The organism is Pseudomonas sp. AP19 (assembly GCF_001728855.1).
In the GTDB taxonomy this organism is placed as follows: Bacteria; Pseudomonadota; Gammaproteobacteria; order Pseudomonadales; family Pseudomonadaceae; genus Aquipseudomonas; species Aquipseudomonas fluorescens.
In genome coordinates, this window is sequence record NZ_LXJP01000027.1 from 1 (window position 1) to 57,671 (window position 57,671).

The 57,671-nt window shown below is 60.2% G+C and carries 43 protein-coding genes (1 of these 43 running past the window's edge); 21 read left to right on the forward strand and 22 right to left on the reverse strand.

The window, feature by feature from the left end:
* Positions 1–635: 635 nt before the first annotated feature.
* A complete protein-coding gene (locus A7D21_RS18900; protein ID WP_053256237.1) occupies positions 636–1,283 on the reverse strand; it encodes a TetR family transcriptional regulator in 648 nt (215 codons plus the stop codon).
* 159 nt (positions 1,284–1,442) lie between these two features.
* On the opposite strand from A7D21_RS18900, the gene ggt reads away from it, so the two are divergent.
* A complete protein-coding gene (gene ggt / locus A7D21_RS18905; protein WP_053256236.1) occupies positions 1,443–3,167 on the forward strand; it encodes a gamma-glutamyltransferase in 1,725 nt (574 codons plus the stop codon).
* A 10-nt stretch (positions 3,168–3,177) separates the two neighbouring features.
* Here the strand turns inward: ggt and A7D21_RS18910 are convergent, their stop codons facing one another.
* The 3 genes from A7D21_RS18910 to A7D21_RS18920 form a co-directional block, all read right to left on the reverse strand.
* Positions 3,178–3,723: an AAA family ATPase gene (locus A7D21_RS18910; RefSeq protein ID WP_053256235.1), complete on the reverse strand. Its 546-nt coding sequence runs from the start codon at positions 3,721–3,723 to the stop codon at positions 3,178–3,180.
* Entirely contained in the window at positions 3,720–4,283 is a 564-nt protein-coding gene (pnuC, locus tag A7D21_RS18915) for a nicotinamide riboside transporter PnuC (RefSeq protein WP_069552352.1), read from the reverse strand. Before pnuC ends, A7D21_RS18910 begins: the two co-directional genes overlap by 4 nt.
* Positions 4,284–4,385: 102 nt before the next feature.
* Positions 4,386–6,020: a methyl-accepting chemotaxis protein gene (locus A7D21_RS18920; protein WP_053256233.1), complete on the reverse strand. Its 1,635-nt coding sequence runs from the start codon at positions 6,018–6,020 to the stop codon at positions 4,386–4,388.
* A 229-nt stretch (positions 6,021–6,249) separates the two neighbouring features.
* Here A7D21_RS18920 and A7D21_RS18925 point away from each other — a divergent pair, with 229 nt between their 5' ends.
* From A7D21_RS18925 to A7D21_RS18935, 3 genes are all read left to right on the forward strand, one after another.
* Positions 6,250–7,080 (forward strand): undecaprenyl-diphosphate phosphatase, encoded by an 831-nt coding sequence (locus A7D21_RS18925; protein WP_053256232.1) that lies wholly within the window; start codon positions 6,250–6,252, stop codon positions 7,078–7,080.
* A complete protein-coding gene (locus A7D21_RS18930; protein WP_053256231.1) occupies positions 7,077–7,460 on the forward strand; it encodes a DUF1294 domain-containing protein in 384 nt (127 codons plus the stop codon). The genes A7D21_RS18925 and A7D21_RS18930 overlap by 4 nt, the downstream gene beginning before the upstream one ends.
* A gap of 121 nt (positions 7,461–7,581) precedes the next feature.
* The gene (locus A7D21_RS18935) at positions 7,582–8,868 is read left to right on the forward strand and encodes an amidase (protein WP_053256230.1); all 1,287 of its coding nucleotides are present in this window, start codon (positions 7,582–7,584) and stop codon (positions 8,866–8,868) included.
* Between the two features lie 4 nt (positions 8,869–8,872).
* Here the strand turns inward: A7D21_RS18935 and A7D21_RS18940 are convergent, their stop codons facing one another.
* From A7D21_RS18940 to A7D21_RS18950, 3 genes are all read right to left on the reverse strand, one after another.
* A complete protein-coding gene (locus A7D21_RS18940; RefSeq protein WP_069552353.1) occupies positions 8,873–9,226 on the reverse strand; it encodes an MmcQ/YjbR family DNA-binding protein in 354 nt (117 codons plus the stop codon).
* On the reverse strand, positions 9,223–10,131 hold the full coding sequence (locus A7D21_RS18945) for a LysR substrate-binding domain-containing protein (protein WP_069552354.1): 909 nt from the start codon (positions 10,129–10,131) through the stop codon (positions 9,223–9,225). Before A7D21_RS18945 ends, A7D21_RS18940 begins: the two co-directional genes overlap by 4 nt.
* A gap of 139 nt (positions 10,132–10,270) precedes the next feature.
* Positions 10,271–11,443, reverse strand: a complete 1,173-nt coding sequence (locus tag A7D21_RS18950) for an MFS transporter (RefSeq protein ID WP_069552355.1) — start codon at positions 11,441–11,443, stop codon at positions 10,271–10,273.
* Positions 11,444–11,675: 232 nt separating this feature from the next.
* Here A7D21_RS18950 and A7D21_RS18955 point away from each other — a divergent pair, with 232 nt between their 5' ends.
* Complete coding sequence (locus A7D21_RS18955; RefSeq protein WP_069552356.1) at positions 11,676–12,287, forward strand: FMN-dependent NADH-azoreductase; 612 nt, start codon at positions 11,676–11,678, stop codon at positions 12,285–12,287.
* 240 nt (positions 12,288–12,527) lie between these two features.
* Positions 12,528–13,565: a dienelactone hydrolase gene (locus A7D21_RS18960; protein WP_053256226.1), complete on the forward strand. Its 1,038-nt coding sequence runs from the start codon at positions 12,528–12,530 to the stop codon at positions 13,563–13,565.
* Here the strand turns inward: A7D21_RS18960 and A7D21_RS18965 are convergent.
* From A7D21_RS18965 to A7D21_RS18975, 3 genes are all read right to left on the reverse strand, one after another.
* A complete protein-coding gene (locus A7D21_RS18965) occupies positions 13,559–14,734 on the reverse strand; it encodes an MFS transporter (RefSeq protein WP_053256225.1) in 1,176 nt (391 codons plus the stop codon). The two genes, A7D21_RS18960 and A7D21_RS18965, sit on opposite strands and share 7 nt — an antisense overlap.
* Before the next feature lie 255 nt (positions 14,735–14,989).
* The gene (locus A7D21_RS18970; RefSeq protein WP_073637695.1) at positions 14,990–16,576 is read right to left on the reverse strand and encodes an ABC-F family ATPase; all 1,587 of its coding nucleotides are present in this window, start codon (positions 16,574–16,576) and stop codon (positions 14,990–14,992) included.
* 142 nt (positions 16,577–16,718) lie between these two features.
* Positions 16,719–17,957 (reverse strand): MFS transporter, encoded by a 1,239-nt coding sequence (locus tag A7D21_RS18975; RefSeq protein WP_069552393.1) that lies wholly within the window; start codon positions 17,955–17,957, stop codon positions 16,719–16,721.
* Between the two features lie 154 nt (positions 17,958–18,111).
* On the opposite strand from A7D21_RS18975, the gene A7D21_RS18980 reads away from it, so the two are divergent.
* Positions 18,112–18,924 carry a bifunctional 2-polyprenyl-6-hydroxyphenol methylase/3-demethylubiquinol 3-O-methyltransferase UbiG gene (locus A7D21_RS18980; protein ID WP_069552357.1) on the forward strand — a complete coding sequence of 271 codons (813 nt, stop codon included), beginning with the start codon at positions 18,112–18,114 and terminating at the stop codon, positions 18,922–18,924.
* 135 nt (positions 18,925–19,059) lie between these two features.
* Here A7D21_RS18980 and A7D21_RS18985 read toward each other — a convergent pair whose 3' ends face one another.
* The gene (locus A7D21_RS18985; protein ID WP_069552358.1) at positions 19,060–19,446 is read right to left on the reverse strand and encodes a TIGR03067 domain-containing protein; all 387 of its coding nucleotides are present in this window, start codon (positions 19,444–19,446) and stop codon (positions 19,060–19,062) included.
* 375 nt (positions 19,447–19,821) lie between these two features.
* On the opposite strand from A7D21_RS18985, the gene A7D21_RS18990 reads away from it, so the two are divergent.
* Both A7D21_RS18990 and lpxO read left to right on the forward strand, forming a co-directional pair.
* Complete coding sequence (locus tag A7D21_RS18990; RefSeq protein WP_053256221.1) at positions 19,822–21,165, forward strand: Wzz/FepE/Etk N-terminal domain-containing protein; 1,344 nt, start codon at positions 19,822–19,824, stop codon at positions 21,163–21,165.
* Between the two features lie 253 nt (positions 21,166–21,418).
* Entirely contained in the window at positions 21,419–22,318 is a 900-nt protein-coding gene (gene lpxO, locus A7D21_RS18995) for a lipid A hydroxylase LpxO (RefSeq protein WP_069552359.1), read from the forward strand.
* 18 nt (positions 22,319–22,336) lie between these two features.
* On the opposite strand, the gene ligD is transcribed toward lpxO, so the two are convergent.
* Both ligD and A7D21_RS19005 read right to left on the reverse strand, forming a co-directional pair.
* A complete protein-coding gene (ligD, locus tag A7D21_RS19000) occupies positions 22,337–24,811 on the reverse strand; it encodes a DNA ligase D (protein WP_053256219.1) in 2,475 nt (824 codons plus the stop codon).
* An 18-nt stretch (positions 24,812–24,829) separates the two neighbouring features.
* The gene (locus A7D21_RS19005) at positions 24,830–25,705 is read right to left on the reverse strand and encodes a Ku protein (protein ID WP_069552360.1); all 876 of its coding nucleotides are present in this window, start codon (positions 25,703–25,705) and stop codon (positions 24,830–24,832) included.
* 183 nt (positions 25,706–25,888) lie between these two features.
* Here A7D21_RS19005 and A7D21_RS19010 point away from each other — a divergent pair, with 183 nt between their 5' ends.
* Both A7D21_RS19010 and A7D21_RS19015 read left to right on the forward strand, forming a co-directional pair.
* Positions 25,889–26,203: a hypothetical protein gene (locus tag A7D21_RS19010; protein ID WP_069552361.1), complete on the forward strand. Its 315-nt coding sequence runs from the start codon at positions 25,889–25,891 to the stop codon at positions 26,201–26,203.
* Positions 26,204–26,215: 12 nt separating this feature from the next.
* Positions 26,216–27,373, forward strand: coding sequence for a PQQ-dependent sugar dehydrogenase (locus tag A7D21_RS19015; RefSeq protein WP_069552362.1), 1,158 nt, complete (start codon positions 26,216–26,218; stop codon positions 27,371–27,373).
* 56 nt (positions 27,374–27,429) lie between these two features.
* Here the strand turns inward: A7D21_RS19015 and A7D21_RS19020 are convergent, their stop codons facing one another.
* Complete coding sequence (locus A7D21_RS19020) at positions 27,430–27,909, reverse strand: nuclear transport factor 2 family protein (protein WP_053256215.1); 480 nt, start codon at positions 27,907–27,909, stop codon at positions 27,430–27,432.
* Between the two features lie 52 nt (positions 27,910–27,961).
* On the reverse strand, positions 27,962–28,525 hold the full coding sequence (locus tag A7D21_RS19025) for a TetR/AcrR family transcriptional regulator (RefSeq protein ID WP_069552363.1): 564 nt from the start codon (positions 28,523–28,525) through the stop codon (positions 27,962–27,964).
* A gap of 124 nt (positions 28,526–28,649) precedes the next feature.
* Here A7D21_RS19025 and pssA point away from each other — a divergent pair, with 124 nt between their 5' ends.
* The 3 genes from pssA to A7D21_RS19040 all read left to right on the forward strand — a co-directional run bounded on the left by pssA (position 28,650) and on the right by A7D21_RS19040 (position 37,609).
* Positions 28,650–29,993: a CDP-diacylglycerol--serine O-phosphatidyltransferase gene (gene pssA, locus A7D21_RS19030; RefSeq protein WP_069552364.1), complete on the forward strand. Its 1,344-nt coding sequence runs from the start codon at positions 28,650–28,652 to the stop codon at positions 29,991–29,993.
* Positions 29,994–30,142: 149 nt separating this feature from the next.
* Positions 30,143–33,619 carry a hypothetical protein gene (locus A7D21_RS19035; RefSeq protein ID WP_141718243.1) on the forward strand — a complete coding sequence of 1,159 codons (3,477 nt, stop codon included), beginning with the start codon at positions 30,143–30,145 and terminating at the stop codon, positions 33,617–33,619.
* Between the two features lie 411 nt (positions 33,620–34,030).
* Entirely contained in the window at positions 34,031–37,609 is a 3,579-nt protein-coding gene (locus A7D21_RS19040; protein ID WP_256556260.1) for a hypothetical protein, read from the forward strand.
* A 57-nt stretch (positions 37,610–37,666) separates the two neighbouring features.
* Here the strand turns inward: A7D21_RS19040 and efeO (A7D21_RS19045) are convergent, their stop codons facing one another.
* The 4 genes from efeO (A7D21_RS19045) to efeU are packed head-to-tail and all read right to left on the reverse strand — an operon-like array spanning position 37,667 to position 41,891.
* Positions 37,667–38,485, reverse strand: coding sequence for an iron uptake system protein EfeO (gene efeO / locus A7D21_RS19045; protein ID WP_053256211.1), 819 nt, complete (start codon positions 38,483–38,485; stop codon positions 37,667–37,669).
* A gap of 25 nt (positions 38,486–38,510) precedes the next feature.
* The gene (efeB, locus tag A7D21_RS19050) at positions 38,511–39,818 is read right to left on the reverse strand and encodes an iron uptake transporter deferrochelatase/peroxidase subunit (RefSeq protein WP_069552366.1); all 1,308 of its coding nucleotides are present in this window, start codon (positions 39,816–39,818) and stop codon (positions 38,511–38,513) included.
* A gap of 14 nt (positions 39,819–39,832) precedes the next feature.
* Complete coding sequence (gene efeO / locus A7D21_RS19055; protein ID WP_069552367.1) at positions 39,833–41,035, reverse strand: iron uptake system protein EfeO; 1,203 nt, start codon at positions 41,033–41,035, stop codon at positions 39,833–39,835.
* 10 nt (positions 41,036–41,045) lie between these two features.
* Complete coding sequence (efeU, locus tag A7D21_RS19060) at positions 41,046–41,891, reverse strand: iron uptake transporter permease EfeU (RefSeq protein WP_069552368.1); 846 nt, start codon at positions 41,889–41,891, stop codon at positions 41,046–41,048.
* Between the two features lie 167 nt (positions 41,892–42,058).
* Here efeU and A7D21_RS19065 point away from each other — a divergent pair, with 167 nt between their 5' ends.
* The 3 genes from A7D21_RS19065 to A7D21_RS19075 all read left to right on the forward strand — a co-directional run bounded on the left by A7D21_RS19065 (position 42,059) and on the right by A7D21_RS19075 (position 45,464).
* On the forward strand, positions 42,059–43,084 hold the full coding sequence (locus A7D21_RS19065) for an AraC family transcriptional regulator (protein WP_069552369.1): 1,026 nt from the start codon (positions 42,059–42,061) through the stop codon (positions 43,082–43,084).
* Positions 43,085–43,167: 83 nt separating this feature from the next.
* Positions 43,168–44,343 carry a P-loop NTPase fold protein gene (locus tag A7D21_RS35430; RefSeq protein ID WP_069552370.1) on the forward strand — a complete coding sequence of 392 codons (1,176 nt, stop codon included), beginning with the start codon at positions 43,168–43,170 and terminating at the stop codon, positions 44,341–44,343.
* Positions 44,307–45,464 carry a hypothetical protein gene (locus tag A7D21_RS19075; protein WP_141718244.1) on the forward strand — a complete coding sequence of 386 codons (1,158 nt, stop codon included), beginning with the start codon at positions 44,307–44,309 and terminating at the stop codon, positions 45,462–45,464. Before A7D21_RS35430 ends, A7D21_RS19075 begins: the two co-directional genes overlap by 37 nt.
* 140 nt (positions 45,465–45,604) lie before the next feature.
* Here the strand turns inward: A7D21_RS19075 and A7D21_RS19080 are convergent, their stop codons facing one another.
* From A7D21_RS19080 to mexE, 3 genes are read right to left on the reverse strand one after another with little or no spacing between them, the layout of a single operon-like run.
* Complete coding sequence (locus A7D21_RS19080; protein WP_069552372.1) at positions 45,605–47,020, reverse strand: efflux transporter outer membrane subunit; 1,416 nt, start codon at positions 47,018–47,020, stop codon at positions 45,605–45,607.
* Positions 47,017–50,196, reverse strand: coding sequence for an efflux RND transporter permease subunit (locus A7D21_RS19085; protein ID WP_053256204.1), 3,180 nt, complete (start codon positions 50,194–50,196; stop codon positions 47,017–47,019). Before A7D21_RS19085 ends, A7D21_RS19080 begins: the two co-directional genes overlap by 4 nt.
* A 15-nt stretch (positions 50,197–50,211) precedes the next feature.
* Complete coding sequence (gene mexE, locus A7D21_RS19090) at positions 50,212–51,453, reverse strand: multidrug efflux RND transporter periplasmic adaptor subunit MexE (RefSeq protein WP_069552373.1); 1,242 nt, start codon at positions 51,451–51,453, stop codon at positions 50,212–50,214.
* A gap of 837 nt (positions 51,454–52,290) precedes the next feature.
* On the opposite strand from mexE, the gene A7D21_RS19095 reads away from it, so the two are divergent.
* From A7D21_RS19095 to A7D21_RS19110, 4 genes are all read left to right on the forward strand, one after another.
* Entirely contained in the window at positions 52,291–52,944 is a 654-nt protein-coding gene (locus A7D21_RS19095; RefSeq protein WP_069552395.1) for a cysteine hydrolase family protein, read from the forward strand.
* Positions 52,945–52,980: 36 nt separating this feature from the next.
* Positions 52,981–53,892 carry a LysR family transcriptional regulator gene (locus tag A7D21_RS19100; protein WP_053256202.1) on the forward strand — a complete coding sequence of 304 codons (912 nt, stop codon included), beginning with the start codon at positions 52,981–52,983 and terminating at the stop codon, positions 53,890–53,892.
* Between the two features lie 32 nt (positions 53,893–53,924).
* A complete protein-coding gene (locus A7D21_RS19105; protein ID WP_069552374.1) occupies positions 53,925–55,994 on the forward strand; it encodes a prolyl oligopeptidase family protein in 2,070 nt (689 codons plus the stop codon).
* A 318-nt stretch (positions 55,995–56,312) separates the two neighbouring features.
* Positions 56,313–57,671, forward strand: the 5' portion of a protein-coding gene (locus A7D21_RS19110) for an ABC transporter ATP-binding protein (RefSeq protein ID WP_069552375.1). It continues 450 nt past the right edge of the window; the window shows 1,359 of its 1,809 coding nt (coding positions 1–1,359); it begins with the start codon at positions 56,313–56,315; its stop codon lies beyond the right edge, outside the window.

The following is a 57,671-nucleotide window of genomic DNA, read 5'->3' on the forward strand; positions in this document are numbered from 1 at the left end:
CAGTGCTCTGCTTTTCTGTGGGAGCTGGCTTGCCTGCGATGCAGACACTTCGATACATCAGGCATACCCAGCCGCAGACCCCATACCCGCTCCCAGATTGACCCAGTACAGCCTGAAGAGCAGCCCACCTTCTGCCTGATGTACCCAGTTCCAAATGTGGGAACGGGCTTGCTCGCGAATGCGCTGGGTCAGTCAGCTCATCTGTCACTGATGCGCCGCCTTCGCGAGCAAGCCCGCTCCCACAATGTTGACCGAGTTTAGCTACCAGCACCGCAGTGCTCTGCTTTTCTGTGGGAGCTGGCTTGCCTGCGATGCAGATACTTCGATACATCAGGCATACCCAGCCGCAGACCCCATACCAGCTCCCAGATTGACCCAGTACAGCCTGAAGAGCTGCCGACCCTCTGCCTGATGTACCCAGTTCCAAATGTGGGAGCGGGCTTGCTCGCGAATGCGCTGGGTCAGTCAGCTTATCTGTCACTGACCCAGCGCATTCGAGAGCAAGTAAGCTCCCACAATGTTGACCGTGTTCAGCTGCCAGCGCCGCTCGACACGCACAGCACTCAACGCGTAAGCAAAGATGTGTAGCGACCTATGGCTATCGGCAAGCCAGCACCCACTGTTTGAGCCAATTTCTACAGCGAGGTCGGCGTGACCCCGCGCACGACCAAATCGCTGATAAACCCCAGCCAATCCTGCTGCTGCCCTTTAGCCGACAGGTCTTCACCGAGGAAGGAGCTTAAGGTGTGGCGGTTGGAGTTATAGAAGTAGCACAGCGAAGCGATCATCAAGTACACGTGTTTGAGGTCGATGTCCTGACGGAATACGCCCTTGGCCTGGCCGGCTTCTATGATCGGCCGCAGCACGCCGACGGCTTCTCCTGACAGCCGGCGCATTTCGCCGGATTGCTGGGCATGTTTGCCGTGGTGGAGGTTTTCGATGCTCAGGATTGCCACGAATTCGGGGTGTTTGACGTAGTAATTCCAGATAAACGCCACCAAGTCGCGCAGCGCCTGTTCCGGCGTATTCAAGTCCAGCTTGAGTTTGCTTTCGGCTTTATTGAACTGCTCGTAGATGTGCTCCAGCACGCAGATGAACAGGTGTTCCTTGCTGCCGAAATAGTAATAAAGCATGCGGTCGTTGGAGTCGGCCGCTTTGGAGATAGTGTCCACGCGCCCACCGGAATAACCGTCGCGGGTGAACACCTGGACCGCTGCCTGCAGGATGCGCGCACGGGTCTGGTCGGCCTGTTGGGCGCGAATACCGGTCTTCTTGATCACCATTAAAAAGCGCCTTACCGACAGTCAAGGCGCGAAATATAGCATGGGCATTTTTGCGGCCGTTCTGTGACCGACAAGTTCTGTAATAAAAACGCCATTGCGCTGGGGATTGGAATCCAGTCGGGCTATTTTGGTGCGTCTTAATAACTAGAGTAGCCATGGATGAAATACCAACCCTTCAGCCGTACCCTGATTGCCACTGCACTGGTGTTGACGGTCAGCGGTGTGCAGGCCGCTTCCCAGGCCCCGGTGGCCGGTGAAAATGGCATGGTGGTCACGGCCCAGCATCTGGCAACTCATGTGGGCGTCGATGTGCTCAAGGCCGGCGGCAACGCGGTCGATGCGGCCGTGGCCGTGGGCTATGCCCTGGCCGTGGTATACCCGGCAGCGGGCAACCTGGGCGGCGGCGGGTTCATGACCGTGCAATTGGCGGATGGGCGCAAGACGTTCCTCGACTTCCGCGAAAAAGCCCCGCTGGCGGCGACGGCCGACATGTACCTGGACAAAGACGGCAAGGTCATCGACGGCCTGAGTGCCAAGGGCCATTTGGCGGTCGGCGTACCTGGCACGGTGTCCGGCATGGAAACCGCCCTGAGCCAATACGGCACCCTCAAGCGCGCCCAGGTGATTGCGCCGGCGATCAAGCTGGCGGAAAACGGTTTTGAACTGGAGCAGGGCGATATCGACCTGCTGCACACTGCCACCGGCGAGTTCGAAAAAGACCAGGACCTGCGTGCAATCTTCCTGCATAACGGCCAGCCGATGCAGGTCGGCCAGAAGCTGGTGCAGAAAGACCTGGCCAAGACCCTCAAGGAAATCTCCGCCAAGGGCACCGACGGTTTCTATAAAGGCTGGGTCGCCAAAGCGCTGGTGGACTCCAGCCAGGCCGGCAAAGGCATCATCACCCAGGCTGACCTCGACACGTACAAGACCCGTGAACTGGCGCCCATCGAATGCGATTACCGCGGTTACCACGTGGTCTCGGCACCGCCGCCAAGCTCGGGGGGTGTGGTGATCTGCCAGATCATGAACATCCTTGAAGGCTACCCGATGGCCGACCTCGGCTATCACTCGGCGCAAGGCCTGCACTACCAGATCGAAGCGATGCGCCACGCCTACGTGGACCGTAACAGCTACCTGGGCGACCCGGACTTCGTGAAGAACCCGGTCGCGCATTTGCTGGACAAGGACTACGCCGCCAAGCTGCGCGCCGCCATCGAGCCGCAGAAAGCCGGTGATTCCCAGGCGATCAAGCCGGGTGTGTCGCCCCACGAAGGCAACAACACCACGCATTACTCCATCGTCGACAAGTGGGGCAACGCCGTTTCGGTGACCTACACCCTGAACGACTGGTTCGGTGCCGGCGTCATGGCGAGCAAGACCGGGGTGATCCTCAATGATGAAATGGATGACTTCACCGTCAAGGTCGGCGTGCCGAACATGTACGGCCTGGTCCAGGGTGAGGCCAACGCCATCGCTCCGGGCAAGGCGCCGTTGTCGTCGATGAGCCCGACCATCGTCACCAAAGACGGCAAGGCGGTGATGGTGGTGGGAACGCCAGGCGGCAGCCGGATTATCACGGCGACCTTGCTGACGATCCTGAATGTCATCGACTACAAGATGAACATCCAGGAGGCCGTCGACGCCCCGCGTTTCCACCAGCAGTGGATGCCTGAGACCACCAACCTTGAGGCCTTCGCCGTCAGCCCGGACACCCAGAAGATCCTGGAAAGCTGGGGCCACAAGTTTGCCGGTCCACAGGACGCCAACCACTTGGCCGCGATCCTGGTGGGCGCGCCGTCACTGGGCGGCAAGCCGGTCGGCAACAACCGTTTCTACGGGGCTAACGACCCGCGTCGCAACACCGGCCTGTCCTTGGGCTACTAAACGCCGTCAATTACTGCAGGAGCGAGCCCGCTTGTTCCTGCAGCAGCTGTTCGACAGCGGCGAAGGCTTTGTCGCGGCGCGCCTGCCAACCCCCACGAATCACGACCACCGGCTGGCGGTGCTGTTGCAGCCAGTCCAGGCTGCCCTGGAAAAACGCCCGGCGGTCCGCCAGTTCCGGCTGACAACGCTGGCCGTCGGCGGTCCATTCCACATCCTCGGGCGACAGCAGAAGGTGCAGGTCGTAATGCCGCGCCAGCAATTCGCTGTCGAGCCATGCCGGGCAGTCGCCGAACAGGGTCTGGCTCCACAGCGTGTTGGTCAGCAGGTGCGTGTCGAGGATCAGCAGCCGGGGTTGCTGGGCGCGCGCGGCGTCCTCCCAGGCCAGTTGGCCACGGGCAATCGCAGGAATATCCGCCAGGGTGGTGTCACGCTGATAGTGGTCGATGAAATACCGCACGTATTCACCGACCATCAGCCCGCCGAAGTGTGCCTGCAGTTCCGCCGCCAGCCAGCTTTTGCCGCTGGATTCCGGGCCGGCCAGTACCACGACTTTCATGCGTGCAACGCCGGGTCGGCGCGCCATTCACGCCAGCCTTGCACGGCAATCACGGTGAACAGCGCGTAAAGCGCGGCTGTCAGGTACAGGCCTTTATAGAGGAACAGCCCCACGAAAATCACATCCACAGCAATCCACAGCGGCCAGCATTGCACACGCTTTTGCGCCATCCACATTTGCGCCACCAGGCTGAAGCCGGTGAGGGCGGCGTCGAGCCAAGGTTGGGCGGCATCGGTCCAGTGCGCCATGGCGGCGCCGAGCAGCAGGCTGAAGACTGCGCCAACGGCCAGGCTGATCATGATCGAAGGCCAATCGAGGCTGCTGACCTGGCGCCCTTGCTTGACCTCACCGGCGCGGGTCCATTGCCACCAGCCGTAAAGTTGCAGGACGGCGTAGACCACCTGCAGCAACATGTCGGAATAGAGTTTCACGTCGAAGAACACCCAGGTGTAAAGCAGCACCATCACCAGGCCGATGGGCCAGCACCACGGGTTCTGTTTGACCGTCAACCAGACAGCGATCACCCCCAGGGCGGCGGCGAACAGTTCAAGCCCGGACATGGCGGTTCCTTGGGGACGTGGGAGAGGGCGGCGATTGTAACTTCAAAATGCCGAAGGACCAATGTGGGAGGGCGCAAGCCGCCTCCCACAGGCTGAACGGTGCTAGACCTTGAACTGGCGCAGCAGCCCATTGAGCTGTTCACTCAATTCGCGCAGATGTGCGCTCGCCACGCTGGATTGCTCCGCCGCCAGCGCTGTGCTGTGCGACAAGCCGGCGGCCTGGGTGACGTTCTGGTTGATGTCTTCCACCACATGCGCCTGTTGCAAGGTTGCGCTGGCAATCGAGGCATTCAAGCCATTGAGGTTATGTAACGCCTGGCCGATGGCGTTAAGGCTGGCACCGGCCTGGCCGGCTTGCTCGATGGTGAGTTGCGAGGCGCTATGGCTGTCGCTGATCACCTTGACGGCCGCCTCCGAATGACCTTGCAGGCGCTCGATCATCGCCTGGATCTCTGCGGTGGATTTTTGCGTACGCTGGGCCAACAGCCGGACTTCGTCGGCCACCACGGCAAACCCACGGCCTTGCTCACCGGCGCGTGCGGCTTCGATGGCGGCGTTGAGGGCCAACAGATTGGTCTGGTCGGCGATGGAGCGAATCACTTCGAGCACGCCGCCGATCTGTGTGCTTTCACTGGACAGCGTGCGGATCACCTCGACGGCCTGGCTGATGGTGCCGGAGAGCTGGTCGATCTGCTGCATGCTGCTGTCGATGTTCACCTGGCCCTGCTGCGCCTGGGCCTGGGCATCGCGCATTTCGCTGGCGGCGTGCTCGGCGTTTTTCGCCACGTCCTGCACGCCATAGGTCACTTCGTTGATTGCCGTCGCCACCAGCTCCATCTGCTGCGACTGTTGCTGGCTGCGGTCATGGGCCTGCTGGGCGTTGGTGCCCAGCTCCGTGGAGGACTGGCCCAAGGCGTTGGCGCACACCTGCAAGTGGCTGACCACCTGGCGCAACTTGGCCGTAAAGCTGTTGAAGTGCTGCGACAGCTGGGTGACTTCATCACGCCCATGGGTGTCGAGGCTGCGGGTCAGGTCGCTTTCACCACTGGCGATGTTGGCCATTGCGTCCACCGCCGCCTGTAACGGCCGCACGATGCTGCGGGCGATCAACGTGACCAGCGCCGTCATGATCAGCGCAATGACCAGGCCGATCAGCGAGGTTTTCCACACCTGGACTTTGAATTCGGCCTGTACATCATCCACGTACACGCCGGAGCCGATAATCCAGCCCCAGGGTTCGAACAGCTGGATATAGGAGGTCTTTTCCACCGGCGCTTCGGCGCCCGGTTTCGGCCAGCGGTAGTTAACGATGCCGGCGCCCTTGGCTTTGGCCAGGCTCACGAATTCGTTGAATATGGCAAAACCGTCCGGGTCGCGGATCGCCGAGAGGTTTTGGCCATCCAGCTTGGGGTTGGCCGCGTGCATGATCATCACGGGCGTCAGGTCGTTGATCCAGAAATAATCGTCGTGGTCGTAGCGCAGGCCGCGTACCGCGCTGAGGGCCTGTTTTTGCGCCGCCTCGCGGGTCATTACGCCGGTTTTCTCGAGGTTCTGGTAATAAGCCAACACGCCGCTGGCGGTTTGCACCACGTGTTGTGTCTGCTGGCTTTTGGCTTGGTAGAGGTCACCATGGATCTGCTTGAGCATCAACAACCCAAGGGTCAGCAGCATCAACACGGCGACTATCAGGATCAGCCAGAGACGGCGGCTGATCGACATGCTGCGCAAACTGTTCATCGTCCTGTCACTCCGTGCTTTTTATAATAGTGGGCGCTGCATCGACATTTACGGCTTGTCTGATAGGCTTTCGGCCTGTAATCGAAAAACCTGAGTACTCCCTGATTTTTCACGAAATTTTTGCGGCCCGATGTTGAAAATCCACACCGGGCCTTAAGTGTGCTCGTCGTCAGTGAACTATTAAAAAGACAGACAAGGCATGCCGTCGCGCATGGCCTTTGGGGGAAACATGGACTTTTGGACCGCCATACAGGCATTGATTCTTGGCGTTGTGGAGGGGCTGACGGAGTTCCTGCCGATTTCCAGCACCGGGCACCAGATCATCGTCGCCGACTTGATTGGCTTCGGCGGCGAACGCTTTGAAGCGTTCAACATCATCATTCAGTTGGGCGCGATCCTGGCGGTGGTGTGGGAGTTTCGGCGCAAGATCCTCGACGTGGTGATCGGCTTGCCGACCCAACGCAATGCCCAGCGCTTCACCGTCAACCTGATCATCGCAGTGCTGCCGGCGGTGGTGCTTGGGGTGATTTTTGCCGACCTGATCAAGCATTACCTGTTCAACCCGATCACCGTGGCCACCGCCCTGGTGGTGGGTGGCGTGATCATGTTGTGGGCCGAGCGCCGCCAACATGCGGTGCACGCTGAAACGGTGGACGAAATCACCTGGAAAGACGCACTCAAAGTCGGTGTTGCTCAATGCCTGGCGATGATTCCGGGGACCTCGCGTTCCGGCGCCACCATCATTGGCGGCCTGTTGTTCGGCCTGTCACGCAAAACCGCGACCGAATTTTCGTTCTTCCTGGCCATGCCAACCATGGTCGGTGCGGCGGTGTACTCGGGCTACAAGTACCGTCATCTGTTCCAGCCCGATGATGTGCCGGTGTTTGCGATTGGTTTTGTCACGTCGTTCATCTTCGCGATGATTGCGGTCAAGGCCTTGCTCAAGTTCATTGCCAACCACAGCTATGCAGCCTTTGCCTGGTATCGAATCGCGTTCGGCCTGGTGATCCTGGCGACCTGGCAGTTTGGCTGGATCGACTGGACGGCGGTCAAGCCATGACCATTCAGTACCCGCGCCTGAAGGCGTTGCTCTTTGTAGTGTTGTGCGCCGCGCCGCTGATCGGCGCGACGCTGGTGTGGTATCGCGGTGAGTCGGTGATTCCGCTGGCGGCCTACGGCGTCGTCAGTGTGGTGGCGTTTTTTCTGTACTGGGGTGACAAGCGCAAGGCGCAATCGGAGGGCCCGCGCGTTCGCGAAAATATCCTGCACGCCGTGGAGCTCGCGGGCGGATGGCCAGGGGCGCTGATTGCCCAACAAGTGTTTCGCCACAAGACGCGCAAAGTGTCTTACCAGGTGCTGTTCTGGGTGATCGTGTTGCTGCACGAGGTGTTCTGGCTCGATCAACTGTTCCTGGGCGGCACGCTGCTGGCGCTTTTGTAGGGGGGGAGGCGCTTGGGATGTACTCTGCCAGCCTGCGACAAGCGCCTCACGCAATCGACGATATGCATCAGCGAAACACCGGCTTTTTGCTCAAAGCACCGAGCGCATAGGGGGCACACGGATGTCTTTATCCGATTCATTGCTACGCCATTCGGCTACCGAGCTTGGCGCGTTGATTCAACAGCGCAAGCTCTCATCTACCGCTATTGTCTGCGCCTACCTCGCACGTATCGAGGCGCTCAACCCGTCGATTAATGCCTTGGTTCAAGTGTGTGCCGAGGCGGCGCTGGCGGGCGCATGGGCGGCCGATCGTGCAGTCGCCAACGGTGAATACTGGGGCGCGTTACACGGCGTTCCTTTTACGGTCAAAGATGTTTTCGACACGCGTGGCGTCGTGTCGGCGGTAGGTTTGCCGGAGCGGGCTCATTACCGGCCGGAACAGGACGCCACCGTCGTGACGCGCATGAAAGCAGCCGGCGCCATTTTGCTTGGCAAAAGCAACTGCCCGCCAGGTGGCGGTGGCGGCGTCACCGACAATCCGGTCTACGGCGCCACGCGCAACCCGCACGCGCTTGCCTATAGCCCCGGTGGCAGCAGCGGTGGCGAAGCGGCGGCGATTGCCGCTGGGCTTTCACCGTTGGGGCTGGGCAGCGACTCCGGTGGCAGCTTGCGCGTCCCCGCGCATTTTTGTGGTGTCTGCACGTTAAAACCCACCAGCGGCCGCGTGCCTAACACCGGTGTTTTCGATCACCTGGGCGGGTTGAGTGACTATCGCAGTCAGATCGGCCCGATGGCCCGGCATGTCGAAGACCTGGCCTTGGCGCTACAGGTCATTGCCGGTGAGGATGGGGTCGATGCCGGGGTGATTCCGATGCCGCTGCGCGGTATGCAAACTCAAACGCTGAAGGGGTTGCGAGTCGCCTGGTACAGCGATGGTGGCATCGAGCCCGTTGACGCGCTCACGCACACCACATTGCAGGCGGTCGCCGATCTATTGGACGCTGAGGGCGCCTTGATCCGCTCGGCCTTCCCCTCGGCGTTGAGCAATGCCCGTGAGATTACCGAACGCTATTGGGCAATGAGTCAAGGCTCCGGCGCGCAGTCGATCCAGCTGTTTTCAGATTGGGATCAGTTCCGTACAGCCATGCTGGGGTTCATGGCCGACTACGACATTATCCTGTGCCCTGTCGATGCCGCGCCGGCGACCCAACTGGGAGAGACGCGGCCAGGGCTGTTCAGTCACACGCTGCCCTATAGCTTGGCGGGTTGGCCTTGTGTGGTGGTCCGGGCCGGAACGGATAGCGCGGGTTTGCCGGTTGGCGTGCAGATTGTCGCGCGACCTTGGCACGAGCATGTCGCGTTGGCGGCAGCAGCGGCCATTGAGCGCGCGCTGCCGTTCACGCGTTGAGGTGTCACGCAAGCTTGAGTCCCACCTGGGTGCGCTTGGGCAGCTTGCTGACGACTAACTGGTGCGAGCGTTGCAACAGGCCACGCAGTTCCTCGGCGTTGAGCGGGTAGGGCGTGTTCATGATGATCCACTGCGCCCGTGCCAGGTAGGGCGCCGGGTGGATGCCGGGGCGGTCCACATGGCCGAGGAACAGGTCTTTGTCGACCTTGAACGCCAACGAATCGCCGCGCAGGTTCTGCACGGCAAACATCTTGTTGCCGGCGATGGAAAACACCCGCACGCCGCCCCATTTGTAGTCTTCGCGCGCGCCGGGCAGGCTCAGGCAGAAGGTGGCGACTTGTTGTTCGGTCATTTTCATAGCAAGCGGTCTCCGCAACCCTTGAAGGCTTCTTCCAGGTAGTCGATCCAGGCACGGATGGCCGGCAGGACGCCACGCCGGTGCGGGTAGACCGCCTGCAGCCAGCCGCCGGGTGACGACCACTGCGGCAACAGCTGCACCAACTGGCCGCTGGCCAATTCCTCTTCGCAATACATCATCGGCAGCACGGTAAAGCCCAGGCCCTTCATGGCGCAGGCTTTGCGCACGATGAAATCGTCGATGCCCAGGCGGGCTTCCAATGCCAGGTCTTCGGTGTTGCCTTGCGGGTCGATCAGGCGCAGGTGCACCAGGCGGTCGGCTTCCAGGGCACCGAGCACCGGCAGTTGCTTGAGGTCGTCGAGGCTGTCGATTTGCCGCCCCTGCATGAACTCAGGGCTGGCGACGAGGATCGTCTGGGCCTGGCGCAAGCGCTTGGTCACCAGCAGTGGGTCTTCATCGCCCAATTCGCGCACGCGCAGGGCCACGTCGATGCCCTCGGCCACCAGGTCGACACGGCGGTTGACCAGGGTCATTTCCAGTTGCACAAGCGGGTGCGCAGCCAGAAAGCCGGCGACCATGTCCGGCAGCATGTGCTGGGCCATGCCCACCGGGCAACTGACCCGCAAGCGCCCGCGCGGTTCGCTGGACATGCTGGCCACGGCTTCGTCGGCCATTTCCGCTTCGAGCAACATGGCCTGGCAATGGCGCAGGTAGCGCTCACCGACGGCGGTAAGGGTCAATTGGCGGGTGGTGCGCTGCAACAGGCGTGCACCGAGGCGTTCTTCCAGCTCGGCAATGCGTCGCGACAACCGTGACTTGGGAATCCCGAGCAGCCGCCCGGCCGCCGCAAAGCCGCCGGCTTCGACGACTTTGGCAAAATAGTAGAGGTCATTGAGGTCTTGCATGGTCAACCCGTTGTCCTGTCAGTGGGACGAACTATCCGCGTCTGACGAGGGCAAATCCACTACAAAAAAGCCAGCGCCTTGTGGACGCTGGCTGTGACAGCGGCGGCAAGCCGGCCACACGAGGGCCGTCGCCACAGGGTTATGTACGTGGCCTGAACACCGTGAGCAACAGGGCGAGCCCGGCAAACGCCGCACCGGTGAGTGCCTGGCCCTGCCAGCCGTAGAGCTGCGAGGCGAGCGCACCGGCCGCGGAGCCCAAGGCGCCGCCGATAAAATAGACCACCATGAATACCGTGTTGAGGCGGCTGGTGGCTGACGGCTCCAGCGCCAATACGCGGGTCTGGTTGGCCAGTTGGTTGGTGCGGTTCCCCAGGTCAAGAAAGGTCGCCGCGATCAGGATCGGCCACCACCAACCTTGGGGACCCAAGGTGTAAATCAGGATAAACGCCACGAGCACGATGGTGATGCCGACGCGCTCCAGCAGACGGCCATGGCTGCGGGTATGTTGGCCGATGGTCGAGGCGCAGAGAATGCCGACGATGGCTGACAGGCCCAGCAGCCCGGCCTGCGCGCTGGAAAATCCATACGGCGGCAACGCCAGCAGCGCGGCCATAGAGCCCCAAAACACATTCAAGGCGCCAAATACCAGCGCGCCCTTGAGCGCCGATTGGCGCAGGGTCGGGTGTTGCCTGGCCAGACCCCACAGCGATTTGAGCAGCGCGCCGTACGCAAGTTTGCTGGTGGACATCGACACGGGCATGCGCGTCAGGATCGCCAGGAACAGCACCACATCCAACGCCGCCGCCATCGCGAACATGCCGCGCCAGCCCAGCCAGCCGCTGACCACACCGCTGACGGTCCTGGCCAGCAAACCACCCGCAGACAGACCGCTGACCATCAGGCCCAACACCGCGCCTTTCTGCTCGGGCGCGCTCAGGTCCGAGGCGGCGGGAATGATCACTTGCGCGCTGATGCCCGACAGCCCCAACAGCAAGCTCGCGATCAGCAGCCAGCTATAAGACGGCGCTGTGGCCGAGGCCAACAGGCTGATGAAGTTGATGCACAGCACGGCCAGGATCAAGGTGCGCCGGCTGATCCGGTCGCCCAGTGGCACAAACAGCAGCAGGCCGCAGGCGTAACCGATTTGCGTGAGCATGGCGATCTGCCCGACATGCGCGGTGGACACCTCGAAGGTGTTGGCAATCAGCGGCAGCATGGCCTGGTTGTAGTAAATCGTGGCGACCGAAAACCCGCAGCAGATGGCGAGAAGCAGGCTCAGCCCTTTGGTCAGGGTGGGGGAGTGTGGGTGCATAGCGTGCCTGGTGGCTGTCGACTCTGCGGCGAGAATGAAGTGAAGTGCGCGTTAAATCCAGCGTCGCAGAGGTTTGCGCAACAACGCTGTGGGGCTGGGTGTTGGCTGAAGTTGGATTGTCCTGCTGACAGGACAAATAATCGCGTTTCAGCCCTCTAATCGAACATTCGGTTCATGTGTAGCATCAACCTCACTCGGTCGCCTCGTCGCGATCCTCACTCGGAGATCCCACATGAAACTGTTGCATATCGATTCCAGCATCCTCGGCGACAACTCGGCTTCCCGTCAGCTCAGCGCTGGTGTGGTCAAGGCCTGGCAAGCGGCTGAACCGGGTGTGGAAGTGACTTACCGCGACCTGGCAAGCGAAGGCATCAGCCACTTTTCCGGCGTGACCCTCGGCGCGCTGGGCACCGCTGCCGAGTTGCGTGATGCGGTACAAAAGCACGAAGCCGAACTGAGCGCTTCGTCGCTGGCTGAATTCATCGCTGCCGACGCCGTGGTGATTGGCGCGCCGATGTACAACTTCTCGGTGCCTTCGCAGCTCAAGGCCTGGATCGACCGCATCGCGGTCGCCGGCCAGACGTTCCGTTACACCGAAGCCGGCCCCGAAGGCCTGTGCGCTGGCAAAAAACTCATCATTGTGTCCACTGCGGGCGGCCTGCACGCCGGCCAGGCGAGCAATGTCGGCCACGAAGACTACTTGAAGCTGGTGTTTGGCTTCCTCGGCATCACTGACATCGAGTTTGTCCGCGCCCAAGGCCTGGCCTACGGTGGGGAAGTGCGCAGCAAAGCGCTGAGCGACGCTAACGCAGTCATCAACGAACAATTGTTCGCCGCCGCGTAAGGCTTGTGTAAATTCTGCCTTCGCTCGGTTCCAATCCGAGCTCAGGCGCCTAAACTCTGTACTCTGATCGCCCACAGCGATCGGAGTACGGAGTTTTTTCGTTTACCCGTTGTCATTACTTTGGCCCAGGTTATGCACGCATGGGTTTATCACCCGGTGTGAGTGCCTTGAACCATGGACTTTTCAAATCGATATGCGGCGGGTGTCAGGTGTGGTCGCGCAGCAAAGGTGGACATCCACATGATGCGTCTTTGTGCTGTTTTGGTTCTTTCCCTGCTCGGTGGCCTGATTTCAGTGCACGCCGCGCCAGCGCCGCACCCGCATTGGAGTGTGGGACTGCACCGCATGACCTTTCTCGACCCGCTGGATCAGCAGCCGATGAATGCCATCGCGTTCTATCCCTCTACCGACGATGACCACAGCACGCAGTTGGGGCCTTATCACGTCGCCGCCACTGAAGACGCCAAGATCGCCATTGGCCGCTTCCCCATGCTGATGTTGTCCCACGGCAACGTAGGCACACCGCTGGCGCTGCATGACCTGGCGACCTCGCTGGCGCGCAAAGGCTTTGTAGTGGTGGCGGTTTTGCACCCCGGCGACAACTATAAGGACCACAGCCGACTGGGTACCGTGAGCAACCTGTATGGGCGGCCGATCCAGATTTCCGCAGCGATCACGGCCACCCTCGGCGACCCGATGCTGTCGCCGTTCGTCAACGTTGAACAGGTGGGGGTTATCGGTTATTCCGCCGGTGGCGAAACGGCCTTGATCCTCGCGGGGGCCAAGCCGGATTTTGACCGTCTGCGTCGTTATTGCCATGAACGCCCGGAAGACCGTGACGCCTGCACAACCAAAGGCGAGTTGGTCATCGACCGCGATGACTTGCAGCCGCAGGCCGACCCGCGTATTCACGCCTTGATGCTGATGGCACCGTTGAGCCTGATGTTTGGCCGCCATACCCTGGCCGACGTGCATGTGCCGGTGCTGCTCTACAGTGGCGATGGCGACAAGCTGGTGGCGGTGGACAAAAACGCCGCCGCGCTGGCGCGCAAACTGCCGGAGCCGCCGGATTTCAAACTGTTGGCCGGGGCAGGGCACTTCGTGTTCATGGCGCCGTGTGACAGCGATCAGTTGGCGACAATGCCGGCCATCTGTACGGATGCCGACGGCGTAGACCGCGAAGGCATCCACCGCGACCTTATTTCAGAGGCCGGGCGCTTCTTCGTCCACACCCTCGGCCAATCGACTCGCGCCGGTCTGCAGACCGCCGATCAGTAAGCACGGCGCTTGAGCAGTACGGTCAGGCCCAGCGCTGTAACGGACAGTAGCGCCGCGAAAAAGAAGATCCACCCATAGCCGAGGTTCAGCGCCACGGCGCCCATCAACGGCCCGGCGATCGCCAGGGCCAGATCAAAAAACACCGCATAGGCACTCAACCCGGCGCCACGGCTGCTGTTGGGCACCTGTTTGATGGCTTCCACGCCCAGCGCCGGGTACACCAGCGACAAGCCGAAACCGGTCAGGCCGGCACCGATCAGGGCGACCCCTGTGGAGGGTGCCAGCCACAGCAGTGTCAGGCCCATCGTCTCGATGGTCATGCAGGCAATCGCCGCCGTGAACCCACCAAAGCGGCCGATGGCCGAGATAAACACCAGGCGCGAGAGGATAAAGCACACGCCAAACACCGTGAGGCAGTACGCCGCGCCGGCCCAGCCGCGATTGAGGTAATACAGGGTGATAAAGGTGGTCAGCGTGCCGTAGCCGATCGAGGCCAGGCAAAGGCTGGCGCCAAACGGAGCAATGCGGCCGAACACCGCCCAGAATGGCAGCCGCTCGCCACGCACCACCGGCACCGACGGTTTGTTACGGATCAGCACCAGGCCCACTGCCGCCAACACTGACAAGGCAATCCCGAGGCTGGTATAGCCGTAGTCCGCGACCATGACGACGCCCAGCGGCGCGCCAATCGCGATGGCGCCGTAGGACGCGATGCCATTCCAGGAAATCGAGCGCGCTGTGTGTTCGACGCCGACCGCGCCCATGCACCAACTGATAGTGCCCACGCCGATCAGGCCCTGGGCGACGCCGAGCAGCAAGCGGGCGACGATCAGAATGCCCAGGCTCAAGCCGGGCAGGCTCTCGACCAACGTCGCGAAGAACGTCAGCACGCCGCTGGCCAGGATGCCCGACAGGCCCAGCACAATTGCGCGTTTGGTGCCGACGTTGTCCGACATTCGTCCGGCCATGGGGCGGCTGAGCAGGGTGGCCAGGTATTGCGAACCGATGGTCAGCCCGGCCACCACTGCGCTGAAACCCAGTTGCTCATGCACATAGCCGGGGATGACCGCGATCGGCAGCCCGATGCAGATAAAGGCGATGAAGGTGTAGAAGACGATGGAGACGATCTGCAGGGTGATCGACAGGGACGTGGGGGCGGCGGCAGGCATGGTCACTCGTTCGCGGGCGGGCGGTGACAGCATGATGGCAAGGGCATGGGGGAAAAGGAAGCAGGCTAACTAGTTTGTTTGAGGGGCAGGCCTACGTGGGCACTGCGCGTGTTGTGGCGAGCAGGCTTGCCCTGCGCAGCAGTCCGCATAAAAAAACACCGCGTTCTGCCTGGCAGACCGCGGTGTTGGGTTTCAGGGCCGCTTCGCAGCCCAAGGCGAGGCAAGCCCGCTCGTCACACTGGCGCTTTGAGTGACTTAGAACACCACGCCTTGGCTGCGCAGGTAGTCATCATAGGTGCCGCTGAAGTCAATCACGCCGCTCGGGCTCAGCTCGATGATGCGGGTGGCCAGGGACGATACGAACTCCCGGTCATGGCTGACGAAAATCAGCGTGCCCGGGTAGTTTTCCAGCGCCAGGTTCAGCGCTTCGATGGATTCCATGTCCAAGTGGTTGGTCGGTTCGTCCATGATCAGCACGTTCGGCTTTTGCAGGATCAGCTTGCCGAACAGCATGCGACCTTGCTCACCACCGGAGATGACTTTGACCGACTTGAGGATCTCGTCGTTGGAGAACAGCATGCGGCCCAAAGTACCGCGAATCATTTGTTCGCCCTGAGTCCACTGGCCCATCCAGTCGAACAGGCTCATGTCGTCTTCGAAGTCAGAAGCGTGATCCTGAGCGTAGTAACCCAGTTCTGCGGCGTCGGTCCACTTGATGCTGCCGGCATCCGGCGTCAGTTCGTTGACCAGGGTGCGCAGCAGGGTGGTCTTGCCGATGCCGTTCGGGCCGATGATCGCAACACGCTCGCCCGCTTCAACCTGGAAGCTGAAGTCTTTGAACAGTGGCTTGCCGTCGAAACCTTTGGCCATTTTTTCGACCATCACCGCCTGGCGGTGCAGCTTTTTGTTCTGATCGAAACGGATGAACGGGCTGACGCGGCTCGAAGGCTTGACCTCGGCCAGCTGGATCTTGTCGATGGCCTTGGCGCGCGAAGTGGCCTGCTTGGCTTTCGAGGCGTTGGCCGAGAAGCGGCTGACGAACGATTGCAGCTCGGAGATCTGCGCTTTCTTCTTGGCGTTGTCCGACAGCAGTTGCTCGCGGGACTGGGTCGCCACGGTCATGTACTCGTCGTAGTTGCCCGGGAACAGGCGCAGCTCGCCGTAGTCCAGGTCAGCCATGTGGGTGCACACGCTGTTCAGGAAGTGACGGTCGTGAGAGATGATGATCATCAGGCTGGAACGCTGGGTCAGGATGTTTTCCAGCCAGCGGATGGTGTTGATGTCCAAGTGGTTGGTCGGTTCGTCGAGCAACAGCACTTCTGGGTCGGAAAACAGCGCCTGGGCCAGCAATACGCGCAGTTTCCAGCCTGGGGAGACTTCGCTCATCGGGCCGAAGTGTTGTTCCAGAGGGATACCCAGGCCCAACAGCAGTTCACCGGCACGGGATTCGGCGGTGTAGCCGTCCATCTCGGCGAATTCGGTTTCCAGCTCGGCCACGGCCATGCCGTCGTCTTCGCTCATTTCCGGCAGCGAGTAGATGCGGTCGCGCTCGGCCTTGACCTTCCACAGTTCCTCGTGGCCCATGATCACGGTGTCGAGTACGGTGAATTCTTCGTAGGCGAACTGGTCCTGGCGCAGTTTACCCAGGCGTACGTTCGGCTCCAGCATGACCTGGCCGCCGGACGGATCGAGGTCGCCGCCGAGGATTTTCATGAAGGTCGACTTGCCGCAACCGTTGGCACCGATCAAACCATAACGGTTGCCGGCGCCGAACTTGACCGAGACGTTCTCGAAGAGCGGCTTGGCGCCGAACTGCATGGTGATGTTAGCTGTGGAGATCAATTACTTTACCTATCAATGAGTTGCGAGCGTGGCGGCAGGAGCCTTCAGGCATGCGTCAACAGCGACATCAAGGCGCGAAACCCGGTCGCTGAGCAGAAAATTTTGGCTGTGTGTTGGAATTTGGCGCGCATTGTCGCATATGTCAGGCGACAGTTGTATGGCGAGCGAGGGATGGTTTCATCAACGTCTCCGGCATGGCCAGCCATAACAAGGCTAACGCCACCGCAGCCACGCCCGCCAGCGTCAGGAACGCGGCGTTATAACCGGCCTGTTGCACGACGAAACCGGCCAGGCTGCTGCTCAGTGCCGCGCCCAGCCCGAACACCGTGGACAGCGCGCCGAGACTGACGTTGAACCGGCCGGTGCCCTGGGTCAGGTCTTTGACGATGACCGGGAACAACGCGCCGAAAATCCCCGCGCCGATGCCATCGAGCATCTGCACGGCGACCAACCAATAGGGGTCGCTGGACAGGGTATACAGCACGCCGCGCAGCGGCAGAATCATAAAGCCAGCCAGCAGCAGCGGCTTGCGCCCCCACAGGTCGGCCTTGAGCCCCACCAGCCACGCCATCGGCACCATCACCAATTGCGCAGCGACGATGCACGCCGAGGTCAGTGGCGTGGCCATGTGCAGGTTGATCTGTGACAGCTTCTGACTGACCAACGGCAGCATGGCGGCATTGGCCAGGTGGAACAGAGCGCAACAGATGGCGAACAGCAGCAGCGGGCGATTGCCGAGTAATACCTTCATGCCGGAAGGTTGTTCGTGATCGCTGCTGTGAGTCGGGTCAAAGCCCCGCGCAACCTCATGGTCTATCGCCTTGGCCGAGACGCAACTGACCGCCACAACACTGGCCAACGCCATAAAGGCCATCAGGTAGAACACCACCACTGGGCCGAACAGGTACGCCAAGCCGCCGGCCAACAGCGCCGCCACGGCGTTGCCGGCGTGGTTGAAGGTTTCGTTGCGCCCGGTGCGGCGAGTGAACGCGCGCGGCCCGGTGATCCCCAACGAAATTGCCGAAATCGCCGGGGCGAACACCGAGGCGGCGACGGCACTGGCGGCCTGGGTCAAGGCCACCCAACTGAAGGCGCTGACAAACGGCAGCGTCAGGCAACTGACGGTTACGAGGATGGCGGCCACGGCTATCACCGCGCGTTTACTGCGCGTGCGGTCAATCAGCGCGCCTGCCGGGCCCTGAGTGAGCAAGCCGGCGATACCTGCGAGCGTCATCACCACACCGATGCTGGCCGGGTCCCATTTATGCACGGCCAGCAGGTAGATCGCGAGGTAAGGTCCGAGCCCGTCGCGGACGTCGGCCAGGAAAAAATTCAGGCTGTCCAGGGACAAGGTATTACGCAGATCAGCGTGATTGGCCACGGCGAGTTCTTCGGAAGGGGCATTCAACGGCTGAACGCTCATTGGCTTACTGACCTGTTGGCTTCGACAGAAGTTTCGCCGCCGCCGAGGGTTTTGTCCGACAGGTAAATGGCTTATGTTCCTGAATTCGCTTAAACGACAATCGGGAGATGCAATGGACATGCCCTCAGCCCAACAGGCCATCGCCAGCAACAAAGACGCCTGGGATGCGTCCGCCACACTGCACAAAGACAGCCCTCACTGGAGCGCACTGCTGGCCTCGATTGCCCGTGCGGACTTTTCATGCCTGGACCCGACCATCACGGCACTGCTGCAAGAGGTCGGCGTGGCCGGCAGGGACGTGGTGCAATTGTGCTGCAACAACGGTCGCGAAAGCCTGTCGCTGTTCGCCTTGGGCGCGCGCTCCGTGGTGGGCGTCGATCAATCCCGCGCCTTTCTCCAGCAAGCGCGGGAACTGGCCGACATATCGCCGCACAACCCCACGTTTATTGAAGCCGACATCCATCACCTGCCTGAGGGCTTACAGGGGCGGTTCGATGTGGCCCTGGTAACCATTGGCGTACTGGGCTGGATGCCGGATGTGGCGCTGTTTATGCGGCATGCGGCCAGTACGCTCAAGCCCGGTGGCACCCTGGTGATCTATGAAACTCACCCGTTCCTTGAAGTGTTCGACCCGCGGTCTGCCAATCCGCTGCTGCCTGACAGTTCGTACTTCCAGCGCGATCCGTTCGTGTTGCAGGAGTCGATTGTCTATGAAGGGCTGGACGAGGTGCCAGGGCCGACGTCCTATTGGTACGTGCATACCCTGGGCAGCATCGTAAGCGGTTTGGTTTCGGCGCAGTTGCAGATTGACCATCTGCGCGAGTATCCGCATTCAAACCGTGAGGAATTGTATGACCAATACGAGCACCAACCGGCCCAATTGCCGCTGTGCTTCACCTTGACCGCCACCAAGCGCGCCGTCTGAGCCGTTCGGCTGCGCAAAAAAAGCCCGCCAAAAGAGGCGGGCCAAGGGATTCACTGGAGTAGGTAGGCCTTACCCTATAGGCCGGGAAGTGAAGGCCATGTGAAAACTGTGTCGGCAGTTCGGATGGCGCGCGGTTCAGGCTCGGCGCACAAAAGTGCGCATGGTTTGCCCGGGCCCGGTGCTGAATACCGCCGGGCGCGGCATGCCTTCATCCGCCGCGATAAACACAAAATCTTCACCCTCCAGACGATAACTGGCGGGCAACGGCTTGCCGGCGTCATCGCCCATGGAGTCAACCCAGGTAATGCTTTTGGGTTGGGTGCTGCTGTCCAGAGAAAAACTGCCGGCGAGCAATATCTCGCCATTGACGGTTTTCACTTCGAATTGATCCCCGCTAATCGTGGTAATCGCCCCGGGTGCGCTATGCGCATCAACCGGGTTGAGCACGCCATTGTCTTCCAGGGATGTCTGCTCCCAAGCGCCCTGCAGCATTTGATAGTCCGGGTCTGACAGCGATTGCATACAACTTCCTTACTGCAGAGGGGCGAAGTGCTGTGTGAGCACCTGTTTACGCGCGGTTAATCGGCCAATGTGTAACGGTATGGCGACTGACAGGTGGCGCAAACCGCGTTTTTTCGTGGTTTGCCAGCGATTTAGTCATCGATTGACTACGCTGATTGCATTCTGAGTCTTACATAAGGGACGACCTTGCTTGGTCATCGACATGAAACAGAAACAATCTCTAATAGTATCGGATTTTTCGCCATACCCAGTGGTCTGAGTGCCATAGGTCATTTGTATTCAGGGCGTTGTCTCTGAGTTTCCATGCCTGTCGGGCGTCAAGTCCGAATTTCAGGGGTGGTGGCTTTCTATTGTCAACTTTAGAGTGTTCTTACTTTGAACCAAACTTCTCCGCTCAATTCGCCGGCACCGCCAGATGAAATTGACCTGTTTGAATTGTTCCATGCCATGTGGCGGCAAAAAAAACTAATAGTGGGTTGTACGATTCTTACCGGAATACTCGGCGCGGGTTACGCGTTTCTGGCACCCAAGCAGTATGAGGTCAGCAGTGTGTTGCGCCCTGCAGCCATCAATGAGCTGGATGCGCTGAACCGCTCCGAGGTCTATAAATTGCCTCCCGCTGATGCACTGGCGAAAGTCGGCACGCAGCTGGATTCCTATGAGGCGCGCCTGGGCTTCTTTAAAAGCCATGAGCAATTGTTCGAGGCCTACCAAAGGCCGGGACGCAGCCTCGAGCAGAGCTTTGAAGATTTCAATCGAAGCTCAATCAATGTGATCCAGCCGGACCCCAAGAAAGCCGATCCCCTGAGTAATTCCATTCGCCTGGCGTTGCAATACCCGAGTGGCGTAGACGGCGTTGCAATCCTCAACGGTTTTGTCGACTACGCCATTGCCGCGGAGCGCGAGCAGGTCGGCGCCGACCTTAAGGTAATCGTCAATAACCGCCTCAGCGAACTCAAAGGCAAAATCGACGCTGCCCGTGCCAATTACGAAACCGAAAAGGAATCCAAAATTGCCACCCTGCTGGAGGCCGACCGGCTCAAGCGTGCCCGTTTGCAGGATGAACTCAGTGCGCTGCGCCTGCAGATGAAAATGGAGCGCACCGACCGCCTGGCAGAACTGGCCGAGGCGATCTCGATTGCCAAGTCCATGGGCATCAGGAAGCCGACGACGCCATCCTCCATGGCCGATACCACGCGATCCGGCTCCAATCAGGTGGTGCGCACCGAGATCAGCAATCAGAAGGTTCCGTTGTACTTCCTCGGCACTGAAGCCCTGGAGGCCGAGCGAACCGCGTTGCAACAGCGCACCAGCGATGATTTCACCAATAGCCGTGTTGCAGAAATTGGCAAAGAGCTCCAACTGCTGGAATCCAACCGTGAAGTTGAGATTCTGCAAAAGCGTGGCAACGAAGATATCTTCTTGCGGGATGTTGAACCGCTGCGGGCTGAAACTGCCAGGCTGCGCGGCCTTAACATCGACATGAGCCATTTGAAACTGGTAGCCGTCGACCGCCGCGCCCAGGAGCCGCTGGGCTCGATCAAGCCGAAAAAACTGATGATCATCGCGGTGAGTCTGGTGGTGGGGGCGTTCCTGGGCTTGCTGGCCGCGCTGCTCCGTCACTTTATGCTCGTGCACCGCCAGGCTGAACCGTACGCCCCGGTGGGCGGTGGCCGTTTCCAGCGTGGCGAGCGCACAGACGATCACACTCCGCGGTAAGTACACCTGCAATGGTCCGGTACCCGGGCCGGTCCTTGCGTGCGTATGACGTTTCGTAGACAGCTTTTCACAATTCTTAGTTAACCTTTGGTTACAAACTGTGGCTAAATAACCACCAATGGCAGTGGTGCGGACAATAAACCCGCGCGTTAACTGCCAACGTGTAATTGTGATTTCAGGTGCTGCTTACTTATCCTCGGCCGTTGTGGGCTTGCAGGAGCAGCCTGTTCTCTTCTGACGTGTGACGAATCCCTTGAAACTCATTATTGTTGTTCTCTACGTTGCCTCCATTGCGTATGTTCACCTGCGTGGCAGAGTGCGGCACAAGTTGGGCCGCCAGCTTAGCGACCACTCGACGTTCCTGGCGCCGGTCAACTGCTTCCTGTACTTGTTTTCCAAGCAGCCAAGCCGTCCCTTTCTGTCGCCCAGCGATTTTCCAGACCTGACTCCGCTGCAGGAGCATTGGGAGGAAATCCGCCAGGAAGGCCAGAACCTGATGCGCGCAGGCGAGATCAAGCGCTCTGACCAGTACAACGACGTGGGTTTTAACTCGTTCTTCAAGTCCGGCTGGAAGCGCTTTTACCTGAAGTGGTACGGCGACAGCCACCCGTCCGCCATGAAGCTGTGCCCGCGCACCACGGAACTGGTGCAAGGCATTGGCTCGATCAAGGCGGCGATGTTTGCCGAGTTGCCGCGGGGCTCCAAGCTGGTACGCCACCGCGACCCGTATGCCGGTTCCTACCGCTATCACTTGGGCCTGGATACACCCAATGACCCTGGCTGCTACATCAATGTGGATGGCGAAAGCTATTACTGGCGCGACGGCGAGCCGGTGATGTTTGATGAGACCTACATTCACTACGCGGAAAACACCACGGCGCACAACCGCATCATTCTGTTCTGCGACATCGAGCGCCCAATGAAGTACCGCTGGGCGGCGGCGTTCAACCGTTGGTTCAGCCGTAACGTGATGGCGGCTGCCGGTTCGCCGAATGATGATGGCGACAAGACCGGCGGTTTGAACCGCGCGTTCACGCGCCTGTACAAGATCCGGCTGCGTGGTAAAGAGCTCAAAAAGCGCAACCGTGCGCGCTACTACCTGGAAAAGTGGGCGATCTTCGCTGGGCTGGCATTGATCTTTATCCTGATCTAAATCACCCACGGGCGCGAATCACTGCGGTGGTTTCGCGCCCAGCTTGTCCCACATGGTCTTGCTGATCTTCTGCCGGTGGGCATAACCGGCCCACGGATCATCCTTGAGCTGCTTCAGCCTCTCGTGCAGGTTGGCAATCGTCCACTGTTGGGCACTGCGTAACCCTTTCAACTCCTCGCGACTCACCGGCACCGATACCGGCAGGCCAGGTCGTGCCCGCACCGAATAGGCCGCCACGGTGCTCGCCCCACGGGCGTTGCGCAGGTAGTCGATAAAGATCTTGCCGACCCGGTTCTTTGGGCCTGAGGTTGCGCTGAAACGTTCGGGCAGTTGCTGCGCCATGAACTGCGCGATGGCTTTGGCAAACGCCTTGACGGTCTCCCAGCCGTCCCGGCGTGCGAGCGGTACAACCAGGTGCAGACCTTTGCCGCCGCTGGTCTTGACGAACGCCTGGAGCCCAAGCTCATCCAATACCGACAGTGTCAGTTGCGCCGCCTCCAGCATGGCTTTCCAAGGCAGTGCCGGGTCCGGGTCGAGGTCGAGCACAAACAGGTCTGGGGTTTCAATGTGGTCCGAGGTGGCGCCCCAGGTATGCAGCTCGATCGTGCCCATCTGCACGGCGCCGATCAGGGCGCTGGCGGTGTCGATTTCCATCAGGCGTGCATGGCCTGGGTCAAGCGTCTGGTCCAACTGTTTGATGTGTGCAATGGCGAGTCGCTCTGAATGTTTTTGGAAGAACTGCTCGCCTTCGATGCCTTGCGGCGCGCGCAGCAGCGACACCGGGCGGCGGCACAGGAAGGGCAGGATCCATTCACTGATGCTCTCGTAGTAGGCGGCCAATTGCTGTTTTTGTGTACCCGTCTGCGGGTCAATCACCCGGTCTGGGTGGGTGATGTTCACGCCGCTGCTGACGCGTTTTGCCGGCGTGGTTTTCTTCACGGACTTGGCGCTCCGCGGCAGCTCACGCGTAATCTGCGTCACTGGCTTATCGGTGCGCAATGCCACGAATGACGCCTGGCGCACCACGCCTTCGCGGGTCCATTCGGTGAAATTCACCTCGCCGACCAGCGAGGGTTCAACCCAGTGCACGCCGCGCGCCTGAGTGCTGGTCAAGGCCTGTTCCAGCGGTGAGGTTTTACGCTCCAGGCGGGCGAGTTGCGCGTAGATCGACTTCAGCGCCGCCTGGTCAAACCCGGTGCCCACGCGCCCGGCATACACCAGCCCGGCGGCGTCATTGACGGCCAGCAGCAGCGCGCCAAACCCGCTGCGCGAGCCTTGGGGCCGCGTGTAGCCGACAATCACGAACTCCTGGCGCAAACGGCACTTGAGTTTGATCCAGTCGGCGCTGCGGCTGCACACATAAGGGCTGCCTGCGCGCTTGCCGATTACCCCCTCCAGGGCGAGGTCGCAGGCGCTTTCGAAGATGTCGCGCTGGTTGGCGGCAAAGGCTTCGGAGAAGCGCAGCAATTTGCTGCGGCTGCCGGACAGCGCCGCTTTGAGCGCAGCACGGCGTGCCTCCACGGGGGCTTCGCGCAGATCCTGGCCTTGCAGAAAAGGCGCGTCGAACAGGTAATAGACGATGTCCAGGCTGCGGCCGATATCGAATGCATTTTGCAGCGCCTGGAAGTCCGGCAAGCCGTCGGCATTGAGGCTGACCACTTCACCGTCCAGCCAGCTGTCCTTGAGTTTAAGCGCCTGCAGGGCTTTGACTTGACGCGGCAGGCGGTCAGTCCAGTCATTGCCATTGCGGCTGAACAGGCGTACTTCGCCGTCGCGGATGCGTGTCAGCATGCGGTAACCGTCGAATTTGATTTCATACAGCCAGTCGCCGGCCGGTGCGCGGTCAACCAGGGTCGCCAATTGCGGGGTGAGCTGTTGGGGCAGGGCGGTGGCGGCTTTCTCGTGCTTCTTAGGCGACTTGGGTGTACCGACCACCGCGCCACTGAGCACACTTTCCGGCTGGTCCCGGACGATATCGTAGTCAGCGGCCGGCCTGGCTTGCGGGTCCTGTTCCTTGATCAGCAACCACTGTTGCTTATCGCCGCTGCCCTTGAGCCGGGTGCGAACCAATGCCCAATCGCCGGACAGTTTTTCACCGACCAGGGTGAACTTGAGTTTGCCGGCCGCATACGCCTTGTGTGGTTCGTCATGGGGTTGCCAGATACCGCGATCCCACACGATCACATCCCCGGCGCCGTATTGGCCGGGCGCGATACTGCCTTCGAAGGCGCCGTAGCTCAGAGGGTGGTCTTCGACGTGGACCGCCAGGCGTTTCTGGCTCGGGTCCAGGCTCGGCCCTTTCGGCACTGCCCAGCTCTTGAGTACGCCATCAAGCTCCAGGCGAAAGTCGTAGTGCAGGTTGCGCGCGTCATGTTTTTGAATCACGAATGACAGCGCCGACGCCTTGCGTTTAGCGGCCGGCGCTTCGCCTGCGGGCTCTGCGGTAATCCCAAAGTCGCGTTTGCGGTTGTATTCACTCAGGGGCTTTGCCATGGCGTGCTCCGGCGGGTGTCAGGCTCTGGAGGCCTTTTTGGAGGACGTTTTCGCGGCTGGCTTTTTCGATGCGGCCTTTTTGGTCGCGGGCTTGGCGGCGCTGGCCTGGCCGGCAAGGCTGCGTTTGAGCAGCTCCGTCAGGTCGATGACATCGGCCGATTTACGCGCCTCGCTGCCTTCCTGGCTTTCCACGTCTTCGATCTTGCCGGCCTTGGCCTTTTTCGCCACCAGCGCCATGATCTTTTCCTGGAAGCTGTCGCGGTACGCGTCGGGCTGCCAGTCGGCACTCATGTCTTCCACCAGGCGCTTGGCCATGTCCAGCTCGCCCTTGGTCAAACTGGGTTTGGTCACATCGCTGCCCAGTTCCAGTTCGTCAAGGCTGCGCACCTCGGCGGGCCAGCGCAGCATCACCAGAACCAGTGCCGAGTCCAGTGGCATCAGCGCCGCCAGGTGTTGCTTGGTATGGAGGACCACATTGGCCAGCGCGACCTTGGCGGTTTTCTTCAGCGTTTCGCGCAGCAGGGCGTAAACCTTGCCGCCTCGTTTGTCCGGGGCCAGGAAGTAGGGGGTGTCGATGTTTTGCAGAGGGATCTGGTCCGCCGCGACAAAGGCGATGATTTCGATGGTTTGGGTCGATTTAGGGTGAGCCGAGCGGATTTCTTCTTCGCTGAGCACCACATAGCGGCCTTTCTCGTAGGCCACGCCCTTGACGATATTATCCTTGCTGATTTCCTTGCCGGTGGCCTTGTTGATGCGCTTGTAGCCCACCGGGTCCATGCTGCGTTTGTCCAGCCAGTCAAAATCAACGCCCTCGGAGGACGTCGCCGAGACCAGTGAGACCGGGATATGGACCAAGCCGAAACTGATCGCGCCTTTCCAGATTGCCCTTGGCATGCTCGCGTTCCTTGAGAAGAGTCGGTGTTCTGGTGACTGGCAGGCGTTGGCAAAAGTTTCGGCGGGCAGATGCGCGGACAGATTGTGTTACATCTGATGAGAAACTATTTAATGTCGAAAGCCGAACCCAAGGCGTAGCGTGTTATCGAAAGCAGGTACCACTCGCCGCCAAGAGGCTTTGTCATGAACAGCTGTGTGCGTCATCTTGCAGTGCTCGCGTTGGGTCTGGCGCTCGCGCCATTCGCCCAGGCGCAGAACCTGCCCGGCAGCAAGGACTCCAACAACAGCCCCACTCATCGGGCCAACCCCAACAGCATGCAGGGCACCCAGCCCAATGCGCCGGCCGTTCGCGGTATCCAGACCGGGCCGACCAGCCCCGCACCCACCGTCGAAAATGGTGGCATCGGCAATCGCTACCCGAAACGCGATGCTGCTCCGAGCCGCCCCGCGACCGACACCAAAGCGCCCACTTACGATGCCAACGGCAATCGCCGGTAAGGACTCTGTCTTATGTTTCTACGCAAAACCCTTCTAGCCGCACTTTGCGCAACCACGCTGCTGCCCATCACGGCCGTTTGGGCGGCTGATGCCCAGCAGTTCCCCAGCCAGCAAGGCAGCATCACGGCGACCCCCATCGCCAAAGGCCTGGACCACCCGTGGGCGGTGGCGTTTCTGCCGGACAAACAAGGCTTCCTGGTGACCGAGCGTCCTGGCCATCTGCGGTTTGTCAGCCCGGACGGCCAGCTTTCAGCACCATTGACCGGTGTGCCGCAGGTGTGGGCCAAAGGGCAGGGCGGGTTGCTCGATGTGGTGCTCTCGCCAGACTTCAAGCAGGACCGTATGGTCTACCTGTCGTACGCCGAAGGCGGTGGCGAGGGTGGCAAAGCCGGCACCGCCGTCGGGCGTGGGCGTCTGGCCGATGACTTGAGCGGTTTGAAAGACTTTAAAGTCATCCTGCGCCAGGAGCCCAAGCTCTCTACCGGAAACCACTTCGGCTCACGTCTGGCTTTTGATCGCGATGGCTACCTGTTCGTGACGCTCGGTGAAAACAACGACCGCCCGACGGCCCAGGACCTGGACAAGTTGCAAGGCAAAGTGGTGCGGATCTTCCCGGACGGCCGCGTGCCGGATGACAACCCGTTCGTTGGTCAGCAGGGCGTACGCCCGGAAATCTGGTCCTATGGGCAGCGCAACCCGCAAGGGCTGGCCATGAACCCGTGGAGCGGCACGATCTGGGAAAATGAACACGGGCCGCGTGGCGGCGATGAAATCAACATCATCGAGCGTGGCAAGAACTACGGTTGGCCATTGGCAACCCATGGCATCAACTATTCCCTCACGCCAATTCCCGAAGCCAAAGGCAAGACCGTGGAAGGCACCGTGGCGCCCCATCACGTCTGGGAAAAATCGCCGGGCATCAGTGGTATGGCGTTTTATGACGCCGATCGATTCAAGGCGTGGCAGCACAACCTGTTTATCGGCGCGTTATCCAGCCAGGAGTTGATCCGCCTGCAGTTCGATGGTGACAAGGTGATCCATGAGGAGCGTCTGCTGGGTGGTTTGCACGCGCGGATTCGCGATGTGCGCCAGGGGCCGGACGGCTACTTGTATGTGCTGACCGATGAGGACAAGGGTGTGTTGTATCGGGTCGGCCTGAATCAGGACTGAACAGCTTCGGCCGGTGGGAGCAGGCAAACCGGCTCCCATCGGTTGAGCGCGGGGGTCTATAAACCCAGGTCAGACAAGCCTGGGTGATCATCCGGGCGCCGGCCCAACGGCCAGTGGAACTTGCGCTCGCTGTCCTTGATCGGCAGGTCGTTAATGCACGCAAAACGATTCGCCATCAAGCCGTTCTCGTCGAATTCCCAGTTCTCATTGCCATAGGATCGGAACCAGTTGCCGGAGTCGTCGTGCCATTCATAGGCATAACGCACGGCGATACGGTTGCCGGTAAACGCCCACAATTCCTTGATCAGCCGATAGTCCAGCTCCTTGGCCCATTTGCGGGTGAGGAAGCCTTTGGCTTCTTCGCGGTTGTGCGCAAACTCGGCGCGGTTTCGCCACTGCGTGTCCGGCGTATAAGCCAGGGACACGCGCTGCGGGTCGCGGGAATTCCAGCCGTCTTCGGCCAGGCGGACTTTCTCGATGGCTGACTCGCGGGTAAACGGCGGCAGCGGTGGGCGGACTTCAGTGTTGGATGACATGGGCCAGCTCCTGAACACAATAGGGTTATCGAAAGTTGCTACGCGTGTGCGTTCAAAGCGCCAATAACGTTCGCGCCATGCATTGCGCATTATCAGCAGCCGTTGCATCACCCATCACCAAAGCAACGGTGATGGCGCCATCGATCAGGATCAGCAGTTGCGCGGCCTGCTGTTCGGGGGCGGCGGTGCCATGGGCTTCACACAGTTCAAGTGCGTACTCGAACAGTTTTTGTTTGTGCGCCTTGGCCAGCAGACGCACCGGGTCTTGCGGGTTGCCGGTTTCGCCACTGGTGTTGATAAAGGCGCAACCGCGAAAGTCCGCCGAGCCAAACCAGACCTTGAGGGCGCTGAACAGCGCCAGCAGGCGTTCGCCACTGCCTTCGCTGCGTTGCACTTCACCGCGCAGCCATTGCATCCAGCGCGCGTCGCGGCGTTGCAGCGCGGCCATCACCAATTCGTCTTTGTTGGCGAAGTAACGGTAAATACTTTTGCGCGAGACACCGGCCGTCTTCACCAGCAAGTCCATGCCGGTGGCGGCGATGCCGTGGCGATAGATCAGCTTTTCGGCGACGTCGAGGATAATGTCGCGGGTTTCATTCAGGGTAATATCATTCATGCCGGCAACAGTAGAACGATCGTTCTCCTTGGTCAATTGAATTTTTCCTCGCTGCGACAGCGAGACCTGAGCACCCCCATGGTGTAAGCTCGGGGCCTCTTCGGATTCGACCATTGCGAGCCTTATGCCGTCGTTCTTCAAACGCTCCCTGTTGCCCAAGCTGCGCGGTTTCCCACTGACTCCCGATGCCATCGAGGTGCTGTCCGGCGCTGATGCGTTTCGCCGTTGCCTGCTGGAAAAAATCCCCCAGGCCACACGGCGTATCTACATCGTTGCGCTGTATTTGCAGCAGGACGAAGCAGGCCAGGAGATCTACGACGCGCTGCACGCCGCCAAGGCTGCGCGGCCCGAGTTGGACATTGTGGTGGTGGTGGATTCGTTGCGTGCCCAGCGCGGGCTGATTGGTGCCGGCAAGCAGCCGGGCAACAGCGCCTGGTACCAGGCCATGACCCAGACCCACGCCAGCAACGTGCCGGTTTACGGCGTGCCGGTGCAAACCCGCGAACTGTTCGGCGTGTTGCACCTCAAGGGCTTTGTGATCGATGACACGGTGCTGTACAGCGGTGCCAGCCTGAACAACGTGTACTTGCACAAGTTCGACAAGTACCGTTTTGACCGCTATCACCTGATCCACAACCCGCCGTTGGCTGACTCGATGCAACACCTGGTGGAGCACGGGCTGGTCGCGTCGAAGGCCGTGCACCGCCTGGACTTGCCCAACCTGCCGACCACCCGCAGCCTGCGCAACGACATCGGCGATTTGCGCAGCCGTTTGAAGCACGCCGCCTATGACACCACCACGGGGCTGTTGCCCAATGGCCATTTGTCGGTGAGCCCATTGCTCGGGGTCGGCAAGAACAACCCGTTGAACCGGGTGATCCTCGAGCTGATCGCCAGTGCCCAGCATCAACTGACCATTTGTACGCCGTACTTCAACCTGCCGCTGCCGGTGACCCGCGAAATCAACCGGGCCCTGGCGCGTGGGGTGAAGGTCGACATCATTGTCGGCGACAAAACCGCCAATGATTTCTACATACCGCCCAGCGAGCCGTTCAAGGTGATCTCGGCGCTGCCTTACCTGTATGAAATCAGCCTGCGCCGCTTCGCCAAACGCCATCAGCCGATGATCGACAGCGGCCAGTTGAACCTGCACTTATGGCGCGACGGTGACAATACCTACCACCTCAAGGGGATGTGGGTTGACCAGCGTTACACGTTGCTTACGGGCAATAACCTCAACCCACGGGCCTTCCGTCTCGATCTCGAAAATGCCTTGCTGATCGACGACCCGCAAGGCCAGTGGCTTGGGCCGCGGCGTACGGAGCTGGCGCAGATTTTTCAGCACACCACCCGCATCGAGCGTTACCAACACTTGCAGACGCTGCTGGAGTATCCACCTGCCGTGGGCAAGTTCCTGCGGCGGGTCAGCCGGGTGCGGATTGAGCGGTTGCTCTACCGTATCCTGTAAAACGGCGTATTTCTTACGACAACTCTCTGACTTCCTTCGCAGTTTTGAGAGTGTGCTTGCTCCTGTAGCAGACGTGAATTCGTACAGTTCCTCTCGACAGTTCTTAGGGACAAGAACTCTTACCCTTCAACGGTACAGAGGAACTAGAAATGTCGAACATCTCGCCAGCCCCTCAGGCTCGTACGTTCACGCCAGCGGCGCTGCCGTTTTCACCCGCACCCGTCGCCAACCCTGCCATCGACACGGCTGTTCGCACCAAGCGCAGCCCCGCGCCTCAAACACCCGATACACAGACCCCCGCGTGGACTCTTCAACCCTTAGTCGCCCCCACCGCTGAAGCCTCTTCCAGGGCCGACCGTGTGCTGCAGACCTCGCTGGGAGGCTCGGCCCTGCGCGGTGCAGCAGACAAGAAAGTGCAGGTTCCACGCGATGCAACGATTTTCCCGCTCTACGATGCCTACCGCAGCGCGCTGAATACGCCTGAAATTCAAGCCTGGTTACTGAGCAAAGGCTTTGCGTTGTCGACGCTGGTGGTCAAGCAAGGCTCGATCAGCGGCAGCATCACCCGCGATGGTGTCTCAAGCGTGCAAACATTTACCACCGACGATGCGTCCGGTTGGCGGCAAGTCAGTGCAAGGTTGCGTGCCGCTGTGCAGGGGCTTGATCCTGACGGGCAGGGCGTGCCGTACGTCAGCGATGACAGCGATAGTTTTTCGCGCAACATGCTCCTGCGCTGGTATGGCGTGCAGCCACCCACCGGCGAGGGTGATGTAAAACGGGTCCAACATGCGCTGTCGACAACCGACTGGTCGACACTGCCTCCCAGCCGAAAGGCAGAGCTTGAAGGCCGGGTGCAAATGGCCAGGAGCGCTATCGGCGCTTTGGATGAGCGTGCTCACCTGGCAAACGTCTTGACGCAACATCTCGCCGATAAGTCCGATGACGAAGCCGTGGCACTGGCCGGCCTGGAAGTGCAGGTCAGCAGTGCCTCGGCGTTGGCCCGCAACGCCAACGGCAAGGTCCTGCTCGACGATGCCCTGCGTTCTCACGGGCAGGTACTGCCCAAGACGGCGGGCGAGTTGCGCAATGCCATCCGTTGGCTCACTGCTGCATTGCCGCCGCCTCCCGCCCAGGGAAACTACTCCCATCTGCTCGCTACCACGTGGGCCCCCGGGCTTTTGTCGGCTGCCGACAAGCGTGTTCTGGCCGAGCTGAGCAACGATGACGAGGAGGAGGATGAAGGCGAGTCGAGCGGGCTCAACCTCCTGCGATTGTTCGGGGTTGACGGCATCCTGGAGCGCAATACCCCTGAAGCGTTGCGTACTCAAGCGGATCACTTTCTCGACCGAGTGTTTCGAGACCCTGTTGCATTGTTCTGGGGTGACCTGCTTGCCCGGGATCGAAGTTTTCTTGGGGCCTCTGGCACCTCGCAATTGTCCGACACTGAGCGCGCGCAGTGGGTAATCGCCGCCATCAAGCTGCAGTTTGATCCTGATGCCCCTGGGCGCGCGGGCACTGTCGCCGGCTATGACCTTTATCAGCCTGGCAACAGCGGGCGAAGCCTGGCCGAGGTGCGTGCGGATGTCGAAACCCACCTCAAACAAAACAAGCTGCTCGACCCCAAGGCCGCGCCCCTCGTGGCCCATCTATTGCTGGCGAGTGCGGCGCCCGAGTTTCTGGTGCCAGGCACTCCCGCTACGCTGCGCATAGGCTCCACGCAATGGGCAGACTTGCGTCTGAGTGTCATGTTCGCCGAGCGCCTGGGCGGTGCGGGCTGCTCCCGCGCCATGCCTTATGAGGAGATCATGGCCCTCAGCCGGTTGGATGCGCGAACGCCGGAAGAAGCAGCGGTGCTGGATAATTATGGGGTCGACGTCGTGCTCGACTGGGCCCTGATGCGCGGGCTCTACGCCAGGCCGGCGGACGGCCGATACACGCCGCAGCATTATCAGCGAGCGATACAGGCCTTCGATGCCGAACGTAAGCAGAAGGTAGAGGCCCTGACGTTATTCAACGCAGCGATGCCGACACGCGAAGACCTGGCGATCAAAAATTTGCAAAAGGTGTTTGCGGACCTCAGCGTTAAGCAGTTGAAAGCGTTGAGGGTGTGCATCGCAGACCCGAATGAGCGCCGCAACCTAAAAACTTCAGAGCCGCGAACACGCTCTTTGGTGGAGACCTACATGTCCGGCGACCTTAAGCGAGATCGCTGGATGCTGTTGGCCCCCCGGGAGCAGCCGCCGCAACCTGCGAGGAAGAAGTCACCGTATGCGGCTGAGCCGGTGCTGGGTGCCGCCGAGCAAGCCGCTGTGGATAAAAACGTCCAGGCGTTGAATGCCAAAATTGCGCTTTTGCCGAATGTGCAGGACCAGGTCCCCGGTGCGGTCGACACCTATCTGGCCAATTTGAAGCAAGCGCTGAGCGTCATGACACGGCGGATGATTGCGGACCTGCCATTGCCTGATCGCCAGGCGTTGGAATATGGCGCTACCGAGTTGTTTACGCTGCGCGAGCAAACCGATCAAGTGCTGACGCTTGAAGAGACGCCCGGTCGGGTCGAAGAGCGACGAGGACGCAAAGGCACGTTGTTGCGCAACGAATACAACGGCGTGATTCGGTTTTTTGAAGTGTTCCCGGAAAAGCAACTGATCGTAAAACGTGATGACTTGACGGCGCCGTTATCGCTGGGAGGCACCCTTCAGGAACACAAGATAACCTATGGGCCTTGGGCGCCATCGACCGTACAAACGCAGAACGGTCAGGAGCAGCCGTTTGATTTCGCCGCCTACACCTCCAGCGACAGGCCTCGGCCGGGTGTCACGTCCGCACGCATCATTATTGAGAAACTGGGCGACACGTTGCCCGCAGACGTATCCGCGACGCCAAGTAATAGCGCTGGTTTGGTTCCCGACAGTTTTTCTTCAGAGCGAACGCAGGAAATCGTCCGGCGCATCATGCACGGGAACTTCGTGCATCACCGCGATACAGTGCTCAAGCTCGCCCAGGGCGAATTGCCGCTGGAGCAACAGCGCGAACTGTTGCGTCAAAAGGACCGCATTCTATTGGGTATGATCCCCTTCGTAGGTGCAATCGTGGAACTGACGAAGGGCAATATCGTTGAGGGTACACGCGGGCTGATCCTCGATACGGTGGGTGCTTTTGTAGGCGGCGCCGGCTCAACCTTGCGGCCATTGATCAAGTCCACAAAAGTCGTTGCGCCTTTCGGTGCCAAGGCTTTTCGTGTCCTGGAAAAGGGCGTTCTGGTCGTCAGTGGCTTTTTGAATCCGCTGGACGGCTCAGCGAGCTTGCTGAACGGCGCGGCAAGAGGCGTCTTCGCCGTGCCTAAGCTATTGAGCAAAGCGCTGCGGCCATCGGTGTTGACCACGTTAGGGTCCGTGGAAGAAAAGCTGCGCCTGTGCCTTGGCGTGCACAGCAGCCTGTTCAGTCGTTCACCGATGACTCAGGGTGGCAGTAGCCAGCCTGCCGCTCACGTTGGGCGCAATCATTCGGTGCCCGTGAACGCGGTGCAGGTCGATGGGCAGTGGTACGCAATCAACCCGAGCACCGGTTTGCCAAACGGTACGCCGTTGGACGGGTTTGAACCATTGGGCACAGAGGCTGCGTAAGCACAACGCCCCGGGCCTTCTTGAGGTGCGGGGCGTTACCTGGCCGTTTCAGCCTAGATGTTTCCCTTTGTATATCGAGAAATATCCTATGCGCTATGCGTATGTTTCTTAATACTTTTGTAGTCGATTGTTTTTACGGACAAGAACTCTCATCACTTCAATCTGTAGAGAGACCGTGTAATGTCGACAATCCTTGCGAAAGGTAACGTCACGCTTCTTAGCCAGCCCATCAACCCTCAAGTACCCGCACCGCCCTTACACGCCCCCGATGAACCTCCTGCTTTCATGGCGCCCGCTGTAACCCCGCGCCCCAGTCGGTCCGAACCCTTTAATACCACGTCACTGCGTCAGTTGAAGCTGCAGGAACCGTCTGGCCGCACCCGACGTGATACTGCCACTCAAGGTGCAGACGTGCCCGCCAACCGTGGAAAAGGCCGTCTCCGATACCCGGCTGCGGCTGACGCTGCAACGGCCGACACGGCACTGCAAAAAAAACTGCAGCAGTGGTTGAACACGGGCAAAACGAATGAACTACCTATTCCCAGGAACTCATCGGTTGCACCGTTTGTGGAGATGTACAACGACGCGATCAATGAGGCATCCGTCCAGGCCTGGTTCAGCGCTCAAGGCTTGAAGCCGCAAACCATTCGAGTATTCAGTGATTGCGTAACGGGCGTCGTGGTGCGCGACGGAAAAGAAACGTTCCAGCGTTTCTCGATCACCGATGGTTCAGGTTGGGGCCAGGTGAGTAAACAGGTCAGCGCCTTACAAAAAGTGCTGTCGCCGAATGACCTGGGGTTACCCGGTGTCCCTGGTCCGAGCCTTAGTGCAATGGGACGCGATGTGCTATTGGATTTTTATGGGGTAACGCCGCCACACAATGACAAGTCTGCGCCGGTACTGGGCAAGCAACTCAAGCACCACGGATGGCCCAAGATTGCCCAAACCAAACGCCAGCAGTGGGAAAACCAGTTCAAAGAGCTGTTCGAGTGCCGGCAGGACAACGCCGTACGCACGCGTCTGGTAGAGCAATTTCGATCTCAGTTCACCAACGAACCTGACGATAACGTGTTGAACCTGAACGAGCAGCCCGTGATCGTCGAGCCCGGCGCGGCCTTGGACCAGCGCAGTAAAAAAGCGCGTAATCTATTTCTCGAATTCCTGGGTTCAGCGACATTCCAGGCCTTTCTGAAGAAGGCCGGATTTGATCTACCCGGCAGCGAGTTCAGGATGAGTGAGTTCAGGCTGTCGGAGGGCGAACTGCAGATGCGCAATCTGGCAGGTGACTGGGTCTCTCTCCAACAATGCTTCGACGAAGAGATTGAGCGGGCGTCGAGAACTGATGACGTAGAAGGGCATAGCGCCCGCAAGATGAATACGGATTTTGATCAGTTAGTCAAGATGAGCAAAAAAACCGGAGATGCGCTGTACTCAACGCGCACTTACGATGCACGTCAGGCCCTGGCGTTTTATGCCCCTGACGTCCCGCAAACCGTTGGCCAGTTACGCATAACGGTGTCATGGTTGGAGACTCGATTGCCGCAGGCCCCATTGGCGGGTGACTATGCGAGCATGACGCCCTACGGGGAAGGGCAGGCAAGTTTGTCCGATAAAGCCCGTGAAACGCTCACAGGCGCATCAGTCCGGGTCATGGCATTGTTCAAGGACTTTTCCAGCGCTACGCTAGGTTTCCAGTCCCATTCCGACCCGGACAGTCAACTCGCTGCGTTTTTTGATTCGCCGCAGGCCATCGTCCTGGCTGAAGAGATCGCCAAGTCGCTTAAATTGTTTGCAGTGGCCGATGGTCAGGTGCTTCCAAGGGCTGACCGTCATCAGCTCTTGGCAACGGCACTCAAATTCAACGTGGATACAGCTCTGCCAGGCAGGCGAGGGACCGTGGCCGGCTACGCGTTGTATCAGCCGGAAAATCTGGGTCGTACGCTTAAAGAGGTGCGCGAGAGCGTCGAGAAACATTTGGAAGGCAGAGGTGTCGACGCCAAGGTCTCGGCATTGATGGCCCACCTTTTTCTCGCCCAGTCGGCACCCGAGATGCTGGTCCAGCGAGACCCCACCGTACCTGCCGATACCGCGCAAGTACTCAACCGCGACCCGGAATTCATCAAGGTCGGCTCTACCGGCTGGATGAACTTGCGCCTTGGCTGTGCGATAGCGGGCGATGCACGGTTGAACCTCACACAAGCCATGGCTCTGGCTCGCAAGGACGCCGCAGGGCCTAACCAAGAGGCGTTGATCAAGGAGCTGGGCGTCCAGCCGCTGCTGGACTGGGCAGTGATGGCGGGCGTTTTTCCCGCGACTTCAGATGGCAAATACTCTGCGGGGGACTACGAGGCTGCGGCGAAAGCGTTCACCGAGCGCGAAAACCAAACGCGCGAGGCATTCGGCATTTTAATGAACGATCCGCCTACCGAAACAAGCATTTTGATCCAGCAACTGGCTTTGTTATTTCCAGAGATGACCAAGGATGAGATTAGTAACCTCACGCTTGACGGTATCCCTAATTTAGAATTTTCCGCAGGGGCCATTCGAGCGGAGCGAAAAAACCGTGCTAATAAGCGGTTGACCGATGTGATTCTGATGAATCAAGCGAACGATAAGCCGTTATTGGGTAAACAGGATAGTTGGACGGACAACGCATTTATTCATCGCGACGTTTCGATGGCCACCTTTAAAGAGCGCCTCAAGCAACTGCCAAACATTAAGTCGTTAGTGCCCTCCGCAGTTGACAAATACATCACCGAGGCCCGACCAGCCCACTTGACGGCATTGAAGCTGATGTTCACGGAATTACCCCTCAAGCAGCGCATGGCGTTGGAGAGGTCGAAGGACGTTCAGCTCTATAGTTTGCGCCAAGCGACCGGAGACGACCTGGCGCAAGACAGTCAGCCAGATTCAAAGGTAAGCAACAGCCGGGGTGTCCATGGCGTTTTGTTGCGCTACGAAACAGGCGAGGCCACGCCCAAGTACGGTTATTACGAGGTTTTCCCCAACTCGAGAACGATGATTGAACGCACGGATTTGCCCGATACGTTGATGCTCGACGGTGAGATCAAAAAGGGTGTGAAACCCTACGGACCTTTCGCCAGCGTCAATACCCAATACCGTAAGGGCACGATGTTGCCGTTCGATTTCGACGCCTATCGGTCAGGCTCCGCGCCACGCTCCGGGGTGAAATCGGAGGTGATCATCGAGAAGCTTGGCGATCCGTTAGAGAGGCCTCCAGCCCACACTCACCATCGCGTACCCGATACCTTTACGTCTTCCATCACCGCTCAAATAGTGCAAAAACTGCAGGCCTATAGTTTTGACGAAAACCGTGTTGGGCTGATCGCCTATGCCAACCAACCGACAGCGCTGCACCGACGTACTTTTCCGTTTACAACGAGCAGCTTGTTCACTGCCGAGAATGCTCGAATGGTACTGAGCCTGATCCCTTATGTGGGCGCCATTGCTGATTTGGTGGAGGGCAACATAGAAGCCGGCGCGAAAGGCCTGGCGATTGACCTTCTGTCTTTTCTTGCCACGGGCGGGTGGTCGGGGGCAAAGAATTTTGCCAAGGGTTTGAAAATGTTGATTCCTTTTAATGGCAAGCCATTCACCATGGCCGGGCTGAAAGGGGGCGCGTCATTGATTCGCGGCCAGTTCAATCCGTTGGAAAGCATTCCTGAGCTATTACGGGTGGGGCCGAAGGGCGTTAAGGTGCTGAGAAAGATCGCTAACGGCGCACCGTTTCATATCGGTTCGAATGTTTATGTGCCGGCCAAGGCTATCGTGCAGTGGAAATGGACCCTGGACGCTTCGGGTACCCAGTTTGCCCGCCCATCGGACGGACAATTTCCAGGCGCCCGCAAAGGCTTCAGCGGGAAGAAGCAAGTCTTGGCGGTGCAGAAGAACGGCTCGTGGTACGCGATCAATTCCATTAGCAACAGGCCTGAAGCGACGCCGCTGGAGCAGTTCACCCCTGAATCCTGACAGCTGCCCCAGGCGTTCGGAGGCCCTTGAGGGCCACCCGAACGCCTGGGCGCTGTATCAGTTCAAACCCAGCTTGCCACGCAGGGTCGAGAGGTCTTCAGCCAGGGTGTTGACCGGACCCACGAGTGCCTTGCGGTCGTTTTCCTTGACCTTGTCGTAGGTCTCATAGCCGCCATCCTTGGTTTTGTATTTGGCCAGGATCTTGTCCACGGTGGCGAAGTTCTTGTCGACCTTGGCCAGGAAAGCCTTGTCTTGTTTCTCGATCTGGCCACGGAACAGGTCGACGATTTTCTTCGCGCCGTCGATGTTGCCCTGAAAGTCATACAGGTCGGTGTGACTGTAGCGGTCCTCTTCACCGGATATCTTGGTGGCGGCGACTTCTTCGAGCAATGCGGCGGCACCGCCGACGACTTTTTCGGGGGGGAAGGTCAGGCCATCGACACGGGTTTTCAAGTCGTTGACGTCGGTGTTGAGCTTGGCGGTCAGCGTCTCCAGGCCTTTGGTGGTGTTCTGCGAGAACAACACGTATTCGATGCGGTGGAAGCCGGTGAAGTCTTCGGCGGTCACGCCTTTTTCGTGGTCATCGACGCGCGAGTCGATTGAGGCGTCGAGGTCGCTGAACAGCTCGGCAATCGGCTCGATGGACTCATAGTGCACGCGGGTTGGCGCGTAGAGCTTCTTGGCGGTGGCCAGGTCGCCTTGGTTGATTGCATCGGTGAATGCTTTGGTCTGGGTGACCAGCTCACCAATTTCTTCGGTGACGTAGATCTTGTAGTCCGAAACCGGGCCGACCAGGTCCAGCGGCGCAGTCGCGGCGAATGCAGCGAGCGGCGAAAGGCTCATTAACAACGACAACGCAATAATCGACTTCTTCATGTGACGTATCCGCTCTGAGTTTGTTTTAAGTGTTGGCAGTGGTTTGAGGGTGCGTTGCAGCAAGTAGCGTGCGCCCAATGAAATCCTTGGGCCCGACGACCCCCGGCAAGGTGAAGAAGTACCCGCCGCCGACCGGCTTGAGGTATTCCTCCAGAGGCTCGCCGTTGAGCCGGGTTTGCACGCTGATAAAGCCTTTCTCCAGGTCAGCCTGGTAGCAGATGAACAACAGCCCCATGTCCAGCTGACCGTTTTTGTTGACGCCGTTGGAGTAGTTGAACGGCCGACGCAGGATCAGGTTGGCCTGAGTCTGCGGGGTGCGTGGGTTGGCCAGGCGGATGTGGGCATCGAGCTTGGTCAATTTGCCTTCCGGGTCCTTGCTGTAATCAGGCACCTGGGTTTCTTTGTCGCCGTCCATCGGCGCGCCCGTCGGTTTGACGCGGCCGATGATGCTTTCCTGTTCTTGCAACGGTGTGCGGTCCCAGCGCTCGACGAAGTTGCGGATGATCCGCACGGCCTGATAGCTGCCATTGGCGGCCCAGGCCGGTTCGTCTTTGCCGGGCTGCACCCAGACAATCTGGTCCATGGCCTTGTTGTCGTTGGAATTGGGGTTGGCCGAACCGTCACGAAAGCCCAGGAAGTTACGCGCGCTCTGCGCAGGCTCGCCAGGCTTGGCGGGGGCCTGTGGCGGTACGCTGCCTTCCTGTTTCCAGCGCACCAGCAGCAGGTCCGGCAGGTTCTTCACGATGTCGCGCAGGGCGTGGATATTGGTGTCTGGCGTGTTGGAGGAAAATTGCAGGCTCAGGTCGCCGTGGCACTGCGCCGGTTCCAACGCGTCATTGGGGAAGCCGACCATGCGGATCAGGCGCTTGGGTTTGACGGCGCTGAGGCCGAAGCGCTCATCGAAGAGCGACTCGCCGACGGAGACGGTGATGGTCAGGTTATCCGGTGTCACGACCGGGCCGAGAATGCCGGAGTCGGTGGGCGGCAGTTTCGGGTCGACTTGCGGCACGGTCCCGCCGGTCATCAGGAAGCGGATGCGCTCGTTCAACGTGCGGAACAGGCGCTCGAGGTCTTCGCGGTCGCTGGCCAGTACGTCGAACGCGACCAGCATGCCGCAGGCCGGGCGCGGTGTGACGATGCCGCTCTGGTGCTTGCCGAAAAAGTCCTGGTGGTCCTGGGTCTTGTCACTGCGCGGTGCGGTGGTGACCTGTTCGGCGGCGGCGGCCGCCATGGCCGGGCAGGTCAGGGTGCTACCGGCAATCGCGGCACCGGTGGCGGCCATGCCCAGCAGGACACGGCGGCGTTGCGCTGAAAATTGTTCTGAATCACTCATGTGTTAGCTCGTCTTCACTGCAGGCCGGAAAGGCCAAGGGCGGGGTCGATTCCATCGAGTGCAACGGCCAGAGCCTTGGCCTTGTCGGCGATCTGCTTGCGCTGATCGGCGGTAACGCTGTCATACGCGCTATAGCCGTTATCGGTCTTCAAACCATTGAGTTCGGCGTCGAACGCTTCGAGAGCGCTGTCGATTTTCGGCAGCACGTCAGGCGCGGATTTGCTCAGCAACGGGCGCATCAACTCCACCACCTTGTGGGCGGCTTGCAGGTTGGCGGCAAAGCCATTCAAGTCGATATGGCTGTAGCGTTCCTCTTCACCGCTGGCGGCACGAACATCCGCCAGGCTATTGAGGTTGCGCACCACAATGCTCACCAGTTGCTCGGGTGGCAGCGACTGGGCCAGCAGTTGTTGCTTGAGCGCGGTGACGTCGCTGAGCAGACGTTGAGCGACCGGCGCCAGGCCCGCCAGGGTGCGCTGCTCGAACAGGCTGTATTCCAGGCGGTGGAAGCCGCTGAAGGCGGGGTCCTGCTCGCGCTTTTCAAAGTAGTCGGCGCGGGCGTTGATCGCGTTATCCAGTTCGGCCAGGCGCTGCGACGCCGGCGCCAGTCGCTGATACGCCTCACGGGCTGGCACATACAGCGCCTGGGCCTGGGCCAGGTCGCCGGCCTGAATGGCTTGCTCCAGCGCGGTCACCGCCTTGATCAGTGCACTGCCCTGGCTGCTCAGGTACACGCGAAACTCCGACAGCGGGCCGATAAAGGCCACCATCGACGGCTTGGCCTTGGCCTGGGCGTCCGACTCCGCGGTCGGTGTGACGTGCAACGTACCGCGTGGGTTGCTCAGCAAGCCGCACGTGATCGCATAGTCGCCGGGCTGCAGGTTGGCGTTGATGATCTGGCTTAACCCCGGGGCGATATTTTCGCGTTCTTCGATCACCAGTACGCCGTCGAGGATTTCCCATTCCACCGCCCGGTCGGAGCGGTTGATGATGCGAAAGCTCGCGCGCCCGGCGGGCACGGTCAATTCATTGGGTTCGCAGGCATGCCCATGGATGGTCACGGCAATTTCATTGTGGTTGGTCTGGCGTTTGGCGGCCGCCAACTGTGAGGCGTAGTAGAACAGCGCACCGGCGGCGATCATCACCACCACTGAGCCGGCCACCGCCCAGCGCAGGGCGCGGGAAGACGGTGCCGGTTGAGGGGTTTGGTTGGACAAGAGACGGTCCTTACTGGCTGGAAACGGAAGAGGGTTTGGTGACAGGCCTGGCGGGCGCCGAGGGCAGGAAGAACATCACCAGCGCCACCACCAGATAAATCAGATAGGCACCCAGGGTGCTGACCGTCGGCGCCTCCTGGTACCCGAACATACCGGCCAGGACTGAGCCCAGCGGGCTGTCCATCGGCAGTGCGGTACTGAAGTCGAACAGCACGGTTTGCAGGTGGTTCCACACGCCGGCTTCGTGCAGGGCTTGCACCGAATTAGCCAGGATGCCGGCGGCTACCACCAGGATGAACAGGCCGGTCCAGCGGAAAAAAGCGCCAAGGTTCAGGCGCATGCTGCCGCTGTAGATCAGGAACCCGACGATGATCGCCAGGATCAGGCCGAGCAGGGCGCCAATCGGCGCGCCCGGGCCTTCGCTCTGCTGGAACACCGCCAGCAGGAAGAACACTGTCTCCAGGCCTTCGCGCGCCACGGCGAAAAACACCATGGCGATCAGCGCAATTACCTGATGCCGGGAGCCGGCGAGCGCGTGGTCCAGGGATTCGTGCAGGGAATGCTTGATGGAGCGCGCGACTTTGCGCATCCAGAACACCATGGAGCTGAGGATGCCCACGGCCACCAGGCCTACGACACCTTCGAACAGTTCCTGCTGTTTTTGCGGGAATTCAGCGCTGACCAGCTCCAGGCCACCGCCTACCAGCAAGGCGAGGGCGGCGGCGAGGAATACGCCGATCCACACGGCGGGCATCCACTGGCCGCGGCCGGTTTGTTGCAGGTAGCTGGCGATGATGCCAACGACCAACGCAGCTTCAATACCTTCGCGCAGCATGATTAAAAAGGGAACGAGCATTCGGCACCGTATCAAGACTGTTGAAGATGCTAATTTGTAACATAATGATACTCATTACTAAACAGTGAATATTGACCTTTGCTGAACTGCGGCTGAACGGTGGTGGCGAATCGCAACCGCCCTTATGATGCTCATCCTCTTTTGTAGCGTTGAATAGCCCAACTCCCATGGCGGAAAAAGACACCATCTCCATCCATCTGGTCCGTGAGGCCTTGCTGCAAAGTTGCGCCCCCGGTGCGGCCACGGTTGAAGTGTTGAGCAAGGTCGGGATCGCCCCGGCATGGCTGCAGCAGCCCGACGCTCGGGTGCCGGCCACGGCGTATGCGCGCTTGTGGCGCTTGCTGGCGCGGCGCATGGATGATGAGTTTTTTGGTATGGACCCGCGCAAGCTCAAGTCCGGCAGCCTCGCGTTCCTGTGCCGCGCCGCGATGGCGCAGCCCAACCTGGGCGCGAGCCTGGAAACCGGCCTGGGGTTTCTATCCCTGATGCTTGAGCAGATGCCCGCCGAGCTGGTGCGCCAGCAAAGCCTGGCAGAGATTGTGCTGCTGGAGCCCGAGTTGACGCCCCAGCGTGCGTTTACCTATTTCACTTATTGGATGATCGTCCACGGCGTCGCCTGCTGGCTGGCGGGGCGACGCATTCCGATCCTGGCCATTGAACTGCGTTGCCCGCAGCCCGACTTCTGTGACGATTATCGTGTGATGTTCTCCGACAACCTGCGGTTTGATCGGCCGCGCACGCGCATGATCTTTTCTGCCGACTGCCTGGACCTGCCGATCAAGCGCAGCCCGGAAGAACTCAAGCGTTTTCTCGCACACGCGCCGGCCAACATACTGGTCAAGTACCGTGATCCGGATAGCCTGGCTACGCGCATCAAGCACGACCTGCGCCAGATGCCCGCCGATACCTGGCCGGAAACCGAGGGCCTGGCGGCCAACTTGTGTATCTCGGCGTCAACCCTGCGGCGTCGCCTGGCGGATGAGGGCCAGACCTATCAGGGCCTAAAAGACAGCGTGCGCAAGGAACTGGCGATTGTCTGGCTGGCCGAGCCGCACATCAGTTTTGCCGAGATTGCCGCGCGGTTGGGCTTTGCCGATGCCAGCTCGTTTTATAAGGCGTTTCGGAAATGGTCGGGGTCTAATCCGGGGCATTATCGGAGTTTGATTCTTAACGAGGATGCCGTAGGAAAGTGACGGCGGGCTTTAAAACGAAGATGTTTCAGAGCCGCGAGTGGCACGTTTCAACGCGAAAGACCGTGCCAAGGAAGGAGTAGTAAATGTTATCGACACTCAGGAAGTGGAAAAAGCCGCGCGTAAAGGTTGAAAGAGAGGAGCCAACGCTCGTCACTGAAATAGAGGAATCAACGCGTGTACAGGGTGTTGAGTTTGCGAATTCGCAACCGGGCCATGACGCTGCCAGATTGCTTAGGTCAGAGGATTATCTCGACCGTTGGCCGGTAGCGCAGTCGATGTACCGGGCTATCAAGACAGCGCCTGCCGGGTTTTCCACGCGCATCGGTTTGTACGGCGAGTGGGGGGCAGGAAAGACCAGCGTGTTGAACTTTCTGCACAACATTGCGATGGCCAATGAGGACGTGGTCGTCCATGTATCTGCAGGGCGCGCGGCAGATGTTGACAGTTTTATAAGCACTCTCTGTAACAAGATGAGCGTCGAAATAAAACGCATGGGGCTCAAGCCGTACGGGCCCGCGGAGCGCAGGCGAAAGCTTGCAGCTGTTTCGTCGAGTGCCGCGGCAGTCACCAGCGCAACCGGTCAGGTAGTGGGCAAGATGGACGGCGATATCGCCACGACTATCTCCATGGGCGCAGCGTTCGTGGCAACTGTCGCAACTACCATGATGGACCGGTTGAAGCTGACCCTGGAGGAGCTTGAAGGTCTGCGTGAGGTCCTGGCCAAGCGTGGCGCCCGAGTCATTGTTTTTATCGACGATCTTGATCGAGCCGATCCGGCTATTCTGCCAAGCACGCTGATGACCTTGCGTGATTATCTCGACTGGCCGGATTTTGCATTTGTGCTGGCGTTCGACAAAGAGATCATTACGTGTTCGCTCAAGGAGTATTCCACCGCGTTTTCTTCTTCTCGCCAGCCATTCCTTGACAAGATTGTCGACCTTGCATTTGAACTGGAACCGCTATCTGCGCACCAGTGTAAGCATCTGAGCGAACGTGCCTTGGCAGAGTGTTGCGACTTCATTCCTGAGCAGGCCAGGACCAATACGGCGCAGTGGTTTCCCGACAACCCGCGCAAGGTGCGTGCCATTGCACGTGAGTTGGGGGCCTTCGTGATGTTGCAGTGCGTCACGGTGACGGCGAGCTTAAATGGGAGGCGATTATTCTTCAGACGCTGCTCAGGCGCGAAGTGCCAGCGTGCGCAAAAATTGTCGAGCAGAGGCTGTTGGGCAAAGGCAAGATGGCGCTCGCACTTTCTTTAGGGCCTGATAGCAAAACAGAAGCCTCTGCGCTGCACCAGGCGGTCTTTGAAGCATCCGGATACGGGCTGGAAAGTGCAGCGCTCCATCGCTTGCGTCAACTGATCGAGAAATTGCAAGGCTTGCGCAACTTTCAAGAGTCCGAGCAGATCGACTACGAAATGAGCCTGGTAACGCACGTGCCTTGCTTCACCCAACGTGAACTTATGGATGTAATAACGCAGTGGTCCATGAGTCATCGTGATGCGTTGCCGGATGAAGCGCTACGAGCGGCCGCGTTCAGAGGCCAAACGACTCTGGACATTTGTGCCTCGCGCTTTTTGAACATGACCCTTGATCAGTATGCAATTTGCAATAGAGAACTCAAAGGGCAGACATTCAAAGCGCAACACAACAAGACTCAGGAACACGCTCTAGCAATCATCCATTTTCTTGAAAAACTGGTTGCACCACAGCGAGGTGCTGCGTTGGTAAATGCAGCGAGCAGCCTTCAGATATGCAGTCGGATGTTGGACCTGTTCACCACGCATTCCAGCGTTGCTGACTCTGAATTACGCAGTGCCGAGCTGCGCATCCTCGAGTGTGTCGCGCAGCGCTGCGTGGACAGGGCGCAGTTGTATTACCAGTGCGTGCGGTACCGGAGCGAAGCGCCACTCCCTCAGCTTGTTCAGAGCGTCAGTGATATAACAGTGGGTGCAGCGGTGGACGAAGCGTTGGCGCTATTTACAACCGCCAGTGGCATGAGCCTGTGCCGAATGCAAAGCGCGCCGAATCCACTTCTGGAGATAGTGCGTCGTCACGATTCAGCGCTTTACACCGTTGAGAACAAGGAACGGTTGCGTCAGTTGCTGCTGGGTGACGAGGGCGAAGAGCGTCGTAGCGTAATGGCGTGGAACTGCATGGAATATTTGCGAATACTAATAGATCGTTCAAATGATTTTTCACTGTTTTGCACGCACCATCGACCAATGCTAGAGGCGTGCTGGAGTGCTGTCATCGGCGAGGAATGGGTTTCCAGTGGTGAAGAACAAGTGATGTCCTTGCATCACCGTCTCTGCCTGTGGATCGGAGAGTCGCTTCCTCTTCCTCACTGGGCTAAGGCGTCTCAGCCCACGACTGCATAGTCCACTCCCATCGGTTGTCAGTGATTTACTCCCGTCAATCCGTGAGGGTCATTGCAAACATCAAAAAAAAGCCCCGCGACCGAATGGACCGCAGGGCTAAAAAATTGGCTGGATGCGACCAACCAAAGGAGCTCTTTACCTCACTGGCTGCTGGCGACGACGGTGTCCGGCTGCCAGCCGCCACCGAGGGCTTTGTAGATCGCGACAATCCCGCGATACAAATCCACTTCGGCCTGGGCCTGTGAGTCTTCCGCCGCCAGGCGCTCACGTTGCGCGTCGAGCAACACCAGGAAGTCCACGGTGCCTTCGCGATAGCGGATCGCGGCAAGGTCGGCGGCGGCGCGGCTGGATTCACTTTGACGAATCAGCGAGACCAGGCGCTGCTGGCGTTTGCCGTAATCACTGAAGGCATTTTCCGATTCTTCCAATGCCAGCAACACGTGCTGCTCATACGTCGCCAGGGCGCCATCGGCCTCGGCATTCGCGCCGCGCAAACGCGCACGCACGCTGCCCAGGTCAAACGCTGCCCAGGTAATGCTCGGGCCGAGGGACCAGGCATTTGCCGCCGCCGAGCCGATCTGCGAACCGCGCCCGGCGGTAAAGCCGAGGAAGCCGCTGAGGCTGACCCGTGGGAACAGGTCCGCCTTGGCTACGCCGATACGGGCGGTGGCGGCGGCCAGTTTGCGTTCGGCACTGAGAATGTCCGGGCGACGTTGCAGCAGTTGCCCCGGGTCACCGATTGGCAACGCCTTGGCAATCGCCGGCAGGTCTTTCGGGCTCAGGTCCACGCTCAGCTTGTCGGGGCGCTGGCCGAGGAGGGTGGCGATGCGGTTACGCTCGCGCACTTGCTCGGCTTGCAGTTGCGGCACGCTGGCTTCAACCGCCGCCAGGCGCGCATCGGCGCGTTCCACGTCGAGCTGGTCGCCGACGCCGGCATCACGCAGGCTGACGGTGATGGTGCGCGATTCCTGCTGGTTCTTCAGGTTGTCCAAGGCGATACGTTCGCGCAGCTGGGCGCCGCGCAGTTGCCCGTAAGCGTCTACCAATTCGGCAATCATGGTGACTTGCAGTTGGTACAGGTCGGCTTCCGCCACCTGTTGGTCAGCGTCGCTGGCTTCGAGGTTGCGGCGGATGCGGCCGAACAAGTCGACTTCCCAGGCCATGTCCAGGCCCAGGTCGTAGCGTTCGCTGTTGACCCGTTTGGTGGTCTGGCCGGGAATCTGGCCTTTGCCCACGTCGCTGCTGGCACGGCTGGTCACCACCGGCATGATGTCGTTGGCCGCGTCATCGCGAATCGCGCGGGCGGCTCGCAGACGGGCGAACGCTACACGCAGGTCGCGGTTACCGCTCAGCGACTGGGTCACCAGTTGGTTGAGAGTAGGGTCCTCGAACTGCTGCCACCAGATGCCTTCGTACTGGGCATGGTCATAGCTTTTGGTGTCGGCGGCGGCCGTGATATTGGCAGCCGCAAGCTTCTCGGTTTTGTAGTCCGGGCCTACGGCACAGGCGCTCAGCGCCACTACCAGCAGGCTCGGCAGGAATACTTTCACGCTCATTGCTGTGTCTCCAGCTTCAAGGCCTTGGCCGCTTTGCGCGCTTCGCTGCGCTCCACATAGCGACGGATCAATACGTAGAACACTGGCGTCAGCAACAGGCCGAAGAAGGTCACCCCGATCATCCCGGAGAACACCGCCACGCCCATGGCATGACGCATCTCGGCACCGGCACCGCTGGACAACACCAGTGGCACCACACCCATGATGAAGGCGAACGAGGTCATCAGGATCGGCCGCAGACGCAGGCGGCAGGCTTCCAGTACCGCAGCGAGCGGATCGAGCCCCTCGGCCTGTTTATCCTTGGCGAACTCGACGATCAGAATCGCGTTCTTGCACGCCAGGCCCACCAGTACGATCAAGCCGATCTGGGTAAAGATGTTGTTGTCGCCGCCGGAGATGATCACCCCGGTAATGGCCGACAGCAGCGTCATCGGTACGATCAGGATGACCGCCAGCGGCAGGCTCCAGCTTTCGTATTGGGCCGCGAGTACCAGGAACGCCAGCAGTACGCAGAGCGGGAACACGAACAGTGCAGTGTTGCCCGAGAGGATTTGCTGATAAGTCAGGTCGGTCCACTCGTAGGTCATGCCGTTGGGCAGTTCCTCTTTCAGCAGCTTTTCAATCGCCGCCTGGGCCTGGCCGGAGCTGTAGCCCGGTGCGGCGTTGCCGTTGATTTCGGCGGTGATAAAGCCGTTGTAGTGCATCACACGGTCCGGCCCCGAGGTGTCGCTGACCTTGATGAAGGTCGCCAGCGGGATCATCTCGCCTTTGTTGTTGCGCACTTTCAACTGGCCGATCTGGTCTTCATCCTGGCGGAACTGCTGCTCAGCCTGCACGTTGACTTGATAGGTCCGGCCGAAGCGGTTGAAGTCGTTGGCATACAACGAACCCAGGTAGATCTGCAGGGTGTCGAAGATGTCGCTGACCGCCACGCCGTGGGTCTTGGCCTTTTCGCGGTCGATGGCGGCATCGACCTGGGGCACGTTGACCGTGTAGCTGGTGAACAGGCCGAACAACTCCGGCGTGGTACGGCTCTTGGTGATGATGTTCTGCACTTCTTTGTACAGCTCGTCATACCCCAGGTTGCCACGGTCTTCGATCTGCAGGCGGAACCCGCCAATCGTGCCCAGGCCCTGTACCGGCGGCGGTGGGAAGATTGCCATGTAGGCTTCTTCGATGCTGCTGTACTTGCCGTTCAGTGCACCGGCAATCGCACCGGCCGACATGCTCGGGTCTTTACGTTCGTCGAACGGCTTCAAGGTCACGAACACGATGCCGCTGTTCGGGCTGTTGGTGAACCCGTTGATCGACAGGCCCGGGAACGCTACTGCGGCTTCGACACCCGGTTGCTTCAGCGCAATGTCGGACATGCGCTTGATCACCTCTTCAGTGCGGTCCAGGCTCGCAGCGTCCGGCAATTGCGCGAAGGCCACCAGGTATTGCTTGTCCTGGGCCGGTACGAAGCCGGTGGGGGTGTGGGCAAAACCGAACCAGGTCAGCACCATCAACCCGGCATACAGGAACAAGGCGATACCGCTGCCACGAATAACCCGGCGTACGGTGCCGACGTAGCCATGGCTGGCCTTGACGAAGAAGCGGTTGAAGGGACGGAACAACCAGCCGCCGAAGATCTTGTCGAGCACCTTGGAGAAGCGATCCTTCGGCGCATCATGACCGCGCAACAACACGGCGGCGAGGGCAGGGGACAAGGTCAGCGAGTTGAAGGCGGAAATCACCGTCGAGATCGCGATGGTCAACGCGAACTGCTTATAGAACTGCCCGGTCAAGCCGCTGATAAAGGCCGCCGGAATGAACACCGCACACAGCACCAACGCCGTGGCGATGATCGGGCCGGTCACTTCGCTCATGGCCTTTTCAGTGGCCTGGAAGGGTTGCAGCCCCAACTCGATATTACGCTCGACGTTCTCCACCACCACGATGGCGTCGTCCACCACGATACCGATCGCCAGTACCAGGCCGAACAGCGACAGTGCGTTAAGCGAGAAGCCAAACAGGTGCATCACCGCAAACGTACCGATCAACGATACCGGCACCGCCACCAACGGAATGATCGAGGCGCGCCAGGTTTGCAGGAACAGAATCACCACCAGCACCACCAGGATCAGTGCTTCGAACAGGGTGTGCACCACCGCTTCGATGGAGCCACGCACGAAGATGGTCGGGTCATAGACGATGCTGTAGTCCATCCCTTGCGGGAAGTTCTTTTTCAGCTCTTCCATCTTGCCGCGCACTTCGTTGGAGATCTCGATGGCGTTGGAGCCCGGGCGCTGGAAGATCGGGATCGCCACCGCCGGCTGGTTGTTGAGCAACGAACGCAGGGCATATTGGCTCGAACCCAGCTCGACCCGTGCGATGTCCTTCAGGCGGGTGATTTCACCGTTATCGCCTGCGCGAATAATGATGTTCTCGAACTCTTCCTCCGTCACCAGACGGCCCTGAGTGTTCACCGACAACTGGAAGCTGGTGGCATTCGGCGCAGGCTGCGCACCGAGGGCACCGGCGGCCACTTGGCGGTTTTGCTCGCGGATCGCATTGACTACATCAGTGGCGGTCAGGTTGCGCGACGCGGTCTTGTTCGGGTCCAGCCATACACGCAGGGAGTAGTCGCCCATGCCGAACAGCTGCACATCACCCACGCCGCCCAGGCGTGCCAGCTCATCCTTCACATTGAGCAAGGCGTAGTTGGACAGGTAGAGCATGTCGTAACGCTGATCCGGTGAGGTCAAGTGCACCACCATGGTCAGGTCGGGGGAGGCCTTGTCCACGGTGATGCCGATGCGCGTGACTTCCTCAGGCAGTTTCGGCTGAGTCCGCGTCACTCGGTTTTGCACCTGCACCTGCGCGTTGTCCAGGTCGGTGCCCAGGGCGAAGGTGATGGTCAGGGTCAGCTTGCCGTCGGCGGTGGACTGCGAGGACATGTACAGCATGTTCTCGACGCCGGTGATGGCTTGCTCCAGGGGCGCGGCCACGGTTTCACCGATGACTTTGGGGTTGGCACCCGGGAAGTTGGCGCGGACCACGACGGTCGGCGGCACGACTTCCGGGTATTCGCTGATCGGCAGTTGGAACAGCGAGATTGCACCCGCGATCAGGATCAACAGCGACAGCACCGCTGCGAAGATCGGCCGTGAAATGAAGAACTTGGAAAAATTCATCTTGAGTTGTATCCCTTAACCGCGTGGAGTCGCGACGGCTGCGAGCTTGGGCGCGGCTTTATTCGGCGCCACTTGCTCCAGGTTGCTGGCTTCAAGCGCTTGTCGTTGTTGTGCCAAGGCGGCGAGGGTTTCCTTGCTGGCCATCGGGATCGTTTCCGGTGCAACCGGCGAACCCGGGCGAATGCGCTGCAGGCCCTTCACGACGATGGTGTCGTCCTTGTTCAAACCGCTGCGCACGATGCGCAGGCCTTCGATCTTCGGCCCCAGTTCCACCGAGCGATAAGCCGGTTTGTCGCCGTCCATCACCAGCACGAACTTCTTGCCCAGGTCGGTGCCGACCGCTTCGTCATTGATCAACACCGCGGAGTAGGTCCCGCTGCCGACCAGCTTCAAGCGGGCATACAGGCCAGGGGTGTATTCGCCCTTGCTGTTATCGAACACGGCGCGGCCACGGATGGTGCCGGTGGCCGGGTTGACTTGGTTGTCGACGAAGTTCATCTGGCCCAGGTGCGGGTTGCCGGTTTCATTCGACAGGCCCAGGTACACTGGTGTGGTCGCGCCACGGCGGCCTTCGCGGGCCAGTTCGGTGTACTTGAGGTACACGCGCTCGTCGGCGTCGAAGTAGGCGTAGACCTTGTCGGTGGACACGACGCTGGTCAGCGGCGTGGTGTCGGCGGTCACCAGGTTGCCGGCGGTGATTTCGGCACGGCTGACGCGGCCGCTGATCGGCGCGGTTACGCGGGTGAAACTCAGGTTCAGCTTGGCGAGGTCCAACTGCGCCTGAATCCCGGCGACAGCCGCGCGGGCTTCCTGGGCAGCGGTGGTGCGCGAGTCGGCCAGTTCGGCGGAAATCGCGTTGCTCTGACGCAGGCGTTCGCCCCGTTGCGCTTCATTATCGCTACGGGTCGCGGCGGCTTTGGTTTGGGCAAGCTGGGCTTCGAGACGGCGCACTTCAGCCTGGAACGGACGCGGGTCGATCTGGAACAGCAAGTCGCCTTTCTTCACCAGGGCGCCCTCGATGAAAGCAACCTGGTCGATCTGGCCGGACACCCGCGGACGAATCTGCACGGTTTCCGGCGCTTCCAGGCGACCGGTGAATTCATCCCACTCGTTGACCGGTTGTTCGAGCACCTTGGCCACGCTGATTTTCGCAGGGGGCATGGCGGCCGCTTGTTCCGGAGTTTTGCCGCACGCGCTCATGACCACCACGGCCAAAATCGCCAGGGGGAAGCGCAAATGTTTGAGTGACTGTTCCATGGAGTGCATCCGCCAATGTATTTGAGATGGGCGGATCATGCGCGGCGAGGTGCTATGTCACGAATCGAATGAAGCAAAGGTAACTATCATTCGGAATGATATAAGCGCGAGATTAGCCCTCTAGGATGCGGGTTTCGTTAGGCAGCTATCAATGGGCTTGATGACAAAGGTCTATTGCGCAGCGTGCAAGGAACACGGCCATCGTCGTGCTGTGCCGGCCAATGGCATTCAAACCGCTCGACCCATTGATCCATCCCAACGCGCTTATTCCGACGCGTTGACGGTGACCGCAGCCGAAATCGAAACGCCCAGTCAATACAGGCGTCCACCGCCGATGATAAACAGCACCAGCATGCCGAACATGTAATGCGCCGGCTGCGTTGCCAGCAGCCCTGCGCACAGCACGGGGCCCAACCGAACCCGCCTTGGCTCGCCACTGCAGCTCACCGCTGGGCGCGACCTTGAGCCGCGTCGGTGCATCGCCTATGGCGGGTTTGACGGGCGCATCAGCCCGTGGCGTTGTGGCCTGGGTTAAAGGTCGTCAAGCGTAGCCCAAGGTCCGCACGGTAGTTGATGCACGGGTGACGGGGCTGGGCGCGCTTGAGTAAACGTTCGCGTGACTTCGCATCTGTGCATAAACAGCACAGGTATTGTTTGCTTATGTGCGTGGATCAAACAGCAGGGCCTGCTTAAGCTGGCCTCGTCAACCCGACGACTGCTTAAGGAAACCCGCTCATGTCCCATGCCATCACTGCTGCTCAAACGACCCTGCGCGCCGCAAACGCTGTCAGCGTGCCGCACGTGCTTAAATCCGTCATCGCCGGCCTTGGCCTGCTGATGAGCCTCGGACAATCTGCCGTCGCCGCCGACGCCCTGGCCAATGCGCAGCCGACCATCCGTGCCATGTTCGGTGCCAAGCCGACCGACCAGTTGGACCCGAAAACCACCGCGTTGCTGGTGATCGACTTCCAGAACGAATACTTCACGGGCCGCATGCCGATCCCGGATGGCATGACAGCGCTGGCCAACACCCAGCGCTTGATTGCGTTTGCCGACAAGCAACATATTCCGGTGATCCACGTGCAGCACTTGGCTGCGGAGGGCGCAGCGGTGTTTGCCAAGGGCGGTAAAACGGTGAACTTCCACCCGTTGATGCAGCCGCGTGCACAGGACAAAGTCATTCAAAAAACCACCGTGAGTGTGTTCGCCAGCAGCGATATCGACGCCCAGTTGAAGCAAGCCGGAATCAAGACGCTGATCATTTCCGGGCTGATGACCCACGCCTGTGTCGCCGGTGCTGCGCGTGACGCGGTGCCGTTGGGCTACGACGTTGTGGTAGCATCCGATGCCACTGCCACCCGCGCAATCACTCGCGCCAATGGGGATTCGGTGTCCAAGGACGCGTTGCACAATGCGGCGCTGGCGGAAATCGAAGACACCTTCGGTTCGGTGCTGAGCACTGCGCAAATCGTCGCCTTGCCCGTGCACTGATCCACCGGACTGCTCGCCTGGAGTCACACTCGCTTCATGAACCAGTTATCTGCCATGCGCGCCTTTCGGTGCATCGTCGAGGCCAAGGGCTTCTCTGCGGCGGCAGAGCGGCTCGACACCACCCACTCGACGATTTCCCGGCAATTGCAGCAACTGGAAGTGGCGCTGGGCGTTCAGTTGATCAACCGCAACACCCGGCGTTTCAGCCTGACCAGCCCCGGTGAGCACTACTTCGCAGCGTGCGTCGATATTCTCGATCGCCTTGATGCGGCCGCCCTGGCCATGGCGCAGGGGCACCAGCAACCCAAAGGCCTGTTGCGGGTCAGCGTGCCGCTGGTGGTCGGCACGCTGGACTTGCCGCACTGGCTGCCGGGTTTCCAGAAGCGCTACCCCGATATCGAACTTGAGCTGTGCTGCGACGATCAGTTCGTCGACCTGGTCGCCGAAGGGTTCGACGTGGCTATCCGTATCGCCAGTGGACTGGCTGACACCACGCTGGTCGCACGCACCCTGACGGTTTCAAAGTTGGTCCTGGTGGCGTCGCCCGCCTATGTAAACAGCCACGGTTTGCCACGCACGGCCCAGGAACTCGACGGCCATCGCTTGCTGGCGTTTATCGGCGCCTCATCCGACTGGGAGCTGTGCCCGCCGCGTGGTGCGCCGGTCAAGGTCACGCCAACGGGGCAGTTCAACACCAACACCCTCAGCGCCTTGCACGCCGCTGCACTGGCCGGCGCCGGCATTGCGTGTTTTACCCAGGCCACCGTGCGCGCTAATTTTGCGCAAGGGCAACTCGTCTCCATTCTGCCCAACTATTCGCTGGGCCAACGGCATTACTTCGCGCTCTATCCGCAATCACGGTATCTGGCGCCCAACGTCAGGGCGTTTGTCGATTACATGGCCGACTTCTACGCGCCGCAAGGGCAAACCGTGAACGCTCACGGGTAATTTTTCAGTACCGCTTTCGACAGGATTCGATCATGTCAAACCTCCCAACAGAACCCACCACCTTCCACGATCCGTACCAATGGCTTGAAGAGGTCGACAGTGCCAGGGCGCTGGACTGGGTACGGGCGCAAAACCAGAAGACCGCTACACGCCTCGCGCAATCGGACAGCTTCAAGGCGCTGCAAGCCGAGCTTCTGGCGGTGCTCGATAGCGACAGCAATATCCCTTTCGTGGAAAAAATCGGCACGCACTATTACAACTTCTGGATTGACGCCGCCCACCCACGTGGACTGTGGCGTCGCACCACGCTGGAGGAGTACCGCAAGGTCCAACCCGCCTGGGAAACTGTGCTGGACATCGATGCGTTGAACACCCTTGAGGGCGAGAACTGGGTATGGCATGGCGCCAACTGCCTGCGACCGGGCCATTCGCAATCGACCTATCAGCGCTGCCTGATTGAACTGTCCCGTGGCGGGGCGGATGCCAGCGTCACGCGCGAATTTGATCTGGTCGGCAAAACCTGGGTTGAAGACGGCTTCCAACTGCCGGAATCCAAGGGCGGAATGGGCTGGATCGACCAGGACAGCGTGTATGTGTTCACTGATTTCGGTGCGGCCAGCATGACGCGCTCGGGCTACCCGCGCATCGTCAAACAGTGGCAGCGCGGAACGCCGTTGAGCGCGGCCACTGTTGTGTACGAAGGCCAGCACGACGATATGTATATTGCGGCGATGCACGACAGTACGCCGGGCTACGCGCGTGATTTTGTCAGCCGTACGCTGGCGTTCTACAACGATGAGCTATACCTGCGGGCCGACGACGGCAAACTGCGCAAAATCGACGCGCCTGACTCAGCCGAAAAGTCAGTGCACAAAGACTGGCTGCTGCTGAAATTACGTGACGACTGGCCAGTGGGTGATGGCTATGTCGCCGGCTCGTTATTGGCGATCAAGTTTGAACAGTTCATGGCCGGCGGGCGCGATTTCGATGTGTTGTTTGCGCCGTCTGACAGCACCTCGCTGGCGGACATGGACTGGACGCGCAATCACTTGGTGCTGAACATTCTGGATGACGTCAGGAATCGTCTCAGCGTGTTGACGCCCAGCAATGAAGGATGGACGCGCAGTGCATTTATCGGCGCGCCGCCGATGGCGACGGTGGACGTGAGTGCGGTCGACAGCGATGACAGTGACGCGGTCTGGCTGGTCACCCGGGACTACCTCACGCCGGTCACGCTTTCACTGGCTGAAATCGGCGCTGAACCGCATGCGCTGAAAGCCATGCCGGCGTTCTTCGATGCAAGTCGCCATGTGGTGCAGCAGCATTTTGCAGTGTCGAGGGATGGCACCCGTGTGCCGTATTTCCTGGTGCATGAGCAAGGGTTGCAGTACGACGGCAGTGCGCCAACCTTGCTGTATGGCTACGGCGGTTTCGAGTATTCGCTGTGCCCGGAATATTCCGGCGGGCTGGGCCGCGCCTGGCTTGCCAAAGGCGGGGTGTATGCCGTCGCCAACATTCGCGGCGGTGGCGAATACGGGCCGCGCTGGCACCAGGCCGCACTCAAGCACAATCGCGCGCGTGCCTACGAAGATTTTGCCGCAGTGGCGCAAGACCTGATCAGCCGAAAAGTCACCGCGCCCCGGCACTTGGGCGTGCAAGGTGGCAGCAATGGCGGCCTGTTGGTCGGCAACATGCTGACCCAGTACCCTGAACTGTTAGGCGCCGTAGTCGTGCAGGTGCCGTTGCTCGATATGCAGCGCTATCACCACTTACTGGCCGGGGCTTCGTGGATGGAAGAATACGGCAACCCGGACGTACCCGAAGAGTGGGCCTACATCCAGACGTTTTCGCCTTACCACCTGTTCGACCCGGCGCAGACCTACCCGCCAGTGTTGTTCACCACCTCGACCCGTGATGACCGCGTACACCCGGCCCACGCCCGCAAGCTGGCGGCCAGGATGATCGCGGCCAACCAGGACGTCACCTATTACGAGAACATCGAAGGCGGCCATGGGGGGGCGGCGGATAATGCGCAGAGTGCGTACATGAAAGCGTTGGTCTACCGCTTTTTGTGGGAGCGGTTGAGCGTCGGCGGGGCTTGACCGACGCTGGCGGCTTAGAGGCTGCCCGCATCGCCGAGAACATTGTGACGGGGCTCTAGAGCGGTACCGTCAGGCGAAAAAATGGCGTTAGTCTCCATTTACCCGCCTAACGCCGCCACTATGCGCGTGATCAAAGAAGCCTGAAGCGCCCGAAGTGTCCTACCCTCAGCAATCCTCTCCACGGGCGTTACAAGGCGGTGGGCAGGCGCAACTAGCTGGGCGCTTCGGCGTCGCGCGCGCCGTTGGATGTGCGCAACACCATCGCCTGCCATAATCCACCCGTCTCACCCCAGCCCCCACACGGAGTCCATGCCATTCATGGTGCTGTTCAATCGATTGAGCGCGTTTTCCAGCCAGGCGCGCAGGGCACTGAAGTTGGTGTGGGGGACGTCGCGTCCCTTATTTATAGGCTTGCTGTTGGCCACCATCATTGCCGGTCTGTTGCCTGCGCTGGCTGCCTGGGTCGGCCAGCGTATTGTCGATGGCGTGGTGCACGCGATGCAGATTCATGCAGCCGGCAGCCAGGCGCCCGTGTGGCCAGTGATGCAGTACGTGCTGGCCGAGGCGGGCGTGTTGGCGCTGCTGGCCGCCGCCCAGCGTGCATTGTCAATGCAGCAATCGTTGCTGCGGGTACAGTTGGGGGTGAAGGTCAACCTGATGATTCTGGAGAAAGCCCAGACCCTCTCACTCCTGCAATTTGAAGACGCCGAGTTTCACGACAAGCTGGTGCGCGTGCGCCAGGGCGCGTCGACACGGCCGCTGAGCCTGGTCACCAAGGGCCTGGGGTTGGTGCAGAACCTGATCGCGCTGATCAGCTTTGCCGTGCTGTTAGTGCACTTTTCGCCGTGGGCGCTGGTGATTCTGGTGATCGGCGCCTTACCGGTGTTCTTCGCCGAGACGCATTTCTCGGGCAATGCATTTCGCCTGTTTCACCGGCGCGCGCCCGAGACCCGTCAGCAGAATTACCTGGAATCGCTGCTGTCCCACGAGACCCATGCCAAAGAGGTCAAGCTGTTCGGCCTGGCGCCGCTGTTCCTCCAGCGCTACCGCGACAACGCCCGGCGCTTGTACAGCGAGGACCGCCAGTTGACGGTGCGTCGCGATGCCTGGGGCTTTGCCCTGGGCCTGCTGGGCACCGCGGCGTTTTATGTGGCTTACGCCTGGGTGGTGCTGGACACCGTGCGCGGCCAGACCAGCCTGGGACAGATGACCATGTACATCGTGCTGTTCAAGCAGGGGCAAAGCGCGATCACCGCCAGCCTCAGCGCGATTGCCGGCCTGTATGACGACAGTCTGTTTCTGTCGGACCTTTATGAGTACCTGCTAACCCCCGTGGTCGTGCCGAGTGGCCGGCTTACCCAGGGCGCGCGTCCCGGCGACGGTCTGCGCTGCGAGCACGTGGGGTTCAGTTACCCCGGCGCTGAGCGGCCGGCATTGACGGACATCAACCTGCACTTGGCGCCGGGGCAAAGCCTGGCCCTGGTGGGCGAGAATGGCTCGGGCAAAACCAGCCTGATCAAACTGCTCACGCGCCTGTATATCCCACACGAGGGGCGCATTTTGCTGGATGGCAGCGACTTGCAAGACTGGGATGAACAGACACTGCGCCAGCGCATTGGGGTGATTTTCCAGGATTACATCCGCTACCAGATGACCGTCGGCGAGAACCTTGGCGTG

Excerpts from the sequence above, each read along its gene's own strand:
- A7D21_RS18900 (WP_053256237.1), bottom strand. The coding sequence starts at position 1,283 with ATGGTGATCAAGAAGACCGGTATTCGCGCCCAACAGGCCGACCAGACC.
- ggt (WP_053256236.1), top strand. The coding sequence starts at position 1,443 with ATGAAATACCAACCCTTCAGCCGTACCCTGATTGCCACTGCACTGGTG.
- A7D21_RS18910 (WP_053256235.1), bottom strand. The coding sequence starts at position 3,723 with ATGAAAGTCGTGGTACTGGCCGGCCCGGAATCCAGCGGCAAAAGCTGG.
- pnuC (WP_069552352.1), bottom strand. The coding sequence starts at position 4,283 with ATGTCCGGGCTTGAACTGTTCGCCGCCGCCCTGGGGGTGATCGCTGTC.
- A7D21_RS18920 (WP_053256233.1), bottom strand. The coding sequence starts at position 6,020 with ATGAACAGTTTGCGCAGCATGTCGATCAGCCGCCGTCTCTGGCTGATC.
- A7D21_RS18925 (WP_053256232.1), top strand. The coding sequence starts at position 6,250 with ATGGACTTTTGGACCGCCATACAGGCATTGATTCTTGGCGTTGTGGAG.
- A7D21_RS18930 (WP_053256231.1), top strand. The coding sequence starts at position 7,077 with ATGACCATTCAGTACCCGCGCCTGAAGGCGTTGCTCTTTGTAGTGTTG.
- A7D21_RS18935 (WP_053256230.1), top strand. The coding sequence starts at position 7,582 with ATGTCTTTATCCGATTCATTGCTACGCCATTCGGCTACCGAGCTTGGC.
- A7D21_RS18940 (WP_069552353.1), bottom strand. The coding sequence starts at position 9,226 with ATGAAAATGACCGAACAACAAGTCGCCACCTTCTGCCTGAGCCTGCCC.
- A7D21_RS18945 (WP_069552354.1), bottom strand. The coding sequence starts at position 10,131 with ATGCAAGACCTCAATGACCTCTACTATTTTGCCAAAGTCGTCGAAGCC.
- A7D21_RS18950 (WP_069552355.1), bottom strand. The coding sequence starts at position 11,443 with ATGCACCCACACTCCCCCACCCTGACCAAAGGGCTGAGCCTGCTTCTC.
- A7D21_RS18955 (WP_069552356.1), top strand. The coding sequence starts at position 11,676 with ATGAAACTGTTGCATATCGATTCCAGCATCCTCGGCGACAACTCGGCT.
- A7D21_RS18960 (WP_053256226.1), top strand. The coding sequence starts at position 12,528 with ATGATGCGTCTTTGTGCTGTTTTGGTTCTTTCCCTGCTCGGTGGCCTG.
- A7D21_RS18965 (WP_053256225.1), bottom strand. The coding sequence starts at position 14,734 with ATGCCTGCCGCCGCCCCCACGTCCCTGTCGATCACCCTGCAGATCGTC.
- A7D21_RS18980 (WP_069552357.1), top strand. The coding sequence starts at position 18,112 with ATGGACATGCCCTCAGCCCAACAGGCCATCGCCAGCAACAAAGACGCC.
- A7D21_RS18985 (WP_069552358.1), bottom strand. The coding sequence starts at position 19,446 with ATGCAATCGCTGTCAGACCCGGACTATCAAATGCTGCAGGGCGCTTGG.
- ligD (WP_053256219.1), bottom strand. The coding sequence starts at position 24,811 with ATGGCAAAGCCCCTGAGTGAATACAACCGCAAACGCGACTTTGGGATT.
- A7D21_RS19005 (WP_069552360.1), bottom strand. The coding sequence starts at position 25,705 with ATGCCAAGGGCAATCTGGAAAGGCGCGATCAGTTTCGGCTTGGTCCAT.
- A7D21_RS19010 (WP_069552361.1), top strand. The coding sequence starts at position 25,889 with ATGAACAGCTGTGTGCGTCATCTTGCAGTGCTCGCGTTGGGTCTGGCG.
- A7D21_RS19015 (WP_069552362.1), top strand. The coding sequence starts at position 26,216 with ATGTTTCTACGCAAAACCCTTCTAGCCGCACTTTGCGCAACCACGCTG.
- A7D21_RS19020 (WP_053256215.1), bottom strand. The coding sequence starts at position 27,909 with ATGTCATCCAACACTGAAGTCCGCCCACCGCTGCCGCCGTTTACCCGC.
- A7D21_RS19025 (WP_069552363.1), bottom strand. The coding sequence starts at position 28,525 with ATGAATGATATTACCCTGAATGAAACCCGCGACATTATCCTCGACGTC.
- pssA (WP_069552364.1), top strand. The coding sequence starts at position 28,650 with ATGCCGTCGTTCTTCAAACGCTCCCTGTTGCCCAAGCTGCGCGGTTTC.
- A7D21_RS19035 (WP_141718243.1), top strand. The coding sequence starts at position 30,143 with ATGTCGAACATCTCGCCAGCCCCTCAGGCTCGTACGTTCACGCCAGCG.
- efeO (WP_053256211.1), bottom strand. The coding sequence starts at position 38,485 with ATGAAGAAGTCGATTATTGCGTTGTCGTTGTTAATGAGCCTTTCGCCG.
- efeB (WP_069552366.1), bottom strand. The coding sequence starts at position 39,818 with ATGAGTGATTCAGAACAATTTTCAGCGCAACGCCGCCGTGTCCTGCTG.
- efeU (WP_069552368.1), bottom strand. The coding sequence starts at position 41,891 with ATGCTCGTTCCCTTTTTAATCATGCTGCGCGAAGGTATTGAAGCTGCG.
- A7D21_RS19065 (WP_069552369.1), top strand. The coding sequence starts at position 42,059 with ATGGCGGAAAAAGACACCATCTCCATCCATCTGGTCCGTGAGGCCTTG.
- A7D21_RS35430 (WP_069552370.1), top strand. The coding sequence starts at position 43,168 with ATGTTATCGACACTCAGGAAGTGGAAAAAGCCGCGCGTAAAGGTTGAA.
- A7D21_RS19080 (WP_069552372.1), bottom strand. The coding sequence starts at position 47,020 with ATGAGCGTGAAAGTATTCCTGCCGAGCCTGCTGGTAGTGGCGCTGAGC.
- A7D21_RS19085 (WP_053256204.1), bottom strand. The coding sequence starts at position 50,196 with ATGAATTTTTCCAAGTTCTTCATTTCACGGCCGATCTTCGCAGCGGTG.
- mexE (WP_069552373.1), bottom strand. The coding sequence starts at position 51,453 with ATGGAACAGTCACTCAAACATTTGCGCTTCCCCCTGGCGATTTTGGCC.
- A7D21_RS19095 (WP_069552395.1), top strand. The coding sequence starts at position 52,291 with ATGAGCCTCGGACAATCTGCCGTCGCCGCCGACGCCCTGGCCAATGCG.
- A7D21_RS19100 (WP_053256202.1), top strand. The coding sequence starts at position 52,981 with ATGAACCAGTTATCTGCCATGCGCGCCTTTCGGTGCATCGTCGAGGCC.
- A7D21_RS19105 (WP_069552374.1), top strand. The coding sequence starts at position 53,925 with ATGTCAAACCTCCCAACAGAACCCACCACCTTCCACGATCCGTACCAA.